52 protein-coding genes and 1 tRNA gene (2 of these 53 only partly in view) are annotated in these 55,946 nt (G+C 65.2%); 36 read left to right on the top strand and 17 right to left on the bottom strand.

Annotated features, from left to right (window positions below):
- From GV068_RS13065 to ccsB, 3 genes are all read left to right on the top strand, one after another.
- Positions 1–471 carry the 3' portion of a cytochrome c gene (locus GV068_RS13065; RefSeq protein WP_159698267.1) on the top strand. 195 nt of this gene lie to the left of the window's left edge, so only the last 471 of its 666 coding nucleotides appear in the window; the start codon falls outside the window, past its left edge; its stop codon occupies positions 469–471.
- Between the two features lie 102 nt (positions 472–573).
- Positions 574–2,667, top strand: coding sequence for a cytochrome c biogenesis protein ResB (locus GV068_RS13060; RefSeq protein ID WP_159698264.1), 2,094 nt, complete (start codon positions 574–576; stop codon positions 2,665–2,667).
- Positions 2,668–2,688: 21 nt separating this feature from the next.
- Positions 2,689–3,855: a c-type cytochrome biogenesis protein CcsB gene (gene ccsB / locus GV068_RS13055; RefSeq protein WP_159698261.1), complete on the top strand. Its 1,167-nt coding sequence runs from the start codon at positions 2,689–2,691 to the stop codon at positions 3,853–3,855.
- A 6-nt stretch (positions 3,856–3,861) separates the two neighbouring features.
- Here the strand turns inward: ccsB and uraH are convergent, their stop codons facing one another.
- Positions 3,862–4,272, bottom strand: a complete 411-nt coding sequence (uraH, locus tag GV068_RS13050) for a hydroxyisourate hydrolase (RefSeq protein ID WP_159698258.1) — start codon at positions 4,270–4,272, stop codon at positions 3,862–3,864.
- A gap of 120 nt (positions 4,273–4,392) precedes the next feature.
- Between uraH and GV068_RS13045 the strand changes: the two genes are divergently transcribed.
- The 4 genes from GV068_RS13045 to GV068_RS13030 all read left to right on the top strand — a co-directional run bounded on the left by GV068_RS13045 (position 4,393) and on the right by GV068_RS13030 (position 8,188).
- Complete coding sequence (locus GV068_RS13045) at positions 4,393–5,079, top strand: heavy metal response regulator transcription factor (protein ID WP_159698255.1); 687 nt, start codon at positions 4,393–4,395, stop codon at positions 5,077–5,079.
- The gene (locus tag GV068_RS13040) at positions 5,076–6,470 is read left to right on the top strand and encodes a heavy metal sensor histidine kinase (RefSeq protein WP_159698252.1); all 1,395 of its coding nucleotides are present in this window, start codon (positions 5,076–5,078) and stop codon (positions 6,468–6,470) included. The genes GV068_RS13045 and GV068_RS13040 overlap by 4 nt, the downstream gene beginning before the upstream one ends.
- A gap of 123 nt (positions 6,471–6,593) precedes the next feature.
- Positions 6,594–7,565 carry a protein-methionine-sulfoxide reductase catalytic subunit MsrP gene (gene msrP / locus GV068_RS13035; RefSeq protein ID WP_159698249.1) on the top strand — a complete coding sequence of 324 codons (972 nt, stop codon included), beginning with the start codon at positions 6,594–6,596 and terminating at the stop codon, positions 7,563–7,565.
- Complete coding sequence (locus GV068_RS13030; RefSeq protein WP_159698246.1) at positions 7,565–8,188, top strand: sulfite oxidase heme-binding subunit YedZ; 624 nt, start codon at positions 7,565–7,567, stop codon at positions 8,186–8,188. Before msrP ends, GV068_RS13030 begins: the two co-directional genes overlap by 1 nt.
- Before the next feature lie 33 nt (positions 8,189–8,221).
- Here GV068_RS13030 and lysA read toward each other — a convergent pair whose 3' ends face one another.
- Positions 8,222–9,499, bottom strand: a complete 1,278-nt coding sequence (lysA, locus tag GV068_RS13025) for a diaminopimelate decarboxylase (protein WP_159698243.1) — start codon at positions 9,497–9,499, stop codon at positions 8,222–8,224.
- 7 nt (positions 9,500–9,506) lie between these two features.
- Positions 9,507–9,701: a lipoprotein gene (locus tag GV068_RS13020; RefSeq protein ID WP_267874530.1), complete on the bottom strand. Its 195-nt coding sequence runs from the start codon at positions 9,699–9,701 to the stop codon at positions 9,507–9,509.
- 41 nt (positions 9,702–9,742) lie between these two features.
- Between GV068_RS13020 and cyaY the strand changes: the two genes are divergently transcribed.
- Positions 9,743–10,072: an iron donor protein CyaY gene (gene cyaY, locus GV068_RS13015; RefSeq protein WP_159698237.1), complete on the top strand. Its 330-nt coding sequence runs from the start codon at positions 9,743–9,745 to the stop codon at positions 10,070–10,072.
- Between the two features lie 67 nt (positions 10,073–10,139).
- Here cyaY and GV068_RS13010 read toward each other — a convergent pair whose 3' ends face one another.
- Complete coding sequence (locus GV068_RS13010; protein ID WP_159698234.1) at positions 10,140–12,476, bottom strand: penicillin-binding protein 1A; 2,337 nt, start codon at positions 12,474–12,476, stop codon at positions 10,140–10,142.
- Positions 12,477–12,830: 354 nt separating this feature from the next.
- Here GV068_RS13010 and GV068_RS13005 point away from each other — a divergent pair, with 354 nt between their 5' ends.
- The 8 genes from GV068_RS13005 to GV068_RS12970 all read left to right on the top strand — a co-directional run bounded on the left by GV068_RS13005 (position 12,831) and on the right by GV068_RS12970 (position 23,019).
- Positions 12,831–13,895, top strand: a complete 1,065-nt coding sequence (locus GV068_RS13005; protein WP_159698231.1) for a pilus assembly protein PilM — start codon at positions 12,831–12,833, stop codon at positions 13,893–13,895.
- Positions 13,892–14,539 (top strand): PilN domain-containing protein, encoded by a 648-nt coding sequence (locus tag GV068_RS13000; RefSeq protein ID WP_159698228.1) that lies wholly within the window; start codon positions 13,892–13,894, stop codon positions 14,537–14,539. The genes GV068_RS13005 and GV068_RS13000 overlap by 4 nt, the downstream gene beginning before the upstream one ends.
- Positions 14,540–14,543: 4 nt before the next feature.
- Positions 14,544–15,242, top strand: a complete 699-nt coding sequence (locus GV068_RS12995) for a type 4a pilus biogenesis protein PilO (protein ID WP_201303289.1) — start codon at positions 14,544–14,546, stop codon at positions 15,240–15,242.
- Entirely contained in the window at positions 15,239–15,775 is a 537-nt protein-coding gene (locus GV068_RS12990; RefSeq protein WP_159698225.1) for a pilus assembly protein PilP, read from the top strand. The genes GV068_RS12995 and GV068_RS12990 overlap by 4 nt, the downstream gene beginning before the upstream one ends.
- 8 nt (positions 15,776–15,783) lie before the next feature.
- Positions 15,784–17,955: a type IV pilus secretin PilQ gene (gene pilQ, locus GV068_RS12985; protein ID WP_159698222.1), complete on the top strand. Its 2,172-nt coding sequence runs from the start codon at positions 15,784–15,786 to the stop codon at positions 17,953–17,955.
- A gap of 53 nt (positions 17,956–18,008) precedes the next feature.
- The gene (locus GV068_RS12980) at positions 18,009–20,099 is read left to right on the top strand and encodes a hypothetical protein (RefSeq protein WP_159698219.1); all 2,091 of its coding nucleotides are present in this window, start codon (positions 18,009–18,011) and stop codon (positions 20,097–20,099) included.
- Positions 20,100–20,233: 134 nt separating this feature from the next.
- Positions 20,234–21,877, top strand: coding sequence for a bifunctional shikimate kinase/3-dehydroquinate synthase AroKB (aroKB, locus tag GV068_RS12975; protein WP_229464554.1), 1,644 nt, complete (start codon positions 20,234–20,236; stop codon positions 21,875–21,877).
- A 5-nt stretch (positions 21,878–21,882) separates the two neighbouring features.
- Complete coding sequence (locus tag GV068_RS12970) at positions 21,883–23,019, top strand: deoxyguanosinetriphosphate triphosphohydrolase (protein WP_159698213.1); 1,137 nt, start codon at positions 21,883–21,885, stop codon at positions 23,017–23,019.
- 7 nt (positions 23,020–23,026) lie between these two features.
- Here the strand turns inward: GV068_RS12970 and GV068_RS12965 are convergent, their stop codons facing one another.
- The 5 genes from GV068_RS12965 to mutM are packed head-to-tail and all read right to left on the bottom strand — an operon-like array spanning position 23,027 to position 28,033.
- On the bottom strand, positions 23,027–23,395 hold the full coding sequence (locus GV068_RS12965; RefSeq protein ID WP_159698210.1) for a VOC family protein: 369 nt from the start codon (positions 23,393–23,395) through the stop codon (positions 23,027–23,029).
- Positions 23,396–23,448: 53 nt separating this feature from the next.
- Complete coding sequence (locus GV068_RS12960; protein ID WP_159698207.1) at positions 23,449–24,159, bottom strand: YafY family protein; 711 nt, start codon at positions 24,157–24,159, stop codon at positions 23,449–23,451.
- Positions 24,160–24,166: 7 nt separating this feature from the next.
- Positions 24,167–25,267, bottom strand: a complete 1,101-nt coding sequence (gene mutY, locus GV068_RS12955) for an A/G-specific adenine glycosylase (RefSeq protein ID WP_159698204.1) — start codon at positions 25,265–25,267, stop codon at positions 24,167–24,169.
- Positions 25,264–27,171, bottom strand: coding sequence for a dynamin family protein (locus GV068_RS12950; protein ID WP_159698200.1), 1,908 nt, complete (start codon positions 27,169–27,171; stop codon positions 25,264–25,266). Before GV068_RS12950 ends, mutY begins: the two co-directional genes overlap by 4 nt.
- A 16-nt stretch (positions 27,172–27,187) precedes the next feature.
- Positions 27,188–28,033 (bottom strand): bifunctional DNA-formamidopyrimidine glycosylase/DNA-(apurinic or apyrimidinic site) lyase, encoded by an 846-nt coding sequence (gene mutM, locus GV068_RS12945; RefSeq protein ID WP_159698197.1) that lies wholly within the window; start codon positions 28,031–28,033, stop codon positions 27,188–27,190.
- Between the two features lie 112 nt (positions 28,034–28,145).
- Here mutM and GV068_RS12940 point away from each other — a divergent pair, with 112 nt between their 5' ends.
- The 7 genes from GV068_RS12940 to pth all read left to right on the top strand — a co-directional run bounded on the left by GV068_RS12940 (position 28,146) and on the right by pth (position 34,321).
- Positions 28,146–29,984 (top strand): tetratricopeptide repeat protein, encoded by a 1,839-nt coding sequence (locus GV068_RS12940; RefSeq protein ID WP_159698194.1) that lies wholly within the window; start codon positions 28,146–28,148, stop codon positions 29,982–29,984.
- A gap of 67 nt (positions 29,985–30,051) precedes the next feature.
- Positions 30,052–30,642, top strand: a complete 591-nt coding sequence (lolB, locus tag GV068_RS12935; protein ID WP_159698191.1) for a lipoprotein insertase outer membrane protein LolB — start codon at positions 30,052–30,054, stop codon at positions 30,640–30,642.
- 5 nt (positions 30,643–30,647) lie between these two features.
- Positions 30,648–31,559, top strand: coding sequence for a 4-(cytidine 5'-diphospho)-2-C-methyl-D-erythritol kinase (gene ispE, locus GV068_RS12930; protein ID WP_159698188.1), 912 nt, complete (start codon positions 30,648–30,650; stop codon positions 31,557–31,559).
- 67 nt (positions 31,560–31,626) lie between these two features.
- Positions 31,627–31,703 (top strand) — tRNA-Gln (locus GV068_RS12925).
- A 142-nt stretch (positions 31,704–31,845) separates the two neighbouring features.
- On the top strand, positions 31,846–32,796 hold the full coding sequence (locus GV068_RS12920) for a ribose-phosphate pyrophosphokinase (RefSeq protein WP_027867206.1): 951 nt from the start codon (positions 31,846–31,848) through the stop codon (positions 32,794–32,796).
- 204 nt (positions 32,797–33,000) lie between these two features.
- Positions 33,001–33,588 (top strand): 50S ribosomal protein L25/general stress protein Ctc, encoded by a 588-nt coding sequence (locus GV068_RS12915; protein WP_159698185.1) that lies wholly within the window; start codon positions 33,001–33,003, stop codon positions 33,586–33,588.
- A gap of 148 nt (positions 33,589–33,736) precedes the next feature.
- Complete coding sequence (pth, locus tag GV068_RS12910; RefSeq protein ID WP_159698182.1) at positions 33,737–34,321, top strand: aminoacyl-tRNA hydrolase; 585 nt, start codon at positions 33,737–33,739, stop codon at positions 34,319–34,321.
- Positions 34,322–34,333: 12 nt separating this feature from the next.
- Here pth and GV068_RS12905 read toward each other — a convergent pair whose 3' ends face one another.
- Positions 34,334–36,181 (bottom strand): DUF3857 domain-containing transglutaminase family protein, encoded by a 1,848-nt coding sequence (locus GV068_RS12905; RefSeq protein WP_159698179.1) that lies wholly within the window; start codon positions 36,179–36,181, stop codon positions 34,334–34,336.
- A 97-nt stretch (positions 36,182–36,278) separates the two neighbouring features.
- On the opposite strand from GV068_RS12905, the gene GV068_RS12900 reads away from it, so the two are divergent.
- A complete protein-coding gene (locus tag GV068_RS12900; RefSeq protein WP_159698176.1) occupies positions 36,279–37,373 on the top strand; it encodes a patatin-like phospholipase family protein in 1,095 nt (364 codons plus the stop codon).
- 50 nt (positions 37,374–37,423) lie between these two features.
- Here the strand turns inward: GV068_RS12900 and GV068_RS12895 are convergent, their stop codons facing one another.
- Positions 37,424–38,092, bottom strand: a complete 669-nt coding sequence (locus GV068_RS12895; protein ID WP_159698173.1) for a discoidin domain-containing protein — start codon at positions 38,090–38,092, stop codon at positions 37,424–37,426.
- A gap of 271 nt (positions 38,093–38,363) precedes the next feature.
- On the opposite strand from GV068_RS12895, the gene ychF reads away from it, so the two are divergent.
- The gene (gene ychF, locus GV068_RS12890) at positions 38,364–39,455 is read left to right on the top strand and encodes a redox-regulated ATPase YchF (protein ID WP_159698170.1); all 1,092 of its coding nucleotides are present in this window, start codon (positions 38,364–38,366) and stop codon (positions 39,453–39,455) included.
- A gap of 550 nt (positions 39,456–40,005) precedes the next feature.
- On the opposite strand, the gene GV068_RS12885 is transcribed toward ychF, so the two are convergent.
- From GV068_RS12885 to GV068_RS12865, 5 genes are all read right to left on the bottom strand, one after another.
- Positions 40,006–40,611, bottom strand: a complete 606-nt coding sequence (locus tag GV068_RS12885; protein WP_229464153.1) for a paar repeat-containing protein — start codon at positions 40,609–40,611, stop codon at positions 40,006–40,008.
- A gap of 8 nt (positions 40,612–40,619) precedes the next feature.
- Positions 40,620–41,174 carry a PAAR domain-containing protein gene (locus GV068_RS12880; protein ID WP_159698167.1) on the bottom strand — a complete coding sequence of 185 codons (555 nt, stop codon included), beginning with the start codon at positions 41,172–41,174 and terminating at the stop codon, positions 40,620–40,622.
- Positions 41,175–41,442: 268 nt separating this feature from the next.
- Complete coding sequence (locus tag GV068_RS12875) at positions 41,443–42,564, bottom strand: hypothetical protein (protein WP_159698164.1); 1,122 nt, start codon at positions 42,562–42,564, stop codon at positions 41,443–41,445.
- A 23-nt stretch (positions 42,565–42,587) separates the two neighbouring features.
- Positions 42,588–43,340, bottom strand: a complete 753-nt coding sequence (locus tag GV068_RS12870; protein ID WP_159698161.1) for an SDR family NAD(P)-dependent oxidoreductase — start codon at positions 43,338–43,340, stop codon at positions 42,588–42,590.
- Positions 43,341–44,633 carry an FAD-binding oxidoreductase gene (locus GV068_RS12865; RefSeq protein WP_159698158.1) on the bottom strand — a complete coding sequence of 431 codons (1,293 nt, stop codon included), beginning with the start codon at positions 44,631–44,633 and terminating at the stop codon, positions 43,341–43,343.
- Between the two features lie 211 nt (positions 44,634–44,844).
- Between GV068_RS12865 and bla the strand changes: the two genes are divergently transcribed.
- From bla to GV068_RS12850, 3 genes are all read left to right on the top strand, one after another.
- Positions 44,845–45,759, top strand: coding sequence for a subclass B3 metallo-beta-lactamase (gene bla, locus GV068_RS12860; RefSeq protein WP_159698155.1), 915 nt, complete (start codon positions 44,845–44,847; stop codon positions 45,757–45,759).
- Between the two features lie 59 nt (positions 45,760–45,818).
- On the top strand, positions 45,819–46,664 hold the full coding sequence (locus tag GV068_RS12855; RefSeq protein ID WP_159698152.1) for an MOSC domain-containing protein: 846 nt from the start codon (positions 45,819–45,821) through the stop codon (positions 46,662–46,664).
- A 121-nt stretch (positions 46,665–46,785) separates the two neighbouring features.
- Positions 46,786–47,904 (top strand): diguanylate cyclase, encoded by a 1,119-nt coding sequence (locus GV068_RS12850; protein WP_159698149.1) that lies wholly within the window; start codon positions 46,786–46,788, stop codon positions 47,902–47,904.
- 115 nt (positions 47,905–48,019) lie between these two features.
- Here GV068_RS12850 and GV068_RS12845 read toward each other — a convergent pair whose 3' ends face one another.
- A complete protein-coding gene (locus tag GV068_RS12845) occupies positions 48,020–49,999 on the bottom strand; it encodes a monovalent cation:proton antiporter family protein (RefSeq protein ID WP_159698146.1) in 1,980 nt (659 codons plus the stop codon).
- A gap of 88 nt (positions 50,000–50,087) precedes the next feature.
- Between GV068_RS12845 and GV068_RS12840 the strand changes: the two genes are divergently transcribed.
- The 8 genes from GV068_RS12840 to GV068_RS12805 form a co-directional block, all read left to right on the top strand.
- On the top strand, positions 50,088–51,110 hold the full coding sequence (locus GV068_RS12840; protein WP_159698143.1) for an SIS domain-containing protein: 1,023 nt from the start codon (positions 50,088–50,090) through the stop codon (positions 51,108–51,110).
- Complete coding sequence (locus GV068_RS12835; RefSeq protein ID WP_159698140.1) at positions 51,110–51,640, top strand: HAD family hydrolase; 531 nt, start codon at positions 51,110–51,112, stop codon at positions 51,638–51,640. The genes GV068_RS12840 and GV068_RS12835 overlap by 1 nt, the downstream gene beginning before the upstream one ends.
- Before the next feature lie 19 nt (positions 51,641–51,659).
- The gene (lptC, locus tag GV068_RS12830; RefSeq protein WP_159698137.1) at positions 51,660–52,259 is read left to right on the top strand and encodes an LPS export ABC transporter periplasmic protein LptC; all 600 of its coding nucleotides are present in this window, start codon (positions 51,660–51,662) and stop codon (positions 52,257–52,259) included.
- 33 nt (positions 52,260–52,292) lie between these two features.
- Positions 52,293–52,850 (top strand): lipopolysaccharide transport periplasmic protein LptA, encoded by a 558-nt coding sequence (gene lptA / locus GV068_RS12825; protein WP_159698134.1) that lies wholly within the window; start codon positions 52,293–52,295, stop codon positions 52,848–52,850.
- 8 nt (positions 52,851–52,858) lie between these two features.
- Positions 52,859–53,635, top strand: a complete 777-nt coding sequence (lptB, locus tag GV068_RS12820; RefSeq protein ID WP_159698131.1) for an LPS export ABC transporter ATP-binding protein — start codon at positions 52,859–52,861, stop codon at positions 53,633–53,635.
- 2 nt (positions 53,636–53,637) lie between these two features.
- Entirely contained in the window at positions 53,638–55,131 is a 1,494-nt protein-coding gene (locus GV068_RS12815) for an RNA polymerase factor sigma-54 (protein ID WP_159698128.1), read from the top strand.
- A gap of 57 nt (positions 55,132–55,188) precedes the next feature.
- Positions 55,189–55,542 carry a ribosome hibernation-promoting factor, HPF/YfiA family gene (hpf, locus tag GV068_RS12810; protein ID WP_159698125.1) on the top strand — a complete coding sequence of 118 codons (354 nt, stop codon included), beginning with the start codon at positions 55,189–55,191 and terminating at the stop codon, positions 55,540–55,542.
- Between the two features lie 144 nt (positions 55,543–55,686).
- Positions 55,687–55,946, top strand: the 5' end (the start) of a protein-coding gene (locus GV068_RS12805) for an enoyl-CoA hydratase/isomerase family protein (protein ID WP_159704984.1). 820 nt of this gene lie beyond the right edge of the window; 260 of the gene's 1,080 nt are visible here — the first part of the coding sequence; it begins with the start codon at positions 55,687–55,689; its stop codon lies off the right edge, out of view.

Here is a 55,946-nt window from a genome sequence, read left to right as displayed (position 1 = left end):
AACTCGACCATCGTCGCCAACCCCAAGCTGGCCGGCCAGATCGACGCCTACACCCACAAGCAGCTGGTCGACTTCACCACCCCGAACCGCCAGCAGCCGATCATGACGACCTACGCCAAGATGCTGACGGACGACGAGAAGCGCAACATCGCCGCCTACCTGTCGACCCAGAAACCGAAAGCCGGCGCCGCCAAGAACAAAGACACCGTCGAACTCGGCCGCAAGATCTACCGCGGCGGCATTGCCGAGAAGGGCGTCGCCGCCTGCGCCAGCTGCCACGGCGCCACCGCCAACGGCATCCCGGCTCAGTACCCGCGCCTCTCGGGCCAGCACCAGGACTACACCTACGCCCAGCTCGAAGCCTTCAAGGCCGGCACCCGCAAGAACAGCGTCCAGATGACGGCGCTGGCGCAGCGCATGTCGGCCGACGAAATGAAGGCAGTAGCGGACTATATCGCGGGCCTCAAGTAAGCAGCGCCAGTGATGTAAAAACAAAGGGCGGCGGCGCTGAGCTGGCTGCCCTTTTTGCTGTATGCTCGGCGGATTTGCCGCGCTTCACGGAAGCTGTAGAGAATGAGTACCACCGGAATTGAACTGAACACCCGCCGCCGCGGGTTCGCCGAAGCGGTCGAGCTGGTATCCTCGATGCGCTTCGCCATCAGCCTGTTGACGATCGTCGCCATCGCCTCCGTCATCGGCACCGTGCTCAAGCAGAACGAGCCGATGCCGAACTACGTGAACCAGTTCGGACCGTTCTGGTTCGAAGTGTTCGCCAAGCTCGGCCTGTACAGCGTGTACTCGAGCTGGTGGTTCCTGCTGATCCTCGTGGTGCTGATCCTGTCCACCGGCCTGTGCGTGGTGCGCAATGCGCCGAAGATGATCCGCGACATGCGCAGCTGGCGCGAACACGTGCGCGAAGAATCGCTGCGCAACTTCCACCACAAGCTCGAATGGACGGCGCCGCTGGCGCGCACCACCCTGGCGGCCCAGACCGCCGAGCGCCTGCGCCACGCGGGCTATGCGGTCAAGCTGGTCGAAAAGGATGGCGGCATGCTGGTGGCGGCGAAGAAGGGCGCCGGCAACAAGTTCGGCTACATCTTCGCGCACACGTCCATCATCGTGATCCTGCTGGGCGGCATGCTCGACTCGGAACTGCCGGTCAAGTTCCAGCAGTGGTTCCTCGGCAAGACGCCGTTCGGCGGCAGCGGCGTGATCGCCGACATCCCGGCCCAGCACCGCCTCAGCGTGTCGAACCCGACCTTCCGCGGCAATACCCTGATCGCTGAAGGCCAGACCAGCAATACCGCGCTGCTCCCGCAAGCCTCGGGCGTGCTGGTGCAGGAACTGCCGTTCTCGATCAAGCTGGAAAAGTTCCACATCGATTTCTACTCGACCGGCATGCCCAAGCTGTTCGCCAGCGACGTGGTGGTGCGCGACCACGAGACGGGCAAGACCTTCCCGGCCACGATCAAGGTCAACCACCCGCTGATCTACAAGGGCGTGGCCGTCTACCAGTCCAGCTTCGAGGATGGCGGCAGCAAGCTCAAGCTCACCGGCTTCCCCATGAGCGGCACGGCCGACAAGGCCTTCCAGATCGAAGGCACGGTCGGCTCAGCAACGGAGCTGAAGCAGGGTGATGAGACCTGGTCGGTCGAATGGTCGGGCTTCCGTCCCTTCAACGTGGAAAACGTCGCGGCCAACCAGGATGCGCGCGCAGTGGCCAAGAACACCTCCTTCAACGAGCAGTTCGCCGAAACGCTCGGTAAGGCTTCCGGTTCAGCGGCGAAGACCACCGATACCAAGGATCTGAAGAACGTCGGCCCCAGCGTGCAGTACAAGCTGCGCGACAAGACCGGCCAGGCGCGTGAATTCCTGAACTACATGCAGCCGGTGACGCTCGAGGGCGCCCAGGTCTACCTGGCCGGCGTGCGCGCCAGCCCGTCCGAGAACTTCAGCTTCCTGCGCATTCCGGCCGACGACCAGTACAGCGTGCGCACCTGGATGCGCCTGCGTGCAGCGCTGTCCGACCCAAGCCTGCGCCAGGAAGCGGCCAAGCGCTACGCGGCGCGCGCGCTGGGGCCGGAGCAGCAGTCGCAGGGCGGCCTCACCAGCCAGCTGGAAGAATCGGCGGCGCGCACCCTGGCCATCTTTGCGGGTGAAGGCGGCCGCGGCGGCTTCATCGGCGTCTCGCAATTCCTGGAAAAGATTCCGCCGGCCGAGCAGGAAAAGGCCGCCAACATCTTCATGAAGATGCTCAACGGCGCCCTGTGGGAACTGTGGCAGGCGGCCAATGCGCGCGCCGGCCAGCCGCCGGTGGAGCCGACCGAAGCGCATGGCCGTTACCTGCAGCTGGCCACCAATGCGCTGTCGGATTCCGTATTCTACGGCGCTCCGGTCTACCTGCAGCTGGAGGAGTTCAACGAGGTCAAGGCCTCGGTGCTGCAGTTGACCCGTTCGCCGGGCAAGGGCATCGTCTACCTCGGCTGCCTGCTGCTGGTGGCGGGCGTGTTCGCAATGTTTTATATTCGTGAACGGCGCATGTGGGTGTGGGTGCGCGACACGGAAAACGGCGCCCATGCGCTGATGGCCATGAGCACCCAGCGCAAGACCCTCGACTTCGAGCGCGAATTCGACGATTTGAAAGAAAAACTGCCGCAGCCGGCATGATGCCGCGGTAAGGAGACCAAGATGGAACTGTCGCAAGCACCCACCGGCCAGAACAAGGCCTATGTCCAGCAGCCGGGTTTCTTCCGCAGCCTGAACACACTCGACTGGCTGTTCGGCGCCGGGCTCTTGGGGGCGGCGCTGTTCGCGCTGAACCGCTACGCCCACCACATGGACATCTACGAGCAGGCCATCCTGGTCCTGAGCGCGCCCACCTTTGCCCTGCTGGGCTGGCACTGGAAGCCGGTGCGCTGGCTGATCCCGCTGGTGGCCGTGCTGTCGCTGTGGGCGATCTCGCTGTACGGCGGGGCACTTGATGCTGCCAACCAGAAATTCTTCCTCAAGTACATGCTGTCGAGCCAGTCGGCCATCTTGTGGATGAGCGCGCTGTTCGTGTTCTCGACCGTGTTCTACTGGGTAGGCTTGGTCGGAAGGTCCAGCTTCGGCGGTTCCGTCGGCAGCAAGCTGTGCTGGGCGGCCGTGGTGCTGGGCTGGACCGGCATGATGGTGCGCTGGTTCGAGTCCTACCTGCTGGGACCGGACGTGGGCCACATCCCGGTGTCGAACCTGTACGAAGTGTTCATCCTGTTCTCGCTCATCACCGCGATGTTCTACCTGTATTACGAACAGCGCTACGATACCCGCCAGCTCGGTCCTTTCGTGCTCCTGATTATCTCGGCCGCGGTCGCCTTCCTGCTGTGGTACACGGTATCGCGCGACGCCGCCCAGATCCAGCCGCTGGTGCCCGCGTTGCAGAGCTGGTGGATGAAGATCCACGTGCCGGCCAACTTCATCGGCTACGGCACCTTCGCGCTGGCCGCGATGGTCGGCACCGCCTACCTGCTGAAATCCCACGGCATCCTGGCCGACCGCTTGCCGAGCCTGGAAGTGCTGGACGACGTGATGTACAAGTCGATCTCGGTCGGCTTCGCCTTCTTCACCGTGGCGACCATCCTGGGCGCCCTGTGGGCGGCCGAAGCCTGGGGCGGCTACTGGTCCTGGGACCCGAAGGAAACCTGGGCCCTGATCGTCTGGCTGAATTACGCGGCCTGGCTGCACATGCGCCTCATGTCGGGCCTGCGCGGCCGCGTGGCGGCCTGGTGGTCGGTGGTGGGCCTCCTGGTGACGACCTTCGCCTTCCTGGGCGTGAACATGTTCCTGTCGGGCCTGCACTCCTACGGCGAACTCTGAGCCGCCTCAGTTGCCCCGGTAGGTCGAGTAGCCGAAAGGGCTCAGCAGCAGAGGGATGTGGTAGTGCTGCGTCGGCGCATCCACGCTGAACTCGACCGGGATGCGCGGGAAGAACGTCGCCTGGCCCTGGCGCTTGTAGTGTTCGCCCGTCTGGAAGACGATGCGGTAGTCCCCCGCCGCCAGCTTGCCGTTTTTTGGATACAGGGCCTGGATGCGGCCCTGCGCATCGGTGACGCCATTTGCCAGTTCGCGCCATGCGGCGCCATCGCGCTGTTCCAGCGCGACCCGGATACCGGCCGTCGGCCGGCCGCTCTGCAGGTCGAGGACATGGACGCTGAGCGGGTTCGGCGCGGCGGACGCTGCGATGCTGGCGCCGCCGAGCAGGGCGGCCAGGGTGAGTTGGCGGATCAATCGCATGCTGCTTCTCCTGTGGGATATGGAAGCAGTCATCCTCGCACGCGCCCGGCGACGGCAGGCTGACCGCCAGATGACAGTTCCGTCATGTTTGGCCGCATTTCTTCGGCATAGAATGGGACCATGAGCATTCTCGTGATCGAAGACGAGCCGAAGACCGGCGATTACCTCCTGCGCGGCCTGGCCGAATCCGGCTTCGCGGTGCGGCTCGCCCGCAATGGACGCGAGGGCCTGGCCATCGCCCGCGAAGAAGAGATCGAGCTGGTCGTGCTGGACGTGATGTTGCCGCGCATGGACGGCTGGCAGGTGCTCGAAGCCCTGCGTGCCCACCCGGACACCGAACAGATCCCGGTGCTGTTCCTGACGGCGCGCGACGAGGTCGAGGACCGCGTGCGCGGCCTGGAACTGGGCGCCGACGACTACCTCGTCAAGCCCTTCGCTTTCGTCGAGCTGGTGGCCCGCATCCGTACCCTGCTGCGGCGCGGCCCCGTGCGCGAGGAAGAACTGATCCGGATCGCCGACCTCGAGATCGACGTGCTGCGCCGGCGCGTGCGGCGCGGCGCCGAGACGATTGCCCTGACCGCGCAGGAATTCGCCCTGCTGCACCTGCTGGCGCGGCGCCAGGGCCAGGTGCTGTCGCGTGCGCTGATCGCGTCCCAGGTCTGGGACATGAACTTCGACAGCGATACCAACGTCATCGACGCCGCCGTGCGCCGCCTGCGGCGCAAGATCGACGACCCCTTCGAGCAGAAGCTGATCCATACGCGACGCGGCATGGGCTACATCTGCGACGTGGCGAATCCGGCATGAAATCCGCCTGGCGCGATTCCCTGACCCTGCGCGTGACGCTCGCCTTCATGCTGATCGTCGCGTTCACTGCGGCGGGTCTCGGCATCTACCTGTACCGCGCGTTTGTTGCCGAGATCGTGCGCCGCGACGACCTGCAGCTGCTGGGCAAGCTGCGCCAGGTGCAGATCGTGCTCGGCCGGCCGGGCGCGGCCGAACTGCTGGCGGCGCAACCCGACTTCTTCCGCGACACCATGAGCGGCCAGGAGAACTCGCTGGTGCGCATCGTCGGGGCGGGAGGCGTTCTGCTGGCCGATATCAATCCACGCGGCGAGCGCTATCCAGTCCCGCCCAAGGCCGGTCCGGCGCCCGGCCGTGACGCCATCATCGGCTGGACGGCGCAGGGAGGCATTCCGGGGCGCGTCGTTGCAAGCAGTGCGCGCCTTGGTGCGACGCCGGTGACGGTCGTGGTGGCGCGTGCCTATGCCGAGCGCACCGCCATGTTCGCACGCTACCGCGCCGATATCCTTGCCGCGTGCGCGGTCGGCGCCCTGCTGGCCGCAGCGCTGGCGGCACTGATGCTGCGGCGCGGCCTGCGCCCGCTGCGCCAGGTCGCCGCGCATGCGGCGCTCGTCAAGCCGGGCACATTGGCGCAGCGGCTCGACATCGGCGCCGCGCCGGCCGAGCTGCGGCCCCTGATCGATGCCTTCAACGCCATGCTGCAGCGCCTGCAGGACGGCTATGCGCGCCTGTCCGGCTTCTCGGCCGACCTGGCGCACGAGTTCAGGACCCCGGTGACGAACATGATCGGACAAAGCCAGGTCGCGCTTGGGCAGGGCCGCAGCCGTGAAGAATACGAATCCCTGCTGGCCTCGAACATCGAGGAGCTCGAGCGCCTGGCGCGCATGATCGAGAGCATGCTGTTCCTCGCGCGCGCCGGCCAGGAAGAGGTCGTCCTGGCGCGCCAGCCCCTGGAGGCACTGGACGAGCTGGAGCGGGTCGCCGACTTCTTCGAAGGCATGGCGGAAGAGCGCGGCCTGCGGCTGCATTGCAGCGGAGAAGGGCGCTTCGCCGCCGATCCCGCGCTGGTGCGGCGGGCGCTGGCCAACCTGGTCTCGAACGCGGTGCGCCATGCGGATGCGGGCAGCACCGTCAGGCTGCATGCCGAAGCGCATCCCGGCCTGCAGGAACTGAGCGTCACGAACGCCGGCGCAGCGATTGGCCTGGAACACCTGAACCATTTGTTCGACCGCTTCTACCGCGCCGACAGCGCCCGCAGCGATGCGGAAGGATCGACAGGACTTGGCCTGTCCATCGTCAGCGCCATCATGAACTTGCATGGTGGCAAAGCCACGGTGCAGTCACAAGGGCGCGAAACCCGTTTCACCCTTGTCTTTCCCGCCGGGGAGACGTAGTGAAGACCGTGACACGCTTTTGTCCAGCACGCCAGGCTTCATCCTTGCCAGGCGGCAGTCAGCGCTAACGTGCGCCTAAGCCGACTGGTGTAACCTGACAACCTCTGTGTAGTGGAGTCAACCATGATTTTCAAACGCAGTCCCAACGGCATCGACCTGCCTTATCCTTCCGAGATCACGCCGCGCGAGGTCTATGAAGGCCGGCGTCAATTCATTGCCCGCATCGCCGCCACCGCCGCGGTCGGTTCAGGCATCTGGGAGATGGCCAACCGCGAAGCTTTCGCGCAAGGCGCCAAGCTCGCCGCCACGCGCAATGCGGCCCTGTCCACGCAGGAGGCGCAGACCTCGTTCAAGGACGCCAGCTCCTACAACAACTACTACGAATTCGGCCTCGACAAGGGCGACCCGGTCGAGAATGCGCACACCCTGCGCACCCGTCCGTGGACGGTCACCATCGAGGGCGAGGTGAAAAAGCCCGTCACGCTCGACATCGACCGCATCATCAAGCTGGCGCCGCTGGAAGAACGCATCTACCGCCTGCGCTGCGTGGAAGGCTGGTCGATGGTGATTCCGTGGGTCGGCTATTCGCTGTCGAACCTGCTCAAGCAGGTGGAGCCCACGGCGAACGCCAAATACGTCGAATTCGTCACCCTGGCCGACAACAAGCAGATGCCGGGCCTGCGCAGCCCCGTGCTCGACTGGCCCTACGTGGAAGGCCTGCGCATGGACGAGGCCATGCATCCGCTCACCTTGCTCACGGTCGGCATGTACGGCCAGGTGCTGCCGAACCAGAACGGCGCGCCGGTGCGCCTGATCGTGCCCTGGAAGTACGGCTTCAAGTCGGCCAAGTCGATTGTCAAAATCCGGCTGGTGAGCCGGCAGCCGCGCACGGCCTGGAACGACTCGGCGCCGAACGAATACGGTTTCTATTCGAACGTGAACCCGAACGTCGACCATCCGCGCTGGTCGCAGGCGAGCGAGCGCCGCATCGGCGAGGACGGCTTCTTCAAGCCCAAGCGCAAGACCCTGATGTTCAACGGCTACGACCAGGTCGCCTCGTTGTACAGCGGCATGGACCTGAAGAAGTTCTTCTGATGGCGTTCAATCCTTCGTCCAGGCAGATCAGCACCATCAAGGCAGTGCTGTTCGTGCTGGCCCTGTTGCCCTTCCTGCGCATGGCCTGGCTCACCGCCCAGGGCGTGCCGGTCGAGCCGCTCGAGTTCCTCACGCGCGGCACCGGCGACTGGACCCTGTACTTCCTGTGCATTACTTTGGGAGTGACGCCGCTGCGCCGTTTCACTGGCTGGAATTGGGTCATCAAGCTGCGCCGCATGCTGGGCCTGTTCGCCTTCTTCTACGCGCTGCTCCACTTCACCTGCTTCTTCTGGTTCGATCACTTCTTCGACATCGCCGCGATGCTCAAGGATGTCGTCAAGCGGCCCTTCATCACGGTCGGCTTCATCGCCTTCGTCTTGCTTATTCCGCTGGCGGCGACCAGCACCAACGCCATGATCCGGCGCCTGGGCGGCAAGCGCTGGCAGTGGCTGCACCGGCTGATCTACGTGATCGCGCCGCTGGGCATCTTGCATTACTGGTGGATGAAGGCGGGGAAGAACAACTTCGAGCAGCCGATCATCTTCGGCCTCATCGTCGCGGCGCTGCTGGGATTGCGCGTCTACTGGGCCTACGCCAAGAAGACGCAGGCGGCGCGCGCGTAAATAAAAAGCCCGCTGTGCAAGCGGGCTTTCGTTTTACTTCAGCATCGATTCCAGGGCAAACAGATCCGCCGGATTCTCGCGCTGCCGGATCTGGTGGACCTGGTCGCCGTCGACGATCACCTCGGCCGCGCGGCCACGGGTGTTGTAGTTCGAGGCCATAGTCATGCCGTAGGCGCCGGCCGTCATGATTGCCAGCAGGTCGCCCGGCTCGACGTTGAGCTCACGCTCGCGCGCCAGCCAGTCGCCCGATTCGCACACCGGACCCACCACGTCATAGGTCAGCTTGTCACCTGCGCGCGGTGCGACTTCCTGCACGCCCATCCAGGCCTGGTACAGGGTCGGGCGCATCAGGTCGTTCATGGCCGCGTCGACGATGGCGAAGTTCTTTTCCGCGCCCGGCTTGAGGAATTCGATCTTGGTCAGCAGCACGCCGGTGTCGGCGACGATCGAGCGGCCCGGCTCGAAGATCACCTTGATCGGGGCGCCGCCGTGCTTCTCCGCGCGCCAGGTGTCGATGCGGGCGAACAGGCGGCCGAGATACTCGCCTACCGGGACCGGCGGCTTGTCGCCTTCGGCGCCGTAGTTCACCCCCAGGCCGCCACCGATGTCGAGGTGGTGCAGCACAATGCCTTCGCTGCCCAGGGTGTCGATCAGTTCGATCAGCTTGCTAAGTGCTTCCAGCAGTGGCGCGTCGTCCAGCAGCTGCGAGCCGATATGGCAGTCGATGCCGACCACGTCCAGGTTCGGCAGCGATGCCGCGGCACGGTAGGTGTCGAGCGCATCGTCGAACGCCACGCCGAACTTGTTGGCCTTCAGGCCGGTCGCGATATAGGGGTGGGTCTTGGCGTCCACGTTCGGGTTCACCCGCAGCGAGACCGGTGCGCGTTTGCCCATGCTTGCTGCCACCTCGTTCAGGCGGTGCAGTTCCGGGATCGACTCGACGTTGAAGCACAGGATGTCTTTTTCCAGCGCCAGCTGCATTTCTTCGACGGTCTTGCCGACGCCCGAGAAGATGGTCTTGCGCGGGTCGCCGCCGGCCGCGATCACGCGCAGCAGCTCGCCGCCCGAGACGATGTCGAAGCCCGCGCCTTCGCGCGCCAGCAGGTCGAGGATGGCCAGGTTGGAGTTGGCTTTCATGGCGTAGCACACCAGCGCGTCACGGCCCTTGCAAGCATCGGCGTAGGCGCTGAAATTTTCCAGCAGCGCCGCTTTCGAATAGACGTAGGTCGGCGTGCCGAATGCTTCGGCGATGGCGGGCAGGGCAAGGCTGTCGGCGTGCAGGACGCCGTTCTGGTACTGGAAGTGCGACATGAGGACTTTACTTGGTCGGGGCCGGGGTGGAGGCGTTATTGGACGGAACGGGTTGTGCGGGCTGCGGATTGGCTGCGGCGGTGGCTGCGGGGGCGGGCTTGGCCGGCGGGTTCGGCATGTAGAGCGGACCCGTCTGGCCACAGCCGGCCAGCATGGCGGCGGCGAGGCCGGCACCTGAAAGGCGTGCGATGGTGGAGTTCACGATTAGAATGGTGTTTTATTTAGCAGACTTTGGAGTGTAGCATGACCGAATCCGAATTTTTGGCGCTGGCCGAAAGCACCCTGGACCGCATCGAGCAATGCCTCGACAAGCTGAACGACGAGGACGTGGTCGATGTCGAATGCCGGCGCAGCGGCAACGTGCTGGAAGTGGAGTTCCTACGCAATGCGACCAAGATCATCGTCAACAGCCAGGCCCCGCTGCAGGAAATGTGGGTGGCGGCGCGTTCCGGCGGCTACCACTACAAGCGCGTCGGCGACGAGTGGCGCAACACGCGCGACGATTCCGAGCTGTTCGCCTCGCTGTCGCAGTACGTGACGGAGCAGGGCGGGGCGCCGGTGGCGCTGGGCTGATCCCCCCGCCCGCAGCAACAAAAATGGCAGCCCGCGGGCTGCCATTTTTTTACCATTCGGTCAAAAATCAGAACAGTTCGTTCCTGACCGCGTCGCGCTGTTTCTGCTCGGCGGGCGCCGGCGGCGGGCCGACGTCCAGCGTCGCCACCCCGGTGCCTGGCGGCGTCTCGGCGTAGTAGTACTCGCCATTGGCCAGCACCAGTCCCGGCGGCACTTCGCGCTCGACCACTTCCTGGCCCTTGAGCGCCTTGCCCATGTAGCCGATCCAGATCGGCAGGGCCAGGCCGCCGCCGGTCTCGCGGTTGCCGAGGTTCTTGGGCTGGTCGTAGCCGATCCAGGCGATGCCCACCAGCTTCGGGTTGTAGCCGGCGAACCAGGCGTCGATCGAATCGTTGGTGGTGCCGGTCTTGCCCGCGATGTCAGGACGCTTGAGCGACAGCGCCTTGGTCGCGGTACCGAAGCGCACCACGTCCTTGAGCATGCTGTCGACCAGGAAGGCGTTGCGCGCGTCGATCACGCGGTTGGCCTCGACCCCGGCGCGTTCTGGACGCGCTTCCGACAACACCTTGCCGTCGCTGTCGGTCACCTTCGAGATGATGTAGGGGCTGATGCGGTAGCCGCCGTTCGCGAACACGGCGTAGGCACCGGCCATCTGCAGCGGCGTGGTCGAGCCGGCGCCCAGCGCCAGGGTCAGGTAGGCCGGGTTGCGGTCGGCGTCGAAGCCGAAGCGGGTCGCGTATTCCTGGCCGTAGCGCGCGCCGATCTTGTTCAGGATGCGGATCGAGACCATGTTCTTCGACTGCGTCAGGCCGCGCCGCATGGTCATCGGGCCTTCGTACTTGTTGTCGTAGTTCTTCGGCTCCCAGGCCTGGCCACCGGTCTGGCCGGCATCAAAACTGATCGGGGCGTCGTTGACGATGGTTGCCGGCGACAGGCCGCGCTCCAGCGAGGCCGAATAAATGAAGGGCTTGAACGAGGAACCCGGCTGGCGCCAGGCCTGCGTCACGTGGTTGAACTTGTTGCGGTTGAAGTCGAAGCCACCGACCAGCGCGCGGATCGCGCCATCCTCGGTGCTGGCCGCAACGAAGGCCGATTCCACTTCCGGCATCTGGGTGATGACCCAGTTCGATTCGTCGTCCTGCATCACGCGGATCACGGCGCCGCGGCGCAGGCGGCGGTTCGGCGCCGCCTTGTCCGACAGCCAGGCCTTGGCGAAGGCCAGGCCGGGGCCGCTCATCTTGATGGTTTCGCCCGAGGCGATGGTGGCGCTCACCTCGCTTGGCGATGCCTTGAGCACGATGGCGGCCACGATGTTGTCGCTGTCCGGGTGCTCGGCCAGTTCGGCCTCGATGGCTTCGTCGGCTTCGCCCTTTTCGCTCGGGATCTCGATATAGGATTCCGGCCCGCGGTAGGGGTGGCGGCGCTCGTAGTCCATCACGCCGCGGCGCACCGCGAGATAGGCCGCGTCCTGGTCGGCCTTGGTGATGGTGGTGAACACGTTCAGGCCGCGGGTGTAGGTGTCTTCCTTGAACTGCTCGTAGACCAGCTGGCGCGCCATCTCGGCCACGTATTCGGCGTGCACGCCGAAGGCGGTGCTGTCGGTCTTGACGGTGAGGCGCTCGTCCTTGGCCTGCTTGTACTGGGCGTCGGTGATGTAGCCCAGGTCGTGCATGCGCTGCAGGATGTACTGCTGGCGGGTCTTGGCGCGGGTCGGGTTCACCACCGGGTTATAAGCAGATGGCGCTTTCGGCAGGCCGGCCAGCATCGCTGCTTCGGCGATGCTGATGTCGCGCAGGTCCTTACCGAAATAGATCTGGGCCGCCGACTGGAAGCCGAAGGCGCGCTGGCCCAGGTAGATCTGGTTCATGTAGAGCTCGAGGATCTGGTCCTTCGAGAGGTTCTTCTCGATCTTCCAGGCCAGCATGGCTTCGTACGCCTTGCGCTTGAAGGTCTGCTCGGACGACAGGAAGAAGTTGCGCGCGACCTGCTGGGTGATGGTCGAAGCGCCCTGGCGCGAGCCGCCGGTGGCGTTCCTGAACGCGGCGCGCAGGATGCCGAGATAGTCGATGCCGCTGTGCTGGTAGAAGCGGTCGTCCTCGATCGACAGCACCGCCTTCTTCATCACGTCCGGGATGTCCTTGAAATGCACCAGGGTGCGGCGCTCCTCGCCGAACTCGCCGATCAGGACGTTATCGGCGGTGAAGATCCGCAGCGGCATCTTGGGCCGGTAGTCGGTAATGGTGTCGAGCGCGGGCAGGTTCGGATAGGCCATCGCCAGCGCGAACACGAGCACCAGCACGCCGATGACTGCGAGGCCACTGATGGCCGCGAGCGCCAGCAGCACGATGCGCTTGGGACTGTACTTCGATGCCGGGGACGTGCCCGGGCTTTGTTTCTCTTTCATACTGGTTTTTACTCCCTTGAACCGTCCCATTATAAGTCAGCCCTTCGAGACCCGACACACGCACTGCTGAGCATAAACTTAAGGGAAAGCAATGGAACAATTACAAGGCCCGATATCAAGCGACTAAGGGTCATGGCAGGGCTGATAACACTCCGCGCCAGAGTGTGGCGCGCACGCGCCGGATTGATGTGTTCCCTCATAGAAATATCTTGTCGGGGTGCATCCTTTTCGCTACGATCTAACGCGGTGCCTCATATATATGCACCAAGTAAGTGATTTAACAGGACATATCCCCGCGCGGGCGTTCAACAGAGATCCTGCATCAGGCGGGAAGGGCAGCCAAGGAGTACGCTCGTGATCAATCTAGGTTCCTTGTTCGGAAAGTCCAGTCCGCCGTTGGCCGGGCTCGACATCAGCACGTCGGGCGTCCGCCTGGTCGAGCTGGCCGACGCCGGCAAGGGTGAACTGCGCCTCGAGCGCTATGCCGCCGAACCGCTGCCGCGCGGCGCGGTCGTCGACGGCAACATCGAAAACATCGACCAGGTGGCCGAGGCCGTGCGCCGCGTCTGGAAGAAGAGCGGCACCAAGGCGCGCCACGTCGCGCTCGGCATGCCGCCGGCCGCCGTCATCACCAAGAAAATCATTCTGCCCGCCGGCCTGTCCGAAGACCAGCTGGAAGTGCAGGTCGAATCCGAAGCCAGCCAGTACATCCCCTTCGCGCTGGACGAGGTGAGCCTCGACTTCGACGTCATCGGCCAGGCCCCGGCGTCAACGGAAGACATGGAAGTCATGCTGGCCGCCGCACGCCGCGAGAAGGTCGAAGACCGCGTGGCGATCGCCGAAGCGGCGGGCCTGACCGCCACCGTGATGGACATCGAATCGTATGCCGCGCGCGCCGCGCTCGATCGCGTGGTCGGCGCCAAGCCCGAGCAGATCGTGGCGCTGTTCCAGATCGGCGCCCAGGCCACCCACGTGTCGGTGCTGCAGAACGGCGAGACCATCTACGAGCGCGAGCAGCCTTTCGGCGGCAACCAGCTGACCCAGGACATCGTGCGCGCCTACGGCCTCTCGTTCGAGGAAGCGGAAACCCGCAAGAAGGCAGGCGACCTGCCCGAGAACTACCGCGCCGACCTGCTCGCGCCTTTCCTGGAAAGCGCCGCGCTCGAAATCACGCGCGCGATCCAGTTCTTCTTCACCTCGACCCCTTACACCCGGATCGACCAGCTCTACCTGGCCGGCGGCTGCGCCGCGCTGCCGGGCCTGCTCGAGCTGATCGGCAGCCGCACCCGCATCCCGAGCAGCATCGTGGCCCCGTTCGAGGGCATGTCGCACGGCGCGCTGGTGCGCGAACAGCAGCTGCGCCAGGAAGGCGCCGCTTACCTCGTGGCCTGTGGCCTGGCCCTGCGGAGGTTCGGATGATCCGCATTAACCTGCTCCCCCACCGCGAAGCCAAGCGCAAGCAGAAGCAGACGGCTTTCGTGGCCCTGCTGGCCGCCGGCGGCGTCGCCGGCGCCGCCGTGGTGCTGCTGGTCGGCGCCTGGAACGCCAGCCGCATCGCGGTCCAGAACGAACGCAACCTGGTGCTCAAGACCGCCAGCGCGGAACTGGACAAGAAGATCGGCGAGATCAAGACGCTGAAAGAAGAAATCGAATCGCTGAAAGCGCGCCAGCAGGCGGTCGAAGACCTGCAGGGCGACCGCAACCAGCCGGTCTACCTGCTCGACGAACTGGTGCGCCAGACGCCGGACGGCGTGTACCTGAAGTCCTTCCGCCAGGAAGGCCAGAAGGTGACCCTGACCGGCTACGCCCAGTCGCAGGAACGGGTGGCCGAACTGCTGCGCAACGTGTCCGGCGTCTCGCCCTGGCTGGAGCGTCCGAACCTGACCGAGGTGAAGGTCTCCGCGCTGGACAAGGACAAGAGCAAGAACGCTCGCAAGGTGGTCGAGTTCCAGATGAACGTGGCGATCAAGCGCCTGCGCGAACAGGAAGACACGCAACTCCCCGCCGGCGCGGCCAAGGGCGCCAAGCCGGCCGAGCGCAAGGTCGCCAAGGCCGCGGACTGACATCATGAACATCGACATCAAAGACCTCGGCACCCAGCTCGCCGCCCAGTTCCAGGACCTGCAGGGGCGCCAGCCCGGCCAGTGGCCGCTGGCGCCGCGCCTGCTGTGCGCGGCCGGCGTGGCGGCGGCCGTGATCGGCCTCGGCTACTTCTTCTACTGGGACGGCCAGTTCGAAAAGCAGAAGAAGGGCGCCCGGGAAGAAGCCACGCTGCGCACCGAATACAAGAACAAGATGGCCCAGGCCATCAACCTGGAAGCCCTGCAGAAGCAGAAGGCCCAGGTCGACCAGTACGTGCTGCGCCTGGAAAAGCAGCTGCCGAGCAAATCCGAGATGGCGGACCTGCTGTCCGACATCAACCAGTCCGGCGTCGGCCGCGGCCTCCAGTTCGAGCTGTTCAAGCCGGGCCAGGAAGTGATCCGCGACTACTACGCCGAACTGCCGATCGACATCAAGGTGAGCGGCAAGTACAACGATGTCGGCGCCTTCGCCGCCGACATGGCCAACCTGCCGCGCATCGTCACGCTCAACAACATGGTGCTGAGCGCCAAGGACGGCACGCTGCAGCTGGAAGCGGTGGCCAAGACCTTCCGCTACCTCGACCCCGACGAGATCAGCGCGCAGAAGAAGTCGCGCGACGACAAGAAGGGCAAAGGCAAGGGCAAGAAAGCCAAGGACAAGGAAGACAAGGGAGCGGCGAAATGATGCGGCTGTTATGCACATTCGGCGCGGCGCTGCTCCTCGCGGGCTGCGGCGACGGCGACGTCCAGGAAGTGCGCGACTGGATGAAGAAGGTCCAGCGCGAGACCGTGCCGCAGGTGAAGCCGCTGCCGGAGCCGAAGGAATTCGTCCCCTACGCCTACGAACCGGGCGGCGCGGTCGAACCCTTCAGCGAAGCCAAGCTGCTGGGCGAGATGGCGCGCGTGGCCGCCGCCAGCCCGAATCCGCTGGCGCCGAACCTCAACCGTCCGCGCGAAGTGCTCGAGAACTACCCGCTCGACACCATGCGCATGGTCGGCACCCTGCAAAAGGGCGGCGTGAGTTACGCGCTGGTGCAGATCGACGCGTCGATCTACCAGGTCAAGACGGGCCAGCGCATCGGACAGAATCACGGGTTGGTCACGCGCATCAGCGACGGCGCGATCGACATCAGGGAAGTAGTGCAGGACGCCACCGGCGACTGGGTCGAGCGCAAGGCGACGATCGAGCTGGCGGAAAGCAAGGAGACCGGGAAATGACCCCAGGCATGAACAATCGCACCATCCTCCGACTCACCGTGCCGGCCTGGCTGGCGCGCTGCGGCGCCGCTTTGCTGATGACGCTTGCCGCCGGCGCGGCAGCGGCGCAGGGCAACGCCATCGAGTCGATCACCGCCAACCAGCAGGGCGCCAACGTCGTGCTGAACATCGCCATGCGCGAGGCCCCGGCCAAGCCGCCGATCGGCTTCTCGATCACCAACCCGGCGCGCATCGCGCTGGACTTCGGCGCCACCGTCAACGCCACCGGCAAGACCTCCCAGGACATCAACCTGGGCGACGTACGCAGCCTGAACGTGGTGCAGGCCGGCGAACGCACCCGCCTGGTGCTGAACCTGGCGCGCGCGCTGAACTACGCCACCGCCATCGACGGCAAGTCGGTGATCGTCACCGTCGAAGGCTCGGGCGGCGTGGCCCAGGCCGTGAACGCGTCCGGCCTGCCGGTCGCGCGAAGCCCGGCCCCGGCAGCCCGCCAAACCCTGCGCGACATCGACTTCCGCCGCGGCAGCAACGGCGAAGGCCGCGTCGTGGTCGACCTGCCGAACGGCCAGGTCGGCGTCGACGTGCGCCAGGCCGGCAACCAGGTGATCGTCGACTTCATGCGCACCGGCCTGCCGGAATCCCTGCGCCGCCGCCTCGACGTGACCGACTTCGGCACTCCGGTGACGCGCGTGACCACCGCCGCACAAGGCGAGAACGTGCGCATGACCATCGATGCGCAAGGCGCCTGGGAGCAGTCGGTCTACCAGAGCGACACCCAGCTGATCGTCGATGTGCGCCCGGTCAAGGAAGACCCGAACCGTGTAGGCAGCCCCACCACCGGCTACCGCGGCGAGAAGCTGTCCTTCAACTTCCAGAACGTCGAAGTGCGCGCCGCGCTGCAGGCGATCGCCGACATCTCCGGCCTGAACATCATCACCAGCGATTCCGTCAGCGGCAACCTGACCCTGCGCCTGCGCGACGTGCCCTGGGACCAGGCCCTGGACGTGGTGCTGCAGGCCAAGGGCCTGGACATGCGCAAGAACGGCAACGTGCTGTGGATCGCGCCCAAGGAAGAACTGCTGACCAAGGAAAAGCTCGAGCTCGAGCAGCGCGCCCAGATCGCCGACCTCGAGCCGCTGCGCTCCGAGATCTTCCAGCTGAACTACCAGAAGGTCGAGGCCTTCCGTACCGTGTTCGGCCTGGATGCGAGCGGCGCTTCGGCCGCCGGCGACAACAAGAACCGTGTGCTGTCCAAGCGCGGCAGCGCCATCATCGACCCGCGCACCAACCAGCTGTTCGTGACCGACATCGCCTCCAAGATCGAAGACATCCGCAAGCTGATCCAGAAGACCGACGTCGCCTCCAAGCAGGTGCTGATCGAAGCGCGCCTGGTGGAAGCGAACGACGGTTTCTCGCGCAACCTCGGCGCCAAGCTGGGCTTCGCCGACATGCGCAACCTGCGCGGCGGCGACGCCGGCTACCAGATCAGCGGCAACGAGCGCATCGCGATCGGCGGCAACCTGCAGGGCGTGGGCCAGGTCACCGGCCAGACCCCGGACGAGGGCAATGCCTGGACCAACACCACCATGGTCAACCTGCCGGCCGCGGCGATCGGCGGCACCCCGGCTTCCTCGCTGGCCTTCAGCCTGTTCTCCTCGGCGGCCAACCGCTTCCTCAACCTGGAACTGTCGGCGCTGGAAGCGGACGGCAAGGGCAAGATCATCTCGAGCCCGCGCGTGGTCACCGAAGACAAGCAGATCGCCGTGATCGAGCAGGGCGTGGAACTGCCGTTCCAGGTCGCCACCAGCAGCGGCGCCACCTCGATCACCTTCAAGAAGGCCAACCTGCGCCTGGAAGTGACGCCGCAGATCACGCCGGACGGCAACGTCGTGCTCGAGGTCGACGTCAACAAGGATTCGAAGGGTGAAGAAACCCGCGCCGGCCCGGCGATCAACACGCAGCACGTGAAGACCAAGGTGATGGTCGAAAACGGCGGCACGGTGGTGCTCGGCGGTATCTACCAGCAGACCGAGCGCAACAACGTGAACAAGGTGCCGCTGCTGGGCGACGTGCCGGTGCTCGGCTACCTGTTCAAGTCGACGGGCCGCGAAAGCACCAAGACCGAACTGCTGGTGTTCATCACGCCGAAGATCGTGACCGACGCCGCCGCGGGCCGCTGAACGCCCGCGCAAGAGACAACGCAAACGACACAACAAAAGGAAGAACAGAAGTCATGCACCACTCAGCGAAACAGGACGCCCTGGCGTCGATCGGCCGTTGGACCGCGATTGGCCTGGCGGCTGCCATCCTGACCGCCTGCGGCGGTGGCGGCGGCAACCCGGGCACTACCGGCAGCGGCTCGGGCGGCACCGGTAGCGGCGGCACCCCGGTCACGGCCGATCCGAAGGTCAACATCGCCCTCACCGATGCCAGCGGCGCCAACGTGACCCTGCTGTCGGGCGCCCAGAGCGCGACGGTCAAGGCCTCGGTGCTGACCGCAGCCGGCAAGCCAGCCGCCGGCGTCATCGTCCAGTTCACTACCAGCACCAGCAACCTGGTGAGCTTCACGCCAGACACCGGCTCGGCCCTGACCGATGCCAACGGCATCGCCACCGTCACCGTCCGCCCGGCCGGCGTGACCTCGGCCGGCGCGCTGTCGGTTACCGCCACCGCGGTGGTGGAAGGCAAGACGGCCAGCGCCAGCACCAACTTCACCGTCGGCGCTGCGTCGCTGACCGTCGGCTCCCTGAGCTTCTCGCCGGCCCCGACCGGCCGCCTGCCGGCCTTCGGCACCGCTGCGCTGGCGATCCCGGTCACCACCGGCGGCCAGCCGGCCAGCGCGGCTCCCGGCCTGGTCCTGACGTCGCAGTGCGTGGCCGACGGCACCGCCACCCTGGTGCCGGGCAGCTTCGCCAACGGCGTCCAGACTGCCACCTACACCAACAAGGGCTGCCTGCGCGGCCGCGACATCATCACTGTCTCGATCGGTTCCTCGATCCAGACCATCGGCATCGACGTCGATCCGGCCAACATCGGCGCCATCCAGTTCACCGGCAGCAGCGTGACCGGCAGCTCGATCGTGCTGAAGGGCTCGGGCGGCCAGGGCCGCCAGGAAGCGGCCCAGATCAGCTTCAAGGTGGTCGACCAGCAGGGTACCGGCCTGGCCGGCGTGGACGTCAGCTTCAGCGCCACCACCAACACCGGCGGCCTGACCGTGTCGCCGACCCGCGCCACTACCGACGCCGCCGGCAACGTCTCGACCACGGTGTCCTCAGGTACGATCCCGACCCCGGTGCGGGTGAACGCCGAAGCGAGCCGCAACGGCGTGCGCCTGACCGGCCTGTCCGACACCCTGACCATTTCGACCGGCCTGCCGATCCAGAAGGCGATGTCGATGAGCGCCGCCAAGTACAACATCGAAGGCCTCGAGTACGACAACGAAGCCACCGGCATTACCGTGCTGATGGCCGACCAATACGGCAACCCCGTCTCGGACAACACCGCCATCAACTTCGTCACCGAAGGCGGCGCCATCGGCACCTCGGCGCAGGGCGGCTGCCTGACCAAGGACGGCGGCTGCTCGGCGAGCCTGCGTAGCCAGGCCTTCCGCCCGCTCGACGGCCGCGTGACTGTGCTGGCCTACGCCCAGGGCATCGAGAACTTCGTCGACGTCAACGGCGACGGCCAGTACAGCTGCAGCGGCTACACCGGCACCACGCCTTACCGTCCCCTGGTGGATGTCTGCCCGAGCGGTGGTGAGCCCTTCCCGACGGCGTCGATGGGCCAGTCCGGCGACATGGGCGATCCCTTCCTCGATGTCGACGCCGACGGCGTCTACGACGGCACGAAGGGCGACCTGCCGTTCCCCTACAACAGCACCAGCTACAAGAAGGACGGCGACGGCAAGTGGGGCCTGAACTACATCCGCCGCAGCTTCGAGATCGTGTTCAGCGGCTCGCACCCGCGCCTGATCCGCCAGTTCTGGACCGGCAGCGCCTGGCGCGACTGGACCACGGCCGACGGCGATCCGCTGGAACTGAAGGGCATCAGCGGCAGCACCTGCACCGATGTCGAGCTGCGCTTCCGCCTGACCGACGTGAACAACAACCCGATGCCGGCCGACACCGCCGTCGCCACTGCGGACCTTACCAATGTGACGGTGAGCAGCATGTCGCCGTCGACGGTCCCGTCGACCAATGCCGTGGGCGGCACCATCCACGCGGTCAACGTCAAGCCGAACGCATCCTGCGCGGCCGGCAACGTGGGCGTGCGTATCTCGACCCCGCGCGGCATCATCACCACCTATTCCTTCAAGTACAACTAAGGAAGCGGGCCGCACGGGCCCGTCACAGTTTTGACGCAAAAAGAGGCGGCCAGTCTATACTGGCCGTCTTTTTTATTTCTGCGGACCTGGCAGTGCCTCATCCCAAGAACAACAACCTCTTCCTGGTCGGCCTGATGGGGGCGGGGAAGACCACCATCGGGCGCCAGCTGGCGCGCAAGCTGGGCATGCGCTTCGTCGACTCCGACCACGAGATCGAAGCGCGCACCGGCGCCTCGATTCCGTGGATCTTCGAGATCGAGGGCGAGGCCAGCTTCCGCCGGCGCGAAGCGGACATGATCCGCGAGCTGAGCGCACAGAACGGCCTGGTGCTAGCCACCGGCGGCGGGGCCGTGCTGAACCCGGCCAGCCGCGCGCTGCTGGCCGAGCACGGCACCGTGATCTACCTGCGCGCCGCGATCGGCAGCATCCTGCAGCGCACCTCGCACGACAAGAACCGCCCGCTGCTGCAGACCGCCGACCCGCGCGCCAAGCTGGAAGAGCTGCTGGCCCAGCGCGACCCCCTGTACCGCGAGATTGCGGACCTGGTCATCGATACCGGCCGACCTAACGTACAATCGATGGTACAGACCATTTTGGACCAGCTCGCCGCGCTGGAGGCCGCAGGAGCGGCTGCCCAGGCGCGCCGGGCGGCAAGCGACCCGATGAATGCAATGAGCGCACCCGCACCCACCATCCTCAACGTCGAACTGGGCGAGCGCAGCTACCCGATCACGATTGGCCCCAAGCTGCTCGACGACGCCGCGCTGCTGGCGCGCCACGTCGACGGCAGCAAGGCCGCCATCGTCACCAACACCACCGTCGCGCCGCTCTACCTGGCGCGCGTCGCCGGCGCCCTGCGTGCGGCCGGCCGTGAAGTGGTCGAGATCGTCCTGCCCGACGGCGAAGAGCACAAGACCTGGCAGTCGCTGAACCTGGTGTTCGACGCACTGCTCCAACACAAGTGCGACCGCAAGACCACGATCGTGGCGCTGGGCGGCGGCGTGATCGGCGACCTGGCCGGCTTCGCAGCGTCCAGCTACATGCGCGGCGTGCCTTTCGTGCAGGTGCCGACCACGCTGCTGTCGCAGGTCGATTCCTCGGTGGGCGGCAAGACCGGCATCAACCATCCGCTCGGCAAGAACATGATCGGCGCGTTTTACCAGCCGCGCGCCGTGATCGCCGACACCGCCACCCTCGACACCCTGCCGCCACGCGAGCTGTCGGCCGGGCTGGCCGAAGTGATCAAGCATGGCGCCATCCTGGACGCCGCCTACTTCGACTGGATCGAGGCGAATATCGCCAAGCTCGTGGCGCGCGAGCCGGAAGCGATGGCCTACGCGATCGCGCGCTCCTGCGAGATCAAGGCCGAGGTGGTGCGCAAGGACGAACGCGAGGGCGGCCTGCGCGCCGTGCTGAATTTCGGCCACACCTTCGGCCACGCGATCGAGGCGGGCCTGGGCTTCGGCACCTGGCTGCACGGCGAAGCGGTCGGTTGCGGCATGGTGATGGCGGCCGACCTGTCGGCGCGCCTGGGCCTCATCGACGCCGCTACCGTGGAGCGCGTGCGCAGCCTGGTGCAGGCGGCCGGCCTGCCCGTGGTGGCGCCGGACCTCGGCCACGCGCGCTGGATCGAGCTGATGGCGGTCGACAAGAAGAACGAGGGCGGGGAGATCAAGTTCATCCTGCTCAAGCCCCTGGGCAGTCCGTCGATCACGACCGTCCCCCTGGACACCCTGCGCGCCACGCTGGATGCCTGCGTGGGCCAACCGGAGAATTGAGCACCATGGACTTCGACGCACGCCTCGCCCCTTACGCAGCCCATTCGTCGAAGTCGCGCGGCCGCACGCACATCGAGCCGCCGGCAGGATCGCGCAGCGAGTTCCAGCGCGACCGCGACCGCATCATCCACTCGACCGCCTTCCGCCGCCTCGAGTACAAGACCCAGGTGTTCCTCAACCACGAGGGCGACCTGTTCCGCACCCGGCTCACGCACTCGATCGAGGTGGCGCAGATCGGCCGCACCTTGGCGCGCAGCCTGCAGCTGAACGAAGACCTGGTCGAAGCCACCGCGCTGGCGCACGACCTCGGGCACACGCCCTTCGGCCACGTGGGCCAGGACGTGCTCAACGAGTGCATGAAGGATTACGGCGGCTTCGAACACAACCTGCAGAGCCTGCGCGTGGTGGACGAGCTGGAAGAGCATTACGGCGCCTTCGACGGCCTGAACCTCACCTTTGAAACGCGCGAGGGCATCCTCAAACACTGCTCGGTGAACAACGCGCGCCAGCTGGGCGAACTGGGACGCCGCTTCCTCGAACGCAGCCAGCCCAGCCTGGAAGCCCAGCTGACCAACCTGGCCGACGAGATCGCGTACAACAACCACGACATCGACGACGGCCTGCGCTCGGGCCTCTTGACGATGGCGCAGATGGAAGAGGTGGAGCTGTTCGCGCGCCACCGCCGCATGGTGGAAACCCAGTACCCGGGGCTGCCGGGCCGGCGCGCGCTGTACGAGACGATCCGCCTGATGATCACGGCGATGACGGCCGACCTGGTCGAGACCTCGGCCGCGCTATTGAAGGAAGCGGCGCCGCAGAGCATCGACGACGTGCGCGCAGCGCCGCCCCTGATCCGCTTCTCGCCCGAGATGCGGGCCGAGACCACGGCCCTGAAGCGCTTCCTGTACGCCAACCTCTACCGGCACTTCCAGGTGAACCGCATGCGCGTGAAAGCCAGCCGCATCGTGCGCGAGCTGTTCGAGGCCTTCATGACGGATCCGGTGCTGCTGCCGCCGGACTACCAGGTGGCGTCCGGCGACACCCTGCAGCAGGCGCGCAAGATCGCCGACTACATCGCCGGCATGACCGACCGCTACGCGATCAAGGAACACCGGCGCATCTTCTCGCTCGACTCGCTCTGAGTCCTGCTTATTCTTCGCGTGCGAACACGCGCAGGCGGTGCCCGTCGGGGTCGGCCACCGTGAAGGTGTAGCCGAAGTCCACGCGCGCCGGCGCCTGCAGGATGTCCACGCCCTGGCCGCGCCAGCGCGCATGCAGGGCGTCGACTTCGGCGCGGCTCTCGACGCGGAAACCCAGTTCGCTGCTGCTGCCGTGGAAGTCGCTGGCCGGGACGGCGCTGTCGCGCGACCACAGGCCCAGCATACGGCCGCCGCCCAGCGCGAACAGGGCGAAGGTCGGCGAGACTTCGACCGGTTGGGCGTCCAGCAGGGCGGCGTACAGGCGCGCGCTCGCTTCCGGGGCGGCGACGTAGAGGAGGGAATAGCTCGGGTTCAGCATGGTGTGCTTCCTTCAGGTGGTTGACAGTGTTCCCAGTGTAGGGAGCCCCACTGTCAGTTCCTGTCAGCAGCCTGGCCTTGCGGGTGGCGGACCCCTTCAGCTGCGCGCCAGGCCCCGAGCAGGGCGGCGCGGCTGCGTGGGAAGCCTTCGGTACCGGTTTCCAGGGCGAGGATGCGGTCGAGCCGGAAGTGGCGGAAGTCCTTGCGCAGCTCGCACCAGGCGATCAGCACACGCACCCGTTCGAAGAAGCCGAGCGCCACCGGCCACACGGTGCGGCGCGAGCTGGCGCCGCGTTCGTCGCGGTAGTCGAGAAAGAGCTTGCGCTCGGCGCGGATGGCGCTGCGGATCGCCGCCATGTGCACGCCGGGCCTGGCTTCGAGGGACGACGCGACCAGCAGGCCGTTGTGATCGAAGGCCTGGCGCAGCGCTTCCGGCAGCACCGCTGCGATCTTGTCGGCCGCTTCGCGCGCCGCCTGCGCCAGCCTGGGGTCGCCATGTTCCGCTACCCAGCGTCCGCCCAGCACCAGGGCTTCGATTTCGTCTTCGCCGAACATCAGGGGCGGCAGCATGAAGCCGGGCTTGAACACGTAACCCATGCCGGCCTCGCCTTCGATGCGCGCGCCCTGCTGGCGCAGGGTGGCGATGTCGCGGTAGAGGGTGCGCAGGCTGACGCCGAGCTGCTGGGCGAGGCGCTCACCGGTCACGGGGAAACGGTGCGCGCGCAGGGCCTGGAGCAGGGCGAGCAGGCGCTGCGCGCGGGTCATCGGGGATTCAGAACAGGCCGGGCTGGGCCAGCTGGGCCAGCAGTTTCTTGACAGGGGCGGGCAGGGGCGCGTCCTTGACGGCGTGCAGGTCCCACCACAGGTGTCGCCCGGTGGCGCCGCCGCGCGCCGCCAGCGTGACCTGCCAGGGTGCGATGTGCAGCTTGTAGTGGGTGAACACGTGCACCAGCCGCGTCAGCGGCTGCACTTCCTCCACCGTCCCGAACTGCGCCGCGGCCGCGGCCACCTCAAGCGAGGATGCGACATCCGCTTCCATTCCCACATGCCCGTCGACTTCCGGCAGCGACAGCAAGCCGCCCCAGATGCCGGTGCCAGGACGCTGCTCCAGCAGCACCTGGCCGCGGTCGATCACCACCAGCATCGCCGCGCGTTTTTCCGGCGTCGCCTTTTTAGGTTTGCGCACCGGGAGTTCGGCCGTGCGGCCGCTGGCGTAAGCGACGCAGCGGTCCTGCAGCGGGCAGCGCGGGCAATCCGGGCGGCTGCGTGTGCACAGCGTGGCGCCCAGATCCATCAGGCCCTGCGTATACGATTCGATCCCCTGCTGCGGCAGCAGCGCCTCGGCGCGGCGCCACAGTGCGTCCTCGACCCGCTTCTCGCCCGGATACTGGTCGATGCCGAACACGCGCGCGAACACGCGCTTGACGTTCCCGTCCATGATCGCGGCGCGCGCGCCGCTGGAAAAGGCGGCGATCGCCGCGGCGGTGGAGCGGCCGATGCCGGGCAGTTCGGCCAGCAGGGCGGGGTCGCTCGGGAACACGCCGCCGTAGTCCTGCACCACGCGTTTGGCGCAGGCGTGCAGGTTGCGCGCCCGGGTGTAGTAACCCAGGCCGCTCCAGTGCGCCATCACGTCCTCCGATGGCGCTTCGGCCAGCGCCTGTACGGTCGGGAAGCGCTCCAGGAAGCGCGCGTAATAGCCCAGCACCGCGGCCACCTGGGTCTGCTGCAGCATGATCTCGGACAGCCAGATGCGGTAGGCGTCGGTGGTGTTCTGCCAGGGCAGGGTATGGCGGCCGTGGCTGCGCTGCCAGTCGATCACCGCCTGCGAGAAGGTTGGGTCGGCCAGCTGGTCGAATTCGGTGAGGCGTTTCATGCGGGGTGGGACTCCAGTGCCTCGGCCACCTGCGCCGCCATGGCGGCCAGGTGCGAGCGCGTGGCTTCGAGCGCCTGCTGGGAGCTTTCGAAGGCGGTGATTTTCTGCTCCAGGCTGTCGGTGGCTTCGAAGATGCGTCCGATCGAAGCCTGGCGCTGGCGCAGGCCGTCGCGGTGCTGGCGGATCGCGCTCTCCAGCGGCGCCATGATCACCTTCAGCCAGGCTTCGGCATCGGTATTCGCGGCGCGGAATGTGTGGCGCACGCGCGAAGCGATCGAGTCGAAGAAGCGTTCCAGCAGGGTGGCGCGGCTGGTCATGAGCAGGGTGGCGGTGCCGAACTGCTTCAGGAACAGCTCTTCGACTTCGATCAGTTCGCGCCGGTAGCGCTCGAGCGAGAGCGGCATCGGGCCGGCGAGGCTCAAGCCATGCTCGCTGGAGAATTTGCGCACCATGCTGTCCATCATGGCGCCGATCTCGGCCACCTTGGCTGACGACGCGTCGAGGTTGGCGCGCATCGACTCGAAGTAGCTGCGCACCGGGGCGCGCATGCCCGTGGCGAAGCGCGATGCCTGCATCGCGGCGCGCACCTCGTCGGTCTGCTGCTGCACGGTGTCCATGCCCAGCGTCGAATACAGCTCGGTGGACAGGCGCGTGTACACGGCGCGCGTGCCCTGCAGCTTGAACAGGCTGGCGTCGAATTCCTTCTTCTCGAGCTCGACCCGGCGCATCATGTGGGCGATCACGCTCTGGTTCTTGCCGCGCAGGCTCTTGAGCTCCTGCAGCTGCTCGACCAGCTCGCGCATGCGGCTGGAGGCCTGGGCCTGCTGGCTGGAAGCCAGCTGTTCTAAGTCCTCGCGCAGCTGGCGCGCGATGATGGCGCGGCGCGCCGGGATCAGGTCGTGGAAAAGCGCGCCTTCCAGCGCGCCCAGGCGGCTCTTCTCGAACAGGGCCATGTCGCCGTTGATCTTGCCGACCAGGGCCTTCTGCGCCGATACCGGGTAGACCCGCGCGCTGTCCAGGCCCAGCAGCTGGGCCACGTGCTGCTGCTGGCGCGCGATCTCGGCCTCGTTCTCCTGCGGCGTGCGCAGTTCGTCCCACATGGCGTCGATCTTGTTCAGCACCGCCAGGCGTCCCGGCCCGGGGCCGATGTGGGTGCGCCAGACCTCGATGTCGCTCTTGGTGACGCCGGTTTCGGCTGCCAGCACGAACAGGACCGCGTGCGCGTTCGGGATCAGCTTGAGCGTCAGTTCCGGCTCGGTACCGATCGCGTTCAGGCCCGGGGTGTCTAGGATTACCAGTCCCTGCTTGAGCAGGGGATGGGGCAGATTGATGATCGCGTGGCGCCAGCGCGGGATCTCGACCGTGCCGTCCGGCCCCAGGCTGGTTGCGTGGTCCGGGTCTTCCGGATCCCACAGTCCGTACTGCTGCGCCTCGCTGGAGGGCACGCGGCGGGTCTGGCTGACCTGGCGGAAGGCTTCGCTCATGCGATCAGGCGCGTCCAGTTCGAGCGGCAGCACGGTCCAGGAGGCAGGGTCTTCCCGATAATCGCTGGTGGACAGGTGCTGGATGCGGGTCTCGATCGGCAGCAGGCGGATGCAGGGCGGCAGGGCCGGATCGTACAGCAGCTCCGTCGGGCACATGGTGGTGCGGCCGGCGCTGGACGGCAGGATGCGCTGGCCGTAGTCGGCGAAGAAGATCGCGTTGATCAGCTCGCTTTTACCGCGCGAGAACTCGGCGACAAAGGCCACCGAGAGGCGGTCGTCGCGCAGGCGCGCCAGCGCCCGTTCGAGCTGCTGCTCGCCGGCGCCGTCGATCTGGCCGGCTTCGCGCAGCGCGGCACCGTAGCCCTCCAGGCTGGCTGCGACGGCGGCGCGCCAGGCGCCATACTGTTGAAAATCCTGCATCGTTGTAAACCCGTGATCATCGCTGGCACTGCACGCAGTAGAAAGTCGAACGCTGGCCCTGCTTGATCTGGCGGACCGGCGCCCCACAGTTGCGGCAAGGCACTCCAGCACGATCATAGACGAAATATGTCTGTTGGAAATACCCAGATTGTCCGTTTACTGCAATAAAGTCGCGCAGGGTACTGCCGCCCTGGACGATGGCGGCGGCCAGGATCTCCTTGATCGCCTCGGCCAGCCGCTCGTAGCGGGTGCGGCTGATGCGCGCAGCCGGGGTTTTCGGGTTGATCCCGGCGCGGAACAGGCTTTCGCAGGCGTAGATGTTGCCGACGCCGACCACGATGTCGCCGGCCAGCAGCACCTGCTTGATCGGCGCGCTGCGCTTGCGCGTCTCGCGCCACAGCAGTTCGCCGGAAAAGCCTTCGCCCAGCGGCTCCACGCCGAGGCCGCGCAGCAGCATGTGCTGTTCCAGATCGCCTTCTTCCTTGCCATGCCAGAGCACGGCGCCGAAGCGGCGCGGGTCGTGCAGGCGCAGCACCTGCCTGCCTTCCGGGCCCGCATCTGTCCCGACAACCACCAGGTCGAAGTGGTCGTGCTTGCGCGCCTCGACCCCGGGCGGCAGCACCCGCAGGTGGCCGGACATGCCCAAATGGACGATGAGGGTGCCGTGCTCGAACTCAATCAGCAGGTACTTGCCGCGGCGGTTCGTACCGAGGATGCGGTGTCCGGCCAGCAGCTCGGACAGAGCGGGCGGGAAGGGCCAGCGCAGGCCTTCGCGGCGCAGCACGACCTGCTCGACGACACGGCCTTCGATATGGGGCGCGACACCGCGCCGGGTAACTTCTACTTCTGGGAGTTCGGGCATGGGAAGGGAATCGTGTAAATTCTTAGGCAGCCATTAAGGATTTGGCGCTGCTACGCACGCGGGCGCATGCTTGAGCGTAGAATCAGACAACATCTCAGAACCCGGACTTGCCTTGAAAAACGCTTTCGTCATTGTAACCCTCTCCAGCATCCTGGCGGCGTGCGCGGTCGCGCCGGAAAAGCAGGCATCGACTCCCGCGGCTTCGGATACGCCACTGGCCGCCGCCGAGGCCGCCAAGGCGCCGGATGGGGGCGAGGACGGCGAAGCGACCGCCTCCAGCGAGGAAGACGAGGAAGCGAAAGCCCGGCTTGAAGCGGAAGCGCGCCTGCCGAAGGTCGACATGACCAGCGGCATGCTGAACCAGTTACTTAAGGCCGAGTTTGCATTCCGCAAGGGCGACTGGCAGGGCCCTTACCTGACCATGCTGTCGCTGGCCCAGCAGACCCGCGACCCGCGCCTGGCGCGGCGGGCGGCCGAGATGGCAGTGGCGGCGCGCCAGTCCGACGATACCCTGGCCGCGGTGCGCCTGTGGCGTGAACTCGACCCAAGCTCGGACGAGGCGACCCAGTATTTCGTGGGCATGGTGGTCACGTCCGACAATATCGCGGACGTCGAACCGGTCTTCGTCGAGCGCCTGAAGCTGTCCGCGCCCGACAAGCGCGGCGTGCTGCTGTTCCAGATCCAGCAACTGCTGGGCCGCGCCAAGGACAAGGAAGCCGCCGCGGCCATGCTCGACCGGGTGATCGCACCCTACGACGGCACTTTCGAGGCCTACATCGTGCGCGCCCAGGCGGCCCTCGGCCGTGGCGACCGCGAGTCCGCCCAGCGCGCGGCCCAGGCTGCCCTGGCGGCCAAGCCGGATTCGGAAATCGCGGTGCTCATGATGGCCCAGGTGCTGGAGGACGACAACAAGGTCGCCCCGATGCTGGAAGCCTTCCTCAAGACCCACCCGGACGCGCGCGAAGTGCGTTCCGCCCATGCCCGCGTGCTGGTCAACCAGAAGCAGTTCCCGCAGGCGCGCGCCCAGTTCGAGGCCCTGCTCAAGGATCGCCCGGACGACGCCGGCAACCTGTATGCGTTGGGCGTGCTGGCCACCCAGATGAACGACGCGCAAGGTGCAGAGGGCTATTTCACCCGCTTCGTCGAGGTGCTCGGGCGCAATCCGGAAGACGAGCGCGACCCGACCCGCGCGCTGCTGATCCTGGCCCAGATCGCGGAAGAGCGGAACGACTATCCGGCGGCACTCGGCTGGCTGGAGAAAATTCCTGCCGGGACCGAGCCGCAGCTGCTGCTCAGTGCCCAGCTGCGCCGCGCCCAGCTGCTCGCGCGTCAGGGTGACCTGGCCGGCGGACGCAAGCTGCTGGCCGGCCTGAAGCCGGCCGAGCCGGCACAGCAGGCCCAGGTGGCGGTGGCCGAATCGCAGCTGCTGCGCGACGCCGGCCGTACCCTGGAAGCGTATTCGCTGATGGAAGCCGCCGCCAAGCGCTTCCCGAAGAACCCGGATTTGCTGTACGACTTCGCGCTGCTGGCCGAGAAGATCGGCCGTGTCGACGTGATGGAAAAAGCGCTGCGCGACGTGATGACGCTGGCGCCCGACAACCACCACGCCTACAACGCCCTCGGCTACTCGCTGGCCGAGCGCAACACCCGCCTGCAGGAAGCCTTGGAGCTGGTGACCAAGGCACTCGCCATGGCGCCGAACGATCCCTTCATCATGGACAGCATGGGCTGGGTGCAGTACCGCCTGGGCAACCTGGACGAAGCCGAAAAGCAGCTGCGCAATGCCTATGCGTTGCGGCGCGACCCGGAAATCGCCGTGCACCTGGGCGAAGTGCTGTTCAAGAAAGGGCAGCAGGCCGCGGCGCAGGCGCTGTGGCGCGAAGCCAGCGCCAAGGACCCCAAGAACGACACGCTGCGCAACACGCTGGCGCGCCTGCGCCAGACCTTGTGAAATAATCCATTCCGTGGCGGCTGCCGGGTTGGCGGCCGCCGGATTCCCGCTACTTCTCCTTTTGCCGATGCCGATTACCCGACGCCTGAGCCTGTTCGTCCTTGCCGCTGCCCTGGCCGGTTGCGCCACCACCAGCACCAATGTCGCCACCGTGGGCGCCTACCGCGACACCATCGACCTGGCCGGCCGCCTGTCGGTGAATTACCAGAAGGACGGCAAGACTGAATCGCTGACCGGCGGTTTCGACTGGGCGCAGCGTCCCGGCAGCGTCGACTTCACGCTCACCAACCCGCTGGGCCAGACGGCGGCGACCATCAGCGTAAGGCCGCAGTCGGCTACCTTGACCCAGGCCGGCCGCGCGCCGATCACCGAGGCGAATATCGATACGCTCACCCAGCGCACGCTGGGCTGGCCGCTGCCGGTGTCGGGCCTGCGCGACTGGCTGCAGGGCTATGCGGTGGACGCGCAGGGCCAGCGTTTCAGCGCCTCGCCGGCGCGCAACGAGGTGACGACCCAGGATGGCTGGCGCCTGCGCTTCGTCGAATGGCAGGATGCGAACGCCGCCCAGCCGGCGCCGCGCGTGATCCACGCCACCCGCGTAGCGAGCGGGGACATCCAGGACCTGTCGATCCGCATCGTCATCAATCCGCAGGGCTGAGTTTCATGCGTTCGCTGCACCATTGCCCGGCCCCGGCCAAGCTCAACTTGTTCCTGCACGTCACCGGCCGCCGCGCTGACGGCTACCACCTGCTGCAAAGCGTGTTCCAGCTGATCGACCATGGCGACACCCTGCACTTCGACCTGCGTGCGGACGAGCGCATCGTGCGCATGACGGACGTGCCCGGCGTGCCGGAAGAGCAGGACCTGATCGTGCGCGCGCTGCGCCTGCTGCAGGCGGAGTACGCGCGCCGCCATGGCCGCCTGCCGCCGGGCATCGAGGTGGCAATCGAAAAAATCCTGCCGATGGGTGGCGGGCTGGGCGGCGGTTCCTCGGATGCCGCCACCGCGCTGATGGCGGCCAACCACCTGTGGCAGGCCGGGTTGACGCAGCAGGAACTGATGGACCTCGGCCTGCCGCTGGGCGCCGACATCCCGTTCTTCCTGTTCGGCGAGACCGCGTTTGCCGAAGGGGTAGGGGAGGCGCTGCAGGCCGTGCCGGGTCCCGATTGCTGGTATGTGGTGCTGGAGCCGGGCGTGGCGGTCCCAACCCCCGCAATCTTTTCCGCGCCGGATTTGACGAGGGATTCAAAGCCCGTTACAATAGCGGACTTTTCCAGCAGCTACCAAGCAAACTGCGCCGTTTTAGGCAAGCAAAGTGGCTTCGGGAAAAATGATTTGCAGGACGTGGCTGAACGCCTGTTCCCGCCGGTAGCAGAGGCGGTCGAATGGTTGAGCAGTTACGGCGATGCCAGGATGACTGGCTCGGGGGCATGTGTGTTTTGTGCCTTCTCCGGCGAGCGCGATGCGGACCAGGTTCTGGCACATGTGCCAGCGAAATGGAAGGCGTGGAAAGCGCATTCGCTGGCGAGCCACCCGATGAAATCGCTCTTGCAGAATCAAGCAGTTATGGAATAAAATTTTGCCTGTCGCGACGTTAGGCGTTAAAATACGCAGAATGTAACGGCAAGCAGTTCAGTCGTGTAGGGGAATCGCCAAGCTGGTTAAGGCACCGGATTTTGATTCCGGCATACCAAGGTTCGAATCCTTGTTCCCCTGCCAAAGTTTTCCCGGCTGTCGAGGCATGATCCTCCAGCGGGATGAACAGCGGTGCAGCGTTCGGCCTGCATCCATAAGCTAATCAGCCGGCTCGTCCGGCTGATTGTTTTTCCAGTATCAACGAATTTCTCTTGGGACTCCCTCCATGGCTTACGAAAACCTGATGGTTTTTACCGGCAACGCCAATCCGGCACTAGCAGAGGGGGTCGCTAAGAACCTCGGCATTCCACTCGGCAAAGCAGTCGTTTCGAAGTTCTCGGACGGCGAAGTCATGGTCGAGATCAACGAGAACGTGCGTGGCAAGGACGTCTTCGTCCTGCAATCGACCTGCGCGCCTACCAACGACAACCTGATGGAAATCATCCTGATGGTGGACGCGCTCAAGCGCGCATCGGCCGGCCGCATCACCGCAGCAATTCCCTACTTCGGCTACGCCCGCCAGGACCGCCGCCCGCGTTCGGCGCGCGTCGCAATCTCGGCCAAGGTGGTCGCCAACATGCTGGAAGAAGCTGGCGTCGAGCGCGTCCTGATCATGGACCTGCACGCTGACCAGATCCAGGGCTTCTTCGACATCCCGGTCGACAACATCTACGCATCGCCGATCCTGCTGGGCGACCTGCAGAAGCGCAACTACGACGACCTGCTGGTCGTGTCGCCGGACGTCGGCGGCGTGGTCCGTGCCCGCGCGCTGGCCAAGCGCCTCGGCTGCGACCTGGCGATCATCGACAAGCGCCGCCCAAAGGCGAACGTGTCGGAAGTCATGAACATCATCGGTGAAGTCGAAGGCCGCAACTGCGTGATCATGGACGACATGGTCGACACCGCAGGCACCCTGACCAAGGCCGCCGAAGTGCTGAAAGAGCGCGGCGCCAAGAAAGTCGTGGCCTATTGCACCCACCCGGTGCTGTCGGGTCCGGCAATCGACCGTATCTCGAATTCGCCGCTGGATGAGCTGGTCGTCACCGACACCATCCCGCTGAGCGCAGCCGGCGCCGCTTGCGGCAAGATCCGCCAGCTGACCAGCGCACCGCTGCTGGCCGAAACCTTCAAGCGCATCGTGAAGGGTGACTCGGTCATCTCGCTGTTCGCAGAGTAAGCAAACGCGCAACAAAACATCGTATTTACGGCGCGCCGTGGCTGACAAGCCCGGCGCGCCGTTGTATCATCGTCGGTTCACCGAATTCTTGAGCGCGCAGTCAGCGCTTGTTCACGACTCCCCTGGTCGCGGGGGCAGTCACCACTGGGTTACGGGCTGTAGCAACTGCCGCAGCATTCGGACCCATTTATTTTGGAGTTTCACATGAAAGTAGTCGCATTCAACCGCACTCAGCAGGGGACCGGAGCGAGCCGCCGCCTGCGCAAGGCTGGCCAAACCCCGGGCATCATCTACGGTGGCACCGCTACCCCGGAACTGATCGCACTGGACGGCAACGCCCTGTACCACGCGCTCAAGAAAGAAGCTTTCCACGGTTCGATCCTGGACCTCGAAATCGAAGGCAAGACCCAGCAAGTCCTGCTGCGCGACTTCCAGATGCACGCATACAAGCAACTGGTCCTGCACGCTGACTTCCAGCGCGTCGACGCATCGAAGCCGATCCACACCAAGGTCACCCTGCACTTCGTCAACGCCGAGATCTCGCCAGCCGTCAAGCTGAGCGCCGCTGTGATCTCGCACGTCGCCAACGAACTGGACGTCGCTTGCCTGCCGGGCAAACTGCCGGAGTTCATCGAAGTCGACCTGAGCAAGCTGGAAGCCGGCCAGTCGATCCACGTGAACGACCTGACCCTGCCGGAAGGCGTGACCGCGCTGACCCACGGCCAGAACCTGACCCTGGTCACCACCTCGATCCCGCGCGGTGCTGCATCGGCTGAAGCCGCTGCTGAGTAATATCTTCCTTCAGGCCGCCACGGCGGCCGAGGAAACGAAACCCGCCGTGGCCTAGCCCGGCGGGTTTTTTGTTGGCGCATCGCCGGCACGTATGCCTGGCGTTTTCAGCGATAATCCTGTTTTTCCCAGAATCAAAGTAGACACGCGCATGTCCATCCGTCTGATCGTCGGCCTCGGCAACCCGGGCCCGGAGTACGAACAAACCCGCCATAACGCCGGCTTCTGGCTGGTCGACAACCTGGCCAACTCCCTGCCGGGCTGCCGCCTGCAGCGCGAATCGCGCTTCAATGCGATGGTGGCGAAGACCCGGATCGCGGGCAACGAAGTCTGGCTGCTGGAACCGCTGACCTACATGAACCGCTCCGGACAGTCCGTCGGCGCGCTGGCGCGCTTCTACAAGATCAACCCGGACGAGGTGCTGGTCGTGCACGATGAGCTCGACATGCTGCCGGGCGTGGCCAAGCTCAAGAAAGGCGGCTCCTCGGGCGGCCACAACGGGCTGAAGGACATTACCTCCGCGCTGGGAACCCAGGAATACTGGCGCCTGCGCATCGGCATTGGCCATCCACGCAGCCTCAACCTGCAGCAGGCCGTGGCCGACTTCGTGCTGCACCGCCCGCGCCGCGAAGAGCAGACGCTGATCGAAGAATCGATCGACAAGGCCCTGCGCATCATCCCGCTCGTCTGCGAAGGCAAGATGGATGTGGCGACGATGCAGTTGCACACCGCCTGACGAAGGGCTGACCTAGCGTCCCTGCACCACGACCTGCCCGCGCAGGTCGTGCATCATGCGCTCGAGCGCCGGCCGCATCTGGCGATAGTCCTCGGGCGTACAAGTGGCCGCCGTGTGCCGGAACTGCAGGCGGCGCTTGACCACCACCGCATTTCCCTGCCGCGCATACTGCGAGCGGTAGAAGAACCTGCCGTCGTCCACCACGAGTCCTTTCGGCAGCGCCAGCACCCGCGTGCGCGGCGGCAGCGCGTAGCGCAGCTCGTCCTCGGCATCAACGGCCGGGCAGACGAATTCCTGGCGCCGCTCCGGCTCGCGTCCCAGCTCGAACACCGCATCCCCCAGGCCGCCCCAGAAGTTGTAGGTCGTCGCCAGGGCCACCGGCCCCGGCAGGCGCAGGAAGCCGTCGGTCGCGCCCGAGAAAGCCAGGGTGTAATCGTCCCGTGCAGCATCCGTATCGCCCGGCTCGAACAGGCCATCCCCCGTCTGCCCCAAGCCCGTCAGCATGCGCCGCACGAAGCCGTCGCGATCGGACTGGGGCGTGGCGCGCACCGCCTGGCGGTAGGGTTCGGCGATGGCGCCGCCATTCGTGCGCCGGACGTGGAAGCGGCTGCTGCCGTCGCGCGCGATGTCGAAGCGCGTCGCCGTGCGGCTGCGCGCCGGCTGGTAAGCGGGTGTGACCGCGAACTGGCCGGAGTCGGCCAGCAGGACCGGTTTGCCGAGCAGGGCAGGGGGCAGGTAGCCGCCCGCCACCGTGCCGGCGGTCGGGTCGAGGAAGAGTTGCAGCTGCGGCACGTAGACGATGACGTGATTCAGCACGCCCAGAGTCGGCACCGCAGGCAGGCGATAGGCGTCGTCGCCATTGACCAGTGCGGCGCTGGAAGGAATGCCGCTTGCTGCCAGCAGGGCTTGCAACAGCACCGCGTGATCCTTGCAGTCACCATAGCGGTTCGCCAGCACCGACGCGGCCGGATGCGGCACCACGCCGCCCGGACCGAGGTAGACCGCGACGTAGCGGATATTGCGCCGGACCCAGTCGGATAGCGCGACTGCCCGCGCTTGGGTGTCGTCGAGTCCGCGGGCGATGTCGGCCGCGAGCTGGGTAATCGTTTTGTCGGGTTCGCTCGCAGCCGCGGCGCGCACATGATAGGCATGGGCGAAGCTTGCGTAATCGGGGAAGGTCGAGACGGCCAGGCGCCGGCCATAGTCGAAGTAGCTCACCGAGCCCTGCTCGAAGCGCTCATTGTCGCCGTCGACATAGCGCCATGCGTAGCGGCGGCGGCCGGGCGGGCTGTCGCCGGCTACCGGCACGAAGCCGACGGCGTCCGCCTGCAGCTGCATCGACAGGGGCAGGTCGTAGGTCAGCCGGAAGTCCTTGTGGCGATACGGCCTAGCCACGGTGAAGTCTTCGAACTGGCCGGGGAACAGGGGCGTGTGGCGCCGCACGGTGTAGCGCAGGGTGAGCGTGTCCCCAAGCTGGACGTCGGGGAAGATGACGACCTTCAGGCGCGTGTCCTGGAACATCGGCGCCTCGGCGGACGCGGCTTCCTGCTGTTCGCGGATCTGTTGCAGCCCGACGACGACGCGCCGTCCGTCCGGCTTGGTGGTCCAGGCTTCGATGACCATCACCGTATCGAGCGAGCCGTTGTAGCTGATGAATTGCTCGGCATGCAGTTCGACCGCGCTTGGGGTGGCGATGGTCTTCACCAGCTCGACCTCGACCTGGTAGGCGCCGTTTTCCTCGACCGTGAAATGCTGCCAGTGGCGCTCGATGAGGATCGAACGGTCGGTGCCCGTATCGCCGGCAGACAGCCGGCCGCAGCCGAACAGCAGGATCAGGAACAGGGCGAGTCGGATCGGCATGGCAGGCTCCGCAAAAGCGACCGACCCATGTTACGCAGCGCCTCCCCGCCATCCTTGCGCCAGCGCAAGCACGCTCTTCCTGCGATAATTTTGCACCATGAAGGCACTCACATTCCACGCCGGGCCGCTGGCCCTGACCCAGATCGGCGCGCAGGGCCTGCGCGCGCAGGACATCGCCATCGTGCCGGCTGCGGCGGGCGGCCCCAAGGGCCTGATCTTCCAGGCGCTCGACCAGTGGATGTTCGGCGAATGGCTCCTTAGCGCACCGCGTGAACGCGTCCTGATCGGTTCCTCGATCGGCGCCTGGCGCATGGCCGCCGCCTGCCAGCGCGACCCGGTCAAGGCCTTCGCGCGCTTGGGCGAGCTGTACGCGGGCCAGCGCTATACCAGCAGGAAACCGACGCCGCACGAGATCGACAAGGTGGTGCAGGGGCTGCTGGGCGAATTCGTGCGTGGCCACGAGGACGACATCGTCAGCCATCCGCAGCACCGCCTGCACCTGCTGGCGGTGCGCGGCAAGGGCGGCCTGGCTTCGCCCGCCCACCCGCGCGCCGAGCTGCGCGGCTTCGCGACGGCGGCGCTGCACAATGCCTGCTCGCGCGCCTGGCTCGGGCGCCTGATGGAACGCGTCGTGATCGGCGACGCGCGCGCCCAGGCCCCGTGGCTGCGCGAGCGCTTCGATGCCTTCACCACCCACTTCTCGACGCTGACGCGCAAGAACCTCGCGGCCAGCCTGCTGGCTTCGGGCACGCTGCCGCTCATCATGAAGCCGGTGACCGGCATCGACGAACTGCCGCCCGGCAGTTACTGGGACGGCGGCATCATCGACTACCACCTGGCGCTGCCGTATTCACGCGCCGCTGGGGAAACCCGGGGCGATATCGTGCTGTATCCACACTTCACCCAGCATATCGTTCCCGGCTGGCTCGACAAGGGTTTTCCGTGGCGCCGCGCGGCGCGCGCCCACCGCGGCTGGCTCGACAACGTGCTGATCGTCTCGCCTTCCGAGGAATTCCTGCGCACCCTGCCGCGCCGGAAACTGCCGGACCGGGCCGACTTCAAGTTCTACGGCCTCGACCACGACGAGCGCATCCGCAACTGGCAGCGCGCGATCGGGGAAGGGCAGCGCCTGCGCGACGAGCTGGCGGAATTCGTGGCCCGACCTGACCTGTCGCGGATTCGCCCGATTTGAGGACGAAAAAAAACCGCTGCATGCAGCGGTTTCTTTTCATGGATCGAGACTCAAGCGCGCTTGCGGCGGCCTGCGAAGCCCAAGGCACCCAGGCCCATCAGCAGCAGGCTGGCCGGCTCCGGCACCTGCGCCGGGGTGCCGAAGAACTCGAGCTCGGCCAGCTGGTGCATCGAACCGGACACAACCGAAGTCGACTGGTAGCGGAAGATGCTGTACGCGGACGGCAGCAGGTAGTCGGTGCCGGCAAAGAACTGGACGGTCTGCAGGCGGTTGGTCCACACCGAATTCGTCGCGTTGTAGGTGAAGATCGGGGTGTAGTTGATGCCATCGTTCGAACCCAGGATCTGCCAGTGGTTCGAATCGCGTTCCGGCACGTCGTTTGCCGACGAGGCGGTGAAGCTGGTCAGGGTGTAGCGCTGGGTGCCGAAGTTCGCTTCGACCCAGACGTTGGTGTCGCAGCACCATTTGTCATTGCCACCACCAACCTGGTTGTCGAACACATTGAACGCATACTCGCCGCCGCCGAAGCCCTGTTCGATCGAGGAGCGGAAGGTCGCGTTATAGCCGACGTTCTGTTCAGGATCGCCATTATTTTCCGGATCGGTCAGGTCGCCACCGACCAGGCCGCCATTGCCGAGAGGGGCGCGGATGGTTGCGGCTTCAGCGCTACTTCCGAGCACGCTGACGAGGATCGCAAGGGCGAGGAATAATTTGCTCATTTCAATCTCCAATGGAATTAAGTTGATTATCTATAAGCAACAACCGTTCCATATACGCAACTCATTGATTGTGAACGAGATATTTACAGCAGACGTTTATCCGCAGAGCATAGTGTAAAGATTCTCGACAGAAAATTTTTGATGCTTTTGAGACAATATTCATTTGCACCTGTCCCGGTTTTCTCGGCAACCTGCACCGTCCGCGGTTACAATGTGGGGTTTTGGAGCCGGGCTTCCTTCCGCTCCGCATCTATACGAGAGAAAGATTCCCATGAGCCTCCAATGCGGCATCGTCGGCCTGCCGAACGTCGGCAAGTCCACCCTGTTCAACGCCCTGACCAAGGCCGGCATCCCGGCCGAGAACTATCCGTTCTGCACCATCGAGCCGAACGTCGGCGTGGTCGAGGTGCCGGATCCGCGCATGCAGCAGCTGGCTGACATCGTCAAGCCGGAGCGCATCGTGCCGGCGATCGTCGAGTTCGTCGACATCGCGGGCCTGGTGGCCGGCGCGTCGAAAGGCGAGGGCCTAGGCAACCAGTTCCTGTCCCACATCCGCGAAACCGACGCCATCGTCAACGTGGTGCGCTGCTTCGAAGACGACAACGTCGTGCACGTGGCCGGCAAGGTCAGCCCGATCGACGACATCGAAGTGATTCAGACCGAGCTGGCGCTGGCCGACCTGGGCGCCGTCGAGAAGGCGATCCACCGCGAGAACAAGAAGGCGCGCTCGGGCGACAAGGATGCCGCCAAGCTGGTGGCGATGTGCGAGCGCATGCTGCCGCACCTGAACGAAGGCCAGCCGGTGCGCACCATGGGTCTGGACGCCGAAGAAATGGCCCTGATCCGCGAACTGCACCTGATCACGGCAAAGCCGGCGATGTATGTGGCCAACGTGTCCGACACCGGCTTCACCAATAACCCGCTGCTCGACCAGCTGACCGAATTCGCCAAGAAGCAGAACGCGCCGATCGTGGCGATTTCCGCCGCCATCGAATCGGAAATCGCCGAGATGGAAGACGCCGACAAGAAGGACTTCCTGGCCGACATGGGCATGGAAGAGCCGGGCCTGGACCGCCTGATCCGCGCCGCGTACTCGCTGCTCGGCCTGCAGACCTACTTCACCGCCGGCGTGAAGGAAGTGCGCGCCTGGACCGTCAAGGTCGGCGCAACTGCACCGCAGGCGGCCGGCGTGATCCACACCGACTTCGAACGCGGCTTCATCCGCGCCCAGACCATCGCCTTCGACGACTACATCGCCTACAAGGGCGAAGCCGGCGCCAAGGAAGCGGGCAAGATGCGCGCGGAAGGCAAGGATTACATCGTCAAGGATGGCGACGTGCTGAACTTCCTGTTCAACGTCTAAGCATGAGGGCGGAGTCTGCGGATTCCGACAAAAATAAGGTCCCTACGCCGCCTGGCGTTGGGGCCTTTTTATCTATGAGCGTTGCTAAACAACCTGGCCTACATCTTCGAATTGTCCGCTCGACGTCACAAACGATGCTACCTATTCGTTGAGGGACATTCTTTTGCCCAACGTGTAATTCTCATATCGTCTACTTGCTCTCCAACGGTGTCTAACCGTAGGCATCCAGCATCTTTCCTGTAGTAGAGAGTGCAATTCGCTCCAGCATCGATGGAGCATGAATCGACCTCAAGGAAACCCCGTTCGGCCAGTCGTTTTTCGGCTCCGTCATATTCGTACATGTCGTTACCGTGCATGCGAAACGGCGCCCATCCATGGCGTACCACCTTCGCGCGGGCAGCGAGAAATGACTCACCAGCTTTAAGCTGGAAGCGTGAGGTATTCGCTGTGTTGCGTCGGTTTTGGTCGCCACTTGCCCCTTCAACGCCTGGGGAGGTGATAGATAAACCAGCGATGGTGGCAACCATCAGAAGACGAAAACCAGGCGAGCTCATTTACCTGTTCCTCCGGCGGCTTGATAGTTCTGAAGAAAAACTTCGTATTTCTCGTAGGGCTGGGCTGGGTAATGATTTCCCTGACCAGGTCCTTTTGGCAAGGCCGCCCATTTTCGCGCGACAGGACTCATCGCGCCTGATATGTCACCTGCCTTGATTTTGTCGATAACGCCGACTGAACGAATAATTTCGACGGCGATCAGGTCTTGAGTCTTTGGGGAGAAGTCCACCAGGCCCATCTTGCCACCGTGCTGACGCCACGTATCGACGGTAATCTGGTACATGCCGGCTGCTGTCGTGCGTCCGCCAATGCCGGGCCCCGGATGCGTGGAGTAATCGGAGAAGCGCCAGGGGTCTTTTTGCTTTCCTTTGACGGCGCCATATTTGAAATCGTATCCGCCACCTTCGGCTTCAGCGATCGCTTTCAGAAAAGCGCCTACGTTGGGGTTGGCAAGCAGAGCTTCGTTCTCGGCCAGTCGCGTGGCCTTGTCCTGCATAATCCGAACCACCTTGGCTTCACTGCTTTCCTTTGGTGTTGTCGTTTTGGATGTACGTCTAAGCAGCGTTTTGCCTGTCGGTGATGTCAGGGTGTCGGTCGCCATATCGTCCTCTAGACATATATTTCGATGACTTCTGCCTTCGCAGTTGCCGAAAGCAGGTGAGTACAGCCATGAGCGTCAGATGTGCCGTACTCTATGTCACCCGATTCACGCCGAATCGCATACTCCGCGAATGCAATTGGCTCTCCCGTATCGGCATCCTGCAAAACAAATCGTTCGTCGAACTTATCCTCGGCAGAGTCATGTTTCGTCGAAGGGGCGTCGCTGGCCGCCGCTGCAGCAGGACTAGTGGTGCTCGAACTTGCACTCGGAGAGGCATTGTTTGTTGCTGCCCTCCCGCCGTCATACTCGACAACGTCCGTAAACTGGCTCGCAATGAGCACTGCGCCGCAGGCTGTATGCATGCCAGCCAAGGCAACACCTTTGCCGTAGAAAGTTGTCGTGGGAGCACCTTCGACGATAGGAAAGACGCCTTTACATTTTGGGCATTGAACTTTGTGACCGATATACGCAATCGGTTTTCCCATACAGATATCGAAGGGCGAACCTTCAATCACTTTTCCGCCGTGGCTGGTCGAGTCGCCTAAACGTATGATCTCGGGCATGTGGGCTCAATTCGATAGCTATATTCCTTTCAAGAATAGATGCAGGCGTAGGTAGTGCTGACGGTTTCCTACAGACCTTTGACGTGGGTCACATAGCGTTGTGCTGAGCAGCCGCTATGAGGTGCGCTACCGCCACGGCGCTCTAGATCTGATTGATCTTTAACGGAGCAGGACAATACCGGCGCCGAAATTCTGCAAGTTGCGTCGACCAAAAACCAAAACCGGATTCACGATCGACGTGAATCCGGTTTTTTTACGTCCCTGCGTTTCAGAACGGCCAGCGGCTCGGGTCTGCGGGAATCTCGAACCACCCAAACAGGTGATGCAGGACGAAGGCCACGTCATACGGAAAGGCCGACCACTTCGGCTCGCCGTCCCATACCCAGCTCCAGGGCATCATCGCCCAGATGATGAACAGCCAAGCAGTCTCATGCCGCCCCACCTTGCCCAGGAAGTCCTGGTTCAGCAGCCAATAGGCCGTGATCAGCGGGAAGCTGACGATCGCCAGCACCCGGGTCTGGTCGCCCGAGATTGGCAGCAGCAGGCACAGCCCTGCCAGCGTGAGGAAGAACGGGATCGACTTGCGTCCCCAATCCGTGAAGCGCAGCGCCACCGCCCACCCCAGGCCTAGCACCGACCAGAAGATGCCGTGGACGTGGTAGATGAACAGGTTGAACAGGAAGCCCAGGTGGTCGCGCAGCCAGTGCATGCGTCCCGAGTTCACCTGCACTTCGTAGTGCCGGAAGATGCCGACCAGGACCAGCTTGCCGACGATGATCCCGATCAGCAGCGCCAGGGCGAACTTCCACGAATAGCGCAGGAAGTAGCCCTGGCGCTGGCTGAGGAGGAGGGCAAACAGCAGGCCGCCCGCGCCAAAGAAGCCCTGCTCGAAATGCTGCATTCCCACCAGCACGCCGACGATGGAGGCAATCAGGAGGCGCTGCGGGAAGGCCAGCGCCAGCATGATCAGGAACAGCGTGATCGAGTCGTAGCAGACCCAGAAGTAGGCGGTGGCCGATACCGGCAGCACGCTGAACAGGATCACCGACTTGCGCGCCAGTTCCTGCGGCAGGTTGTCGAAGGCGATCTTCACGAACAGCAGCGTGAAGGCGAACGAAAACACCAGGTGGAACAGGAAGAAGGACAGCTTGCCGGTCGCCCCGACCAGCCAGGCGAGGTAGGGCCCCAACCAGCTCCAGAACACATAGTGCGCGTTCGGGTCCGCCGCGAACGGGTTCACAAAAGGATTCTGCGCGATCGCCAGCGAGGCGTGCATGATCGGGATGTACCAGATCCCCGTCTTGAACAGGGTCAGCAGGCCCAGGACCAGCAGCAGCTTCCAGGCCTTCGCTTCGAAAATAAATTGTTCTAGTTTGCTTACTGCGTTCACTGTGTCAGGTCCCCGATCGCGCGTCAGATATTCATCTTGTTGAAGACGAAGGCCGGCAGGTGGCGGATGATCATCATGATCAGCCACCATTTACCCGGTGCATAAATCACGGGCTTGCCGGCCGCGATGCCGTCGACGATCTGGCGCGCCACGCCTTCCACCGGCGCCAGCTTCGCGCCCTGGCTCTTCAGGTGGGCCGTCATCGGGGTATCGGTCGGCCCCGGCTTGACCAGCACGATCTTTACACCGCTGCCGGCGAAGCGGTGCTGCAAGCCTTGGGCATAGCGCGTCACCAGGCCCTTAGCGGCGCCATAAACGTAGTTCGATTTGCGGCCACGGTCGCCTGCCACCGAGCCGATCAGGGCGATGGCGCCGTGGTTTGCCTGCGCCATGTGTTTCGCGAAGGCTTCGGCGTACAGCACCGGCGACAGGCCGTTAACCTCGAGGGCTTCGGCGCAGGCTGCCAGCGCATCCTGGCATTGCGCCTGGTCGGGCAGCGAACCGTGCGCGATCAGCACGATATCGACCGGACCGGCCTGCACGATGCCGTCCACGGCCGCCGCGACTTCCGCGGGATCGAGGAAGCCGGCCTGCACGGTGCGGATCTCGGATTGCGGGCTGCGCACCCGCAGGTCGGTCGCGACCCGGTCGATACGCTGCAGGTCGCGCCCGACCAGGGTCAGGTCGACGCTGCCGTCGCGTAGCCACAGCCTGGCGCAGTGTTCGGCGATGGCCGAGGTGGCGCCAATCACCACGATGCGTTTTTTATTGTTCATTCAGGAGCCCATCAGGCGGCGGGACAGTCCGGTGCTGATGCCCGGATCACGGTACTTCAGGAATTCTTGCAGGCGCGGGTAGCCGGCCTCGAACAGCGCGCGCGGCATGCGCGCATCCTTGGCGGGATAGATGCGCCCGCCGGCTTCGCGCACGATGGCGTCCAGGCGGTCGAGCAGGCGGTGGGTGCGTGCTTCGCGGTTCGGGAAGTCGAGGGCGAGCGTAAAACCGGGCTGGGGGAAGCTCAACATCCCGACCGAAGGACGGTTGCCGAAGGTTTTCAAGACCGCCAGCGACGAGGCTTCGCCGCTGCGCGTGATTTCCTGCAGCATGGCGCGCACCGCATCCAGGCCGCCCGCGCGCGGCACCACGTTCTGGTACTGGAAGAAGCCCTTGGGGCCGTACAGGTAATTCCAGTCCAGCAGGTTATCCAGCGGATAGAAGAAGCTCTCGTAATGCTCCCGCACGCTCCCCGTGCGCCGCTTCTTGAGGTGGTAATACAGCAGGTTGACCGGACCCATCAATCGCGGATGCAGCAGGGACACCGGCAAGGCCATGGGCACGGCGCGCTGGCGGCTGGGCGCCAGGTGCTCGCCGCCCTTCGCCGGGTTGCCGCGCATGAACAGGCCGCGCTGCTTGCTTGATGTCGAATCGATCCAGGATACCGTGTGCTCCCAGTTTGCTTCGGAGACATCGTCGATGCTGCAGAAGGCCTCCAGGCCGGCGAAGGGAATCGTCTCGGTGTCCAGCCAGGGACCATCGGCGCGGCGCAGCTGGATCTCGACCTGCGTGATCAGGCCCGTCAGGCCCAGGCCACCGACGGTCGCGGCGAACCAGTCCGGCTTTTCAAGCGGGCCGCATTCGATGGTTTCACCGTCGGTGCGCAGCAGGGTGAGGCGGCGGACATGCTCGCCGAAGGTGCCGTAGACGTGGTGGTTCTTGCCGTGCACGTCGTTGGCGATGGCGCCGCCGACGGTGATCAGCTGGGTGCCCGGGGTGACTGGCAGCATCCAGCCGCGCGGGATGGCGAGGCGCTGGATGTCGCGCAGCAGCACGCCCGCTTCGCACACCAGGCGCCCGGTCTGGTCGTCGAAGGCGATCAGGTGATCGAGTCCGGCCGTGAGCCAGAGTACGCCGTCGGGATTGAGGCAGACGTCGCCATAGCTACGGCCCATGCCGAAGGCCGCCCCCGGCAGCCCGGATGCGAGCTGGCGCGCGGCCCGGGTTGGGTCGGTGAGGCTGATGACGTGGTGCGGTGAGGCGTTAAGACGCCCCCAGGAATAGACCGGCCGCATGCGTCACCCTTGCGGACGACGGATGCCCTGGCGGCTTGCGGCGGCAATCTTGTTGTTCATTCAGCATTCCTGATTACTGGACGGTGGATGATACAGGATGTGCGCCAATGCTTCGCTTTTTCGCGCAAATCGCCGTCAATCCTTCTTGCACTGCACGGACTTTCTGGCGACACTGCTGTTCACTTTCCAGAAATAAAACAGGGGACGACCGATGAAGCAAGGCATTTACACCCTGGCCTTCGGGCTGGCGCTCGCAAGCCTGGCCCAGATGGCCAGCGCCCAGGACGCGATCAAATGCACTTCCTGCGAGGAGTGGAACCAGCCCGCCAAGCCCTTCAATATCTACGGCAATGCGTATTACGTCGGCACCGCCGGCCTGTCCGCCATCCTGGTGACCGGTCCCCAGGGCCACGTGCTGCTCGATGGCGCGCTGCCGCAGTCGGCGCCCCTCATCCAGAAGAACATCGAAGCGCTCGGCTTCAAGATGAAGGACGTGAAGCTGATCCTGAATTCGCACGCCCACTTCGACCACGCCGGCGGCATCGCCGCGCTGCAGAAGGCGAGCGGCGCCACGGTTGCCCACAGCCCGCACGGCGCCCAGGTGCTGCGCGACGGCACGCCAGGCGCCGACGATCCGCAGTACGACCCGAAGGAGACTTTCTACGTGCCGAAAGTCGCGCAGGTAAAGGAAGTCGCCGACGGCGAAACCCTGGCGGTCGGCCCGCTGCGCTTCACCGTGCACTACACCCCCGGCCACACGCCCGGCGGCACCACCTGGACCTGGCAGTCCTGCGAAGCTGGCCGCTGCCTGGACATGGTCTACGCCGACAGCCTCACCGCGATCTCCACCGACGGCTTCTATTACACCGGCGGCGCCAATTATCCGGACCGCTCGGCGAGCTTTCGCAAGACCATCGACACGGTCGCCGGCCTGAAATGCGACATCGTGATTGCCGCCCACCCGTCCGCCACCGACGCCTTCAAGAAGGCTGCGGCCAGGACTGCGCAATCGAACCCCTTCATCGATCCGGAAGGCTGCCGCAAGCTGGCGGCGCACGCCGGCAAGAACTTCGACGCGCGCCTGCAGCGCGAACGCGAGGAAAAGGCGAAGGTCCCCGGGGGCTGAGGACAAGGGCAGGGAATGCTGCCATACTGTCGCCCTTCGTTCTGACAGGCTCCGACAGCATGGCGACCGTTACCGAACTCGTTCTCTACCCGATCAAGTCCTGCGCCGGCATCGCCGTGCAGCAGGCGCAGTTCCTCGTCTCGGGCCTGGCTGCCTTCGGCATGCATGACCGCGAGTGGATGCTGGTCACCCGCGAGGGGCAGTTCCTTACCCAGCGCGAGTACCCGCGCATGGCGCTCGTTGTCCCGCGCATCGATGGCGATGCCGTCGAAGTGAGCGCCCCCGGCATGCCGCCCCTGCGCCTGCCGCTGGCGCACGACGAGCTTGCCGCCGGCATGACGGTCCAGATCTGGGACCACAGCGTGGAGGCCGCCGACTGCGGCGACGCCGCGGCCGCCTGGTTCGGCGATGCGATTGGCGGCGCTTGCCGCCTGGTGCGCTTCCGCCCCGACGTGCACCGACCCACCAGCACCAAGTGGACCGGCGGCCGGGCTGCCGAAACCCGCTTCGCCGACGGCTACCCGATCCTGGTCATCGGCCAGGCTTCGCTCGATGACCTGAATAACCGCCTGGCGGCAGCCGGCCGCGCGCCGCTGCCGATGAACCGCTTCCGTCCCAATCTGGTGGTTGCCGGCCTCGAGGCTTTCGAGGAAGATTACGTGGAATCGTTCGACGCCGACGGCCTGGCGCTGCGGCCGGTCAAGCCCTGCGCGCGCTGCCCGATACCGGCCATCGACCAGGCCACCGGCATCCCGGGCCCGGACCCGCTCGACGTTCTGCAAACCTACCGCGCTAACCCGCGCATGGAAGGCGCGGTGTGCATGGGCATGAACGCCATCGTCACGGCGGGCGAGGGCGGCAGCCTGTGCGTTGGCCAGGAACTGGACGTCCGCATCGCCTTTTGAGGGCCATATGCATGTGGCATTGCAGCACAGGTGTCGCGAAATCGCCCTCCAAGGGCGATTTTTCGTTTCCAAGGGCGGAAAGATGGCGTAATGTTACGGTTATTGCTGAAAGGAATTTTCAATGCACGAGCCGGATGCGCTGACGCGAGAGTTAATGCTGGAGAACGAGACCTTGCGTTCCCGCATGGCGTACCTGCTCGAGCAGGCCGAGCGCAACCATTCCATCATGACGCGCCACCAGGCCTTCGACCTGCAGATCGTCGGCGCGAGCTCGTTCCAGGAACTGGTCTCGACCATCTTCGGCACCCTGCCCATCATCTCCGAGCTGGACACCGTGACCCTGTCGCTGGTCGACCCGGAAGCGGATATCTACACCGTCATGCACAAGCTGGGCGTGGATTATGAACAGCTGCCGAACCTGCTGTTCTGCGAGCAGGCGGAAGAACTCGGGTTCAAGACTGGCGACGGACGCCGTCCGCGCCCGGTGCTGGGCCCGTATGCACCGTCGCGCCATGGCGCCATGTTCCCGCATCCGCCCTCTGGTCTGCAGAGCGTGGCCCTGGTGCCGCTGCTGCGCAATACCCGCCTGATCGGCAGCCTGAACATGGGCAGCTCCGACCCCAACCGCTTCACCCCGGCCCTGGGCACCGACTTCATCGAGCACATGGGCTCGATCGTCGCGATCTGCCTCGAGAACGTCATCAGTAACGAAATGCTGAAGTTCATCGGCCTGACCGATTCGCTCACCGGCGTCTACAACCGCCGCTACATCGACCGCCGCCTGGTGGAAGAGATCGCGCGGGCGCGCCGCCAGGGCTACCGCATCTCCTGCATGTACATCGACATCGACCACTTCAAGCAGGTCAACGACACCGTCGGCCACGCCGGCGGCGACGAGGTGCTGCGCGAGGTGGCCCAGCGCATCAAGGCCGAACTGCGCATCTCGGACGCGCTGGCGCGCTTCGGCGGCGAGGAGTTCGTGGTGCTCTTGATCGACGCCGACCTGGAAAGCGCCAGCATGGTGGCGCAGCGCATCCGCGCCAGCGTCGCCCTCAACCCGGTGGAACTGGGTTCGGGCGAGCGGGTGGACGTGACGGTGTCGATCGGCGTGGCGACGCTCGACGACTTCGAGCGCGACCACGCGATCGAGGGCGTGGCGCAAGACTTGGTGGCGCAGGCCGATACGGCCTTGTATCAGGCCAAGGCCAACGGCCGAAACAGGGTCGTATCGGTTTCGTAGGGTGGGCGGGTTTCCCGCCCACGCGTTCAACGCCCGCCGGCACGACCACGAAATATCGATCTCTAACTATCATCGCGTGGGCAGGAAACCTGCCCACCCTACGATAATCATCGAATCAAAGTAAACGGCTCTCAGCGCGGCTGACGGCTTCACCCTCACCCCGCAGCACCAGCACATCCCCCGCCAGCAGCACCGTCTCCGGATCGAAGTGCAAACTCTGCCCATTGCGTCGCAGCGTGGTCACTTCTGCCCCCACTTCCTCCAGCGCCAGCTCGCCGATCCGCTTGCCGATCCCCACCGCGCCGCTGTGCAGCGTCACCGAGTGCAGCCGCACATAGGTGTGTTCCAGGTCGTCGCTGACGTCGCTGGCGCCGTGGAAGTAGCCGCGTAGAGAAGCGTAGCGTTCGTCGCGCGCCACCTGCACCCGGTGCACCACGCGGCGCAGCGGCACGCCCATGGTCACCAGCGCGTGCGAGGCCAGCATCAAACTGCTCTCCAGCGCTTCCGGCACCACTTCGGTAGCGCCGGCCTTCTTCAGTACATCGAGATCGCTGTCGTCGTGGCTGCGCACGATCACGGCCAGGTTCGGCGCCAGCTCATGCACCAGGTGCAGCACCTTCAGCGCCAACCTAGTGTCGGCAAACGTGATCACCAGCGCGCTGGCGCGGTTGATACCGGCCGCGATCAGGCTTTCGCGCCGCGCCGCGTCGCCGTAGGACACGTTGGCGCCGGCGCGTTGGGCTTCCTGCACCCGTTCCGGGTCCAGGTCGAGCGCGTACCAGGGCAGCTTTTCCTCGGTCAGCAGGGTCGCCAGGCTCTGGCCGCTGCGCCCGAAGCCGGCGATGATCACGTGCTTCTGGGTCTTCATGGTGCGGCTGGCGAGCTGGGTCAGCTGCAGCGACTGCATCATCCACTCGTTGGACGCCAGCTTCATGACGACCCGGTCCATGTTCTCGATCACGAAAGGCGCGACCAGCATCGACAGCACCATCGAGGCCAGCACCAGCTGAAGCAGGAACGGATCGATCAGCTTCGAGCCCATGGCGAGATTCAGCAGCACGAAGCCGAATTCGCCCGCCTGGGCCAGCGCCAGGCCGGTGCGCATGGCCACGCCGTCGGAGGAGCCGAAGGCCTTGGCCAGCGCCGCGATGATCGCGAACTTGAGCAGCACCGGGAAGATCACCAGCGCCAGCACCACCCACCAGTGCTGCAGCACCAGCTCGAGGTTGAGCAGCATGCCCACCGTGATGAAGAACAGCCCAAGCAGCACGTCGCGGAAGGGCTTGATGTCTTCTTCCACCTGGTGCTTGTACTGGGTCTCGGAGATCAGCATGCCGGCAACAAAAGCCCCCAGCGCCAGCGACAGGCCGGCCTGCTCGGTGATCCAGGCCAGGCCGAGCGTCACCAGGAGCAGGTTGAGCATGAACAGCTCCTGCGAGCGGCGCTTGGCGACGATGGTGAACCAGTTGCGCATCAGCTTCTGGCCGAAGAACAGCAGCAGGGCCAGCACTGCGGCCGCCTTGACCGCCGCCCAGCCGAGCGTGATCGCCAGTTCCTCGGCCGGGCGCGCCAGCGAGGGGATCATGATCAGGAGCGGGACCACGGCCAGATCCTGGAACAGCAGGATGCCGATGATGCGGCGTCCGTGCTCGCTTTCGAGCTCGAGGCGCTCGGTCAGCATCTTGACCACGATCGCAGTGGAAGACATGGCCAGCGCGCCGCCCAGCGCAAAGGCGCCCTGCCAGCTGACCTGCATCGTGGGCGCCCACCAGGAAATGAACAGGCCGAAACCCATCGCCGCCGCGATCGTCAAGACGACTTGCGCCAGGCCGAGCCCGAATACGATGCGCCGCATCGACTTGAGCTGGGCCAGGGAGAATTCCAGGCCGATGGAGAACATCAGGAAGACGACGCCGAATTCGGCCAGCGCATGCGTGGACTCGCTATCGTCTGCAAGCGCCAGCGCATGGGGGCCGATCAATACGCCCACCGCCAGATAGCCGAGCATCGGCGGCAGGTGCAGCATGCGAAAAGCGACCACGCCCAGTACGGCGGAGCCCAGCAGGAGGAGGGTCAGTTCAAGGCCGGAATGCATCGTCCCCAGGTCGTCTTTCCGTTGTCATTGTATTTGTTTGTTACCACTGGCAAGTTTTTTGCTTACCCAATTCGTTTATACTGTCCACATGAGTGTAACCGATGAAAAAATAATGCTGAAAAGTTTTGATGCCGACCAGGCAAGACGCGTCCTCGAGCTCGGTCGCGAGACCCTGGCCATCGAAGCCGACGCCATTCGCGCCCTGCACGCGCGACTGGGCGACGACGACAATTTCGTGCGCGCCGTCCAGCTGCTGTACGGCTGCACCGGCCGCGTGGTGGTGTCGGGCATGGGCAAATCCGGCCACATCGGCCGCAAGATCGCCGCCACCCTGGCCTCGACCGGCACCCCGGCCATGTTCGTGCACCCGGGCGAAGCCGCCCATGGCGACCTGGGCATGGTGACCTCGCACGACGTCTTCATCGCCATCTCGAACTCTGGCGAATCGTCGGAGCTGCTGGAAATCCTGCCGGCCATCAAGCGCATGGGCACCCCGGTCATCTCGATGACCGGCAAGCCGCATTCGCGCCTGGCCAAGCTGTCCGAAATCCACCTGGATATCTCGGTGGCCAAGGAAGCCTGCACGCTCAACCTCGCGCCGACCACCAGCACCACCGTGACCCTGGCCATGGGCGACGCCCTGGCGGTTGCGCTGCTCGATGCGCGCGGCTTCCGCGAGGAAGACTTCGCCATGTCGCACCCGGGCGGCGCCCTCGGCCGCCGTTTGCTGACCCACGTGCGCGACGTGATGCGCAGCGGCGAGGCCATCCCCGCGGTGTCGCCGGATACCCCGCTGACGCGCGCGCTGCTGGAAATCAGCCAGAAGGGCATGGGCATGACCGCCGTCGTCGACGACGAGCGCCGCCCGGTCGGCGTGTTCACCGACGGCGACCTGCGCCGCCTGATCGAGCGCGTGACCGACTTCTCGAACATCAGCATCCGCGACGTGATGCACGCCAACCCGCGCCGCGTCCATCCGGAGCAGCTGGCGGTGGATGCCGTCGCCGTGATGGAAGAATTCCGCATCAACCAGATGCTGGTCGTCGACGGTGACGACCGCCTGGTGGGCGCGCTCCACATCCACGACCTGACCCGCGCCAAGGTGATCTGATGACGCCGGCTGAATACATGCAGCGCGCGGCGCGCGTGAAAGTGATGATCTTCGACGTCGACGGCGTGCTCACCGACGGCAGCCTGACCTATGGTCCGGAAGGGGAGGTCACCAAGACCTTCAATGTGCTGGACGGCCTCGGCATCCAGCTGCTGAACAAGACTGGCGTGCAGACCGCCATCATCAGCGCACGCAAGTCGCCGATCGTGGTCAAGAGGGCAAGCGACCTGGGCATCTCGCACGTCTACCAGGGCATCCACGACAAGCGCGTCGGCTTTGGCGAGCTGCTGGCCGCCACCGGCGTCACGCCGGAAGAATGCGGCTATATCGGCGACGACGTGATCGACCTGCCGCTGTTCACCCGCGTCGGCTTCGCCGTGACCGTGCCCTCGGGCCACCCGGAAGTGCAGCACCGCGCGCATTACGTCACCAAAAATGCGGGCGGCCGCGGCGCCGTGCGCGAGGTCTGCGACCTCGTGATGCGCGCCCAGGGCACCTACGAACAGGCGCTGGCGCCGTATTTCGCGTAAAGCGAGGCAGGCAAGGACCATGGTTACCTACAAGCGCACCGCCCACCGCTGGAAGCTCCTGGCGATCATGATGATCGCGACCTTCTGCGCCGTCGGCAGCTTCTGGCTGGTGCAGGTGCTCGAGCGCCAGGACGGCGACGCGCGCCTCGGCGGCCCGATGGACGAACCCGACTACATTGTCGAGAACTTCTCCTTCGTGCGCATGACCGAGCAGGGCAAGCCGAGCTACGTGGTGTCGGGCAAGCGCCTGGCGCACACGCCGCAGGGCGACGTGTCCCAGGTCGAGGCGCCGGTCATGGAAGGCGTGACCCCGGGCCGCCCGCGCATGACCATCGTCGCCAAGCGCGCCCAGATCTACCATGAGGAACACCGCGTCGAGCTGCTCGGCAAGGTCGACATCCAGCGTCCGGCCACGCCCACCAGCGAGCTGCTCCACGTACGCACCGAGGCCCTGACCGTGCTGCCCGACGAGGAAATCCTCAAGACCGCGCAGCCGGTCGATATCAAGCTCGGCGCCTCCACCGTGGTCGGTACCGGCATGGTGGCCAACAATGCGACCCAGAAGCTGCACCTCGCCAGCCGCGGCCAGATCGTCTATCCGCCACGCGCGCAACGGTAAATGCCGGCGCGCCAACAAGGACAAAGCAAGAACATGAAAAAACTCCTCGCAGCCGCATTCCTCAGCCTGGCCGCCTTCGGCGCCTCGGCCGAGCGCGCCGATTCGCTCAAGCAGGCCGTGATCAACTTCGACACCCTCGACGTCGACGAAGTCACGCAAACCCGCATCCTGACCGGCAACGTCGTGCTCACGCGCGGCACGCTGGTGCTGAAATCCGACCGCGCCCTGGTCAAGGAAACGCCGGAAGGCTATATGAGCGTGACCCTCACCGCCAACAACGGCAAGATCGCCACCTTCCGCCAGAAGCGCGACGGCGGTCCCGACCTGTGGGTCGAGGGCCAGGCCCAGCGCATCGAATACGACGAGCGCGCCGAACTGGTGAAGCTGTTCTCGAACGCCGAAGTGCGCGAGCTGGAAGGCGGCCGCATGACCAACGAGATCCAGGGTCCGTTCATCTCCTACGACAACCGCCGCGAAGTGGCGACCGTGCGCAACGACGCCAGCGGCGCCAGCAAGGTGGGGGGCGGGCGCGGCACCCTGATCCTGGCGCCGAAGCGCACCGCGCCAGCCAGCGAGGGCGCCAAGCAATGACGGCAGCAATGAGCGCAAGCACGTCGACCCTGGCGCGCGAAGGCTGCAGCACCCTGATCGTCAAGGGCCTGCAGAAGAGCTACGGCAAGCGCCTGGTGGTGCGCGACGTCTCGCTGCAGGTGGAATGCGGCGAAGTGGTCGGCCTGCTGGGCCCGAACGGCGCCGGCAAGACCACCTCCTTCTACATGATCGTCGGCCTGGTGCCGTCGGATGCCGGCAGCATCGACATCAACGGCAACGACATCTCGAGCCTGCCGATCCACCGGCGCGCGGTGATGGGCCTGTCCTACCTGCCGCAGGAAGCCTCGGTGTTCCGCAAGCTGACGGTGGAAGAGAACATCCGCGCCGTGCTGGAACTGCAGCGCAACGAGGACGGCAAGGCCTTGGCGAAGGACCAGATCAACGAGCGCCTCGACACCCTGCTGGCCGAACTGCAGATCGAGAAGCTGCGCGAAAACCCGGCGCTGTCGCTGTCGGGCGGTGAACGGCGCCGCGTGGAGATCGCGCGCGCGCTGGCGACCAATCCGCGCTTCGTGCTGCTCGACGAACCCTTCGCCGGCGTCGACCCGATCGCGGTGATCGAGATCCAGCGTATCGTGCGCTTCCTGAAGGAGCGCAACATCGGTGTCCTGATCACCGATCACAACGTGCGCGAGACCCTCGGCATCTGCGACCGCGCCTACATCATCAACCAGGGCGCCGTGCTGGCATCGGGCCGCCCCGACGACATCATCGCCAACGAATCCGTGCGCCGCGTTTATCTGGGCGAGCACTTCCGCATGTGACGATGAAACAGTCTCTCCAGCTACGCACATCGCAGCACCTGGCGCTCACACCGCAACTGCAGCAGTCGATCCGGCTGCTGCAGCTGTCGACGCTCGAACTGCACCAGGAGATCGAGCAGATCCTGAGTGACAACCCGCTGCTGGAGCGGCTCGACGATCCGCTGGACCGCTCGGTGCGCTTGCTTGCCGACGGCGCAATTAATAACGCAACTGCGAGCGCGCCTGCCAACGGCGAAGCGCCGGCCCCGGCCCCGGGCCAGGAGCCGCAGGAAGCTGCGAAGCCGGAAGGCGAAGGTTTTGACGACGCCGGCGGCGGCGATAGCGAACGCGGCGAAGCCGACAGCGACTGGGGCGGCGAAGGCGGTGGCGCCCGCAGCGGCGACGACGAGGACGGCCGCCCGCAGCTGGAAGCCGACAGCATTACCTTGCGTGAACACCTGGCCGAACAGATCCGCCTGAGCGGCTGCAGCGCGCGCGACCGCGCCCTGGCCGAGCTGGTGATCGATGCCCTCGACGACAACGGTTACCTGGAAGAGCCGCTCGACGAGATCCATGCGCGGCTGCCGGAAGAACTCGAGATCGAGATCGACGAGCTGCGCTGCGCGCTGGCGCTGGTGCAGAGCCTTGATCCGGTCGGCGTCGGCGCGCGCAGCGCGGCCGAATGCCTGGCGCTGCAGATCCGGCGCATGCCGGGCGTGCCGCTGGTGACGCGCCGCCTCGCTTTGAAGATTGTCGAAGGGTACCTGAGCTGGTTCGCCCAGCGCGAGTATACCAAGCTGAAGAAGGCGCTCGACTGCGACGACGAAGACCTGCGCGAAGTGCAGGCCGTGGTGCGCCAGTGCAATCCGCACCCCGGTTCTGCCTTCGCCTCGAACGTATCCGATTACGTGGTGCCGGACGTGATCGTGCGCCGCGCCAAGAACGGCTGGGCGGTCTCGCTGAACCCGGACGTGATGCCGAAGCTGCGCGTCAACAGCCTGTACGCCAACCTGCTCAAGCAGGGCAAGAGCGAAAGCCAGATGGGCGCGCAGCTGCAGGAAGCCAAGTGGCTCATCAAGAATATGCGCCAGCGCTTCGACACGATCCTGCGTGTGGCCGAGGCAATTGTCGAGCGCCAGCGCAACTTTTTCAGCCACGGCGCGGTTGCCATGCGCCCTCTTGTTTTGCGTGAGATAGCTGATACACTAGGCCTACACGAGAGCACCATCTCCCGTGTAACCACGCAGAAATACATGCTGACCCCGCACGGCATGTTTGAGCTGAAGTATTTCTTCGGAAGCCATGTCGCCACCGAAGCGGGGGGAGAAGCTTCCTCGACGGCGATCCGCGCACTCATCGCGCAATTGACAGGAGCAGAAGACCCTAGGAACCCATTATCCGACAGCAAGATCGCGGAGATGCTCGGGGAACAAGGTATGGTCATTGCGCGCAGGACGGTTGCCAAGTACCGTGAAGCGCTCAAGATTCCGCCCGTCAGCCTCCGCAAATCCCTGTAAAGCATCTGCCCACTTCTACCTTGTGGGGCGGGCAGGGCACCTTCCCAAGGAGTGTGTATGAACCTCACAATCAGCGGTCACCATCTCGAAGTCACCCCCGCCATCCGTGAATACGTTCAGAATAAGCTCGAGCGCATCACCCGCCATTTCGACCACGTGATCGATACCCACGTGTTCCTCGCCATCGATAACCTCACCGAAAAAGAAAAACGGCAGAAAGCCGAGATCAACCTTCAGGTATCGGGCAAGATTTTGCATGTGGCCAGCGCTGCGCAGGATCTCTATGCGGCCATCGACACGCTGATGGACAGGCTGGACAGACAGGTTCTAAAACACAAATCCATGCTGCAAGACCATAACCACGTGGCGCACAAGCGCCTTCCGGACAACGGAGAAGCCGCCGCCGCGTAAGCACGGGCGACCGCAACATAGCAAGGGCGTCTGAGGGGGCGCCCTTTTTGCTTTCTGGAACGCAGCAACTGTTACTTTTCGATACTTTCAAATTTACGCATGCATTCGGTAGAATGCATGTCTTTTCGACCACAGAACACCATCATGACCGACTACGTCCTGACCCGCGTCGCCAACCGCACCGGTGTCATCACGCTCGACCGGCCGAAAGCCCTGAATTCCCTGTCGCTCGACATGGTGCGGGCATTGACCGCCATCCTATTGCAGTGGAAGGATGACGCGGACATCGACGCGGTGGTCATCACCAGCAGCAGCGAGAAGGCCTTGTGCGCCGGCGGCGACATCCGCTTCTTCCACGAGATGGGCCACGTCGGCCCGATGGGCGGCAGCGCGCTGCTGGAAGA

This window comes from Massilia sp. 9I, assembly GCF_902506415.1.
GTDB lineage: Bacteria > Pseudomonadota > Gammaproteobacteria > Burkholderiales > Burkholderiaceae_D > Telluria.
The sequence above is the reverse complement of the archived record's forward strand: the minus strand, read 5'-3'. Positions and strand labels throughout refer to the sequence as shown.

What these genes read in the sequence shown, in the direction of transcription:
- GV068_RS13060 (WP_159698264.1), top strand. Translation starts at nt 574, where the DNA reads ATGAGTACCACCGGAATTGAACTGAACACCCGCCGCCGCGGGTTCGCC.
- ccsB (WP_159698261.1), top strand. Translation starts at nt 2,689, where the DNA reads ATGGAACTGTCGCAAGCACCCACCGGCCAGAACAAGGCCTATGTCCAG.
- uraH (WP_159698258.1), bottom strand. Translation starts at nt 4,272, where the DNA reads ATGCGATTGATCCGCCAACTCACCCTGGCCGCCCTGCTCGGCGGCGCC.
- GV068_RS13045 (WP_159698255.1), top strand. Translation starts at nt 4,393, where the DNA reads ATGAGCATTCTCGTGATCGAAGACGAGCCGAAGACCGGCGATTACCTC.
- GV068_RS13040 (WP_159698252.1), top strand. Translation starts at nt 5,076, where the DNA reads ATGAAATCCGCCTGGCGCGATTCCCTGACCCTGCGCGTGACGCTCGCC.
- msrP (WP_159698249.1), top strand. Translation starts at nt 6,594, where the DNA reads ATGATTTTCAAACGCAGTCCCAACGGCATCGACCTGCCTTATCCTTCC.
- GV068_RS13030 (WP_159698246.1), top strand. Translation starts at nt 7,565, where the DNA reads ATGGCGTTCAATCCTTCGTCCAGGCAGATCAGCACCATCAAGGCAGTG.
- lysA (WP_159698243.1), bottom strand. Translation starts at nt 9,499, where the DNA reads ATGTCGCACTTCCAGTACCAGAACGGCGTCCTGCACGCCGACAGCCTT.
- cyaY (WP_159698237.1), top strand. Translation starts at nt 9,743, where the DNA reads ATGACCGAATCCGAATTTTTGGCGCTGGCCGAAAGCACCCTGGACCGC.
- GV068_RS13010 (WP_159698234.1), bottom strand. Translation starts at nt 12,476, where the DNA reads ATGAAAGAGAAACAAAGCCCGGGCACGTCCCCGGCATCGAAGTACAGT.
- GV068_RS13000 (WP_159698228.1), top strand. Translation starts at nt 13,892, where the DNA reads ATGATCCGCATTAACCTGCTCCCCCACCGCGAAGCCAAGCGCAAGCAG.
- GV068_RS12995 (WP_201303289.1), top strand. Translation starts at nt 14,544, where the DNA reads ATGAACATCGACATCAAAGACCTCGGCACCCAGCTCGCCGCCCAGTTC.
- GV068_RS12990 (WP_159698225.1), top strand. Translation starts at nt 15,239, where the DNA reads ATGATGCGGCTGTTATGCACATTCGGCGCGGCGCTGCTCCTCGCGGGC.
- pilQ (WP_159698222.1), top strand. Translation starts at nt 15,784, where the DNA reads ATGAACAATCGCACCATCCTCCGACTCACCGTGCCGGCCTGGCTGGCG.
- GV068_RS12980 (WP_159698219.1), top strand. Translation starts at nt 18,009, where the DNA reads ATGCACCACTCAGCGAAACAGGACGCCCTGGCGTCGATCGGCCGTTGG.
- aroKB (WP_229464554.1), top strand. Translation starts at nt 20,234, where the DNA reads ATGGGGGCGGGGAAGACCACCATCGGGCGCCAGCTGGCGCGCAAGCTG.
- GV068_RS12970 (WP_159698213.1), top strand. Translation starts at nt 21,883, where the DNA reads ATGGACTTCGACGCACGCCTCGCCCCTTACGCAGCCCATTCGTCGAAG.
- GV068_RS12965 (WP_159698210.1), bottom strand. Translation starts at nt 23,395, where the DNA reads ATGCTGAACCCGAGCTATTCCCTCCTCTACGTCGCCGCCCCGGAAGCG.
- GV068_RS12960 (WP_159698207.1), bottom strand. Translation starts at nt 24,159, where the DNA reads ATGACCCGCGCGCAGCGCCTGCTCGCCCTGCTCCAGGCCCTGCGCGCG.
- mutY (WP_159698204.1), bottom strand. Translation starts at nt 25,267, where the DNA reads ATGAAACGCCTCACCGAATTCGACCAGCTGGCCGACCCAACCTTCTCG.
- GV068_RS12950 (WP_159698200.1), bottom strand. Translation starts at nt 27,171, where the DNA reads ATGCAGGATTTTCAACAGTATGGCGCCTGGCGCGCCGCCGTCGCAGCC.
- mutM (WP_159698197.1), bottom strand. Translation starts at nt 28,033, where the DNA reads ATGCCCGAACTCCCAGAAGTAGAAGTTACCCGGCGCGGTGTCGCGCCC.
- lolB (WP_159698191.1), top strand. Translation starts at nt 30,052, where the DNA reads ATGCCGATTACCCGACGCCTGAGCCTGTTCGTCCTTGCCGCTGCCCTG.
- ispE (WP_159698188.1), top strand. Translation starts at nt 30,648, where the DNA reads ATGCGTTCGCTGCACCATTGCCCGGCCCCGGCCAAGCTCAACTTGTTC.
- GV068_RS12920 (WP_027867206.1), top strand. Translation starts at nt 31,846, where the DNA reads ATGGCTTACGAAAACCTGATGGTTTTTACCGGCAACGCCAATCCGGCA.
- GV068_RS12915 (WP_159698185.1), top strand. Translation starts at nt 33,001, where the DNA reads ATGAAAGTAGTCGCATTCAACCGCACTCAGCAGGGGACCGGAGCGAGC.
- pth (WP_159698182.1), top strand. Translation starts at nt 33,737, where the DNA reads ATGTCCATCCGTCTGATCGTCGGCCTCGGCAACCCGGGCCCGGAGTAC.
- GV068_RS12905 (WP_159698179.1), bottom strand. Translation starts at nt 36,181, where the DNA reads ATGCCGATCCGACTCGCCCTGTTCCTGATCCTGCTGTTCGGCTGCGGC.
- GV068_RS12900 (WP_159698176.1), top strand. Translation starts at nt 36,279, where the DNA reads ATGAAGGCACTCACATTCCACGCCGGGCCGCTGGCCCTGACCCAGATC.
- GV068_RS12895 (WP_159698173.1), bottom strand. Translation starts at nt 38,092, where the DNA reads ATGAGCAAATTATTCCTCGCCCTTGCGATCCTCGTCAGCGTGCTCGGA.
- ychF (WP_159698170.1), top strand. Translation starts at nt 38,364, where the DNA reads ATGAGCCTCCAATGCGGCATCGTCGGCCTGCCGAACGTCGGCAAGTCC.
- GV068_RS12885 (WP_229464153.1), bottom strand. Translation starts at nt 40,611, where the DNA reads ATGGCGACCGACACCCTGACATCACCGACAGGCAAAACGCTGCTTAGA.
- GV068_RS12880 (WP_159698167.1), bottom strand. Translation starts at nt 41,174, where the DNA reads ATGCCCGAGATCATACGTTTAGGCGACTCGACCAGCCACGGCGGAAAA.
- GV068_RS12870 (WP_159698161.1), bottom strand. Translation starts at nt 43,340, where the DNA reads ATGAACAATAAAAAACGCATCGTGGTGATTGGCGCCACCTCGGCCATC.
- GV068_RS12865 (WP_159698158.1), bottom strand. Translation starts at nt 44,633, where the DNA reads ATGCGGCCGGTCTATTCCTGGGGGCGTCTTAACGCCTCACCGCACCAC.
- bla (WP_159698155.1), top strand. Translation starts at nt 44,845, where the DNA reads ATGAAGCAAGGCATTTACACCCTGGCCTTCGGGCTGGCGCTCGCAAGC.
- GV068_RS12855 (WP_159698152.1), top strand. Translation starts at nt 45,819, where the DNA reads ATGGCGACCGTTACCGAACTCGTTCTCTACCCGATCAAGTCCTGCGCC.
- GV068_RS12850 (WP_159698149.1), top strand. Translation starts at nt 46,786, where the DNA reads ATGCACGAGCCGGATGCGCTGACGCGAGAGTTAATGCTGGAGAACGAG.
- GV068_RS12845 (WP_159698146.1), bottom strand. Translation starts at nt 49,999, where the DNA reads ATGCATTCCGGCCTTGAACTGACCCTCCTCCTGCTGGGCTCCGCCGTA.
- GV068_RS12840 (WP_159698143.1), top strand. Translation starts at nt 50,088, where the DNA reads ATGAGTGTAACCGATGAAAAAATAATGCTGAAAAGTTTTGATGCCGAC.
- GV068_RS12835 (WP_159698140.1), top strand. Translation starts at nt 51,110, where the DNA reads ATGACGCCGGCTGAATACATGCAGCGCGCGGCGCGCGTGAAAGTGATG.
- lptC (WP_159698137.1), top strand. Translation starts at nt 51,660, where the DNA reads ATGGTTACCTACAAGCGCACCGCCCACCGCTGGAAGCTCCTGGCGATC.
- lptA (WP_159698134.1), top strand. Translation starts at nt 52,293, where the DNA reads ATGAAAAAACTCCTCGCAGCCGCATTCCTCAGCCTGGCCGCCTTCGGC.
- lptB (WP_159698131.1), top strand. Translation starts at nt 52,859, where the DNA reads ATGAGCGCAAGCACGTCGACCCTGGCGCGCGAAGGCTGCAGCACCCTG.
- GV068_RS12815 (WP_159698128.1), top strand. Translation starts at nt 53,638, where the DNA reads ATGAAACAGTCTCTCCAGCTACGCACATCGCAGCACCTGGCGCTCACA.
- hpf (WP_159698125.1), top strand. Translation starts at nt 55,189, where the DNA reads ATGAACCTCACAATCAGCGGTCACCATCTCGAAGTCACCCCCGCCATC.